This window comes from Burkholderia sp. 22313 (assembly GCF_052045245.1).
GTDB lineage: Bacteria > Pseudomonadota > Gammaproteobacteria > Burkholderiales > Burkholderiaceae > Burkholderia.
Genome location: NZ_JBQEON010000015.1, coordinates 55999 through 111041, shown reverse-complemented (window position 1 = coordinate 111041; position 55043 = coordinate 55999). Strand labels below are relative to the sequence as shown.

At 68.0% G+C, this 55043-nt stretch carries 54 protein-coding genes and 1 pseudogene (2 of these 55 only partly in view); 30 read left to right on the top strand and 25 right to left on the bottom strand.

Translation table 11 applies throughout. The features are described from left to right. On the top strand, window positions 1-682 hold the 3' portion of the coding sequence (gene pxpA, locus ACTJKF_RS14860; protein WP_440624267.1) for a 5-oxoprolinase subunit PxpA. It extends 83 nt beyond the left edge of the window; only the last 682 of its 765 coding nucleotides appear in the window; its start codon lies off the left edge, out of view; the stop codon is at window positions 680-682. A 559-nt stretch (window positions 683-1241) separates the two neighbouring features. Here pxpA and ACTJKF_RS14855 read toward each other — a convergent pair. From ACTJKF_RS14855 to ACTJKF_RS14810, 10 genes are all read right to left on the bottom strand, one after another. After that, on the bottom strand, window positions 1242-2387 hold the full coding sequence (locus ACTJKF_RS14855) for a TraB/GumN family protein (RefSeq protein ID WP_440624266.1): 1146 nt from the start codon (window positions 2385-2387) through the stop codon (window positions 1242-1244). Then, a complete protein-coding gene (locus ACTJKF_RS14850; protein ID WP_440624265.1) occupies window positions 2380-3390 on the bottom strand; it encodes a peptide ABC transporter ATP-binding protein in 1011 nt (336 codons plus the stop codon). Before ACTJKF_RS14850 ends, ACTJKF_RS14855 begins: the two co-directional genes overlap by 8 nt. Then, window positions 3387-4388, bottom strand: a complete 1002-nt coding sequence (locus ACTJKF_RS14845) for an ABC transporter ATP-binding protein (RefSeq protein ID WP_440624264.1) — start codon at window positions 4386-4388, stop codon at window positions 3387-3389. The genes ACTJKF_RS14850 and ACTJKF_RS14845 overlap by 4 nt, the downstream gene beginning before the upstream one ends. Window positions 4389-4390: 2 nt before the next feature. Next, window positions 4391-5308, bottom strand: coding sequence for an ABC transporter permease subunit (locus tag ACTJKF_RS14840; RefSeq protein WP_440624263.1), 918 nt, complete (start codon window positions 5306-5308; stop codon window positions 4391-4393). 4 nt (window positions 5309-5312) lie between these two features. Further along, window positions 5313-6323: an ABC transporter permease subunit gene (locus ACTJKF_RS14835; RefSeq protein ID WP_440624262.1), complete on the bottom strand. Its 1011-nt coding sequence runs from the start codon at window positions 6321-6323 to the stop codon at window positions 5313-5315. A 115-nt stretch (window positions 6324-6438) separates the two neighbouring features. Then, the gene (locus tag ACTJKF_RS14830; protein ID WP_440624261.1) at window positions 6439-8067 is read right to left on the bottom strand and encodes an ABC transporter substrate-binding protein; all 1629 of its coding nucleotides are present in this window, start codon (window positions 8065-8067) and stop codon (window positions 6439-6441) included. 330 nt (window positions 8068-8397) lie between these two features. Further along, window positions 8398-9705 (bottom strand): MFS transporter, encoded by a 1308-nt coding sequence (locus ACTJKF_RS14825; RefSeq protein WP_440624260.1) that lies wholly within the window; start codon window positions 9703-9705, stop codon window positions 8398-8400. A gap of 189 nt (window positions 9706-9894) precedes the next feature. After that, window positions 9895-10206, bottom strand: coding sequence for a high-potential iron-sulfur protein (locus ACTJKF_RS14820; RefSeq protein WP_440624259.1), 312 nt, complete (start codon window positions 10204-10206; stop codon window positions 9895-9897). A 169-nt stretch (window positions 10207-10375) separates the two neighbouring features. Beyond that, window positions 10376-11485: an NAD(P)/FAD-dependent oxidoreductase gene (locus ACTJKF_RS14815; RefSeq protein WP_440624258.1), complete on the bottom strand. Its 1110-nt coding sequence runs from the start codon at window positions 11483-11485 to the stop codon at window positions 10376-10378. A 117-nt stretch (window positions 11486-11602) separates the two neighbouring features. Next, entirely contained in the window at window positions 11603-12583 is a 981-nt protein-coding gene (locus ACTJKF_RS14810; RefSeq protein ID WP_440624257.1) for an AAA family ATPase, read from the bottom strand. Window positions 12584-12811: 228 nt separating this feature from the next. Between ACTJKF_RS14810 and ACTJKF_RS14805 the strand changes: the two genes are divergently transcribed. The 8 genes from ACTJKF_RS14805 to ACTJKF_RS14770 all read left to right on the top strand — a co-directional run bounded on the left by ACTJKF_RS14805 (window position 12812) and on the right by ACTJKF_RS14770 (window position 20984). Then, window positions 12812-13540, top strand: a complete 729-nt coding sequence (locus ACTJKF_RS14805) for a nitroreductase (protein ID WP_440624256.1) — start codon at window positions 12812-12814, stop codon at window positions 13538-13540. 146 nt (window positions 13541-13686) lie between these two features. Beyond that, window positions 13687-14175 carry a hypothetical protein gene (locus ACTJKF_RS14800; RefSeq protein ID WP_440624255.1) on the top strand — a complete coding sequence of 163 codons (489 nt, stop codon included), beginning with the start codon at window positions 13687-13689 and terminating at the stop codon, window positions 14173-14175. A 5-nt stretch (window positions 14176-14180) separates the two neighbouring features. Further along, window positions 14181-15011, top strand: a complete 831-nt coding sequence (locus ACTJKF_RS14795) for an endonuclease/exonuclease/phosphatase family protein (protein WP_440624254.1) — start codon at window positions 14181-14183, stop codon at window positions 15009-15011. A gap of 327 nt (window positions 15012-15338) precedes the next feature. Beyond that, window positions 15339-16109 carry a ferredoxin--NADP reductase gene (locus ACTJKF_RS14790; protein ID WP_321819432.1) on the top strand — a complete coding sequence of 257 codons (771 nt, stop codon included), beginning with the start codon at window positions 15339-15341 and terminating at the stop codon, window positions 16107-16109. A 416-nt stretch (window positions 16110-16525) separates the two neighbouring features. After that, window positions 16526-17338: a quorum system sensor histidine kinase RqpS gene (gene rqpS, locus ACTJKF_RS14785; protein WP_440624253.1), complete on the top strand. Its 813-nt coding sequence runs from the start codon at window positions 16526-16528 to the stop codon at window positions 17336-17338. A 7-nt stretch (window positions 17339-17345) separates the two neighbouring features. Beyond that, window positions 17346-18002 (top strand): response regulator transcription factor RqpR, encoded by a 657-nt coding sequence (rqpR, locus tag ACTJKF_RS14780; RefSeq protein WP_440624252.1) that lies wholly within the window; start codon window positions 17346-17348, stop codon window positions 18000-18002. Window positions 18003-18206: 204 nt separating this feature from the next. Beyond that, on the top strand, window positions 18207-19607 hold the full coding sequence (locus tag ACTJKF_RS14775; protein WP_440624251.1) for an amino acid permease: 1401 nt from the start codon (window positions 18207-18209) through the stop codon (window positions 19605-19607). Between the two features lie 351 nt (window positions 19608-19958). Further along, entirely contained in the window at window positions 19959-20984 is a 1026-nt protein-coding gene (locus tag ACTJKF_RS14770) for an XdhC family protein (protein WP_440624250.1), read from the top strand. A gap of 134 nt (window positions 20985-21118) precedes the next feature. On the opposite strand, the gene ACTJKF_RS14765 is transcribed toward ACTJKF_RS14770, so the two are convergent. The 6 genes from ACTJKF_RS14765 to fliE all read right to left on the bottom strand — a co-directional run bounded on the left by ACTJKF_RS14765 (window position 21119) and on the right by fliE (window position 25264). After that, on the bottom strand, window positions 21119-21853 hold the full coding sequence (locus ACTJKF_RS14765; protein WP_440624249.1) for a PepSY-associated TM helix domain-containing protein: 735 nt from the start codon (window positions 21851-21853) through the stop codon (window positions 21119-21121). Window positions 21854-22191: 338 nt separating this feature from the next. Then, window positions 22192-22512: an EscU/YscU/HrcU family type III secretion system export apparatus switch protein gene (locus ACTJKF_RS14760; protein ID WP_440624248.1), complete on the bottom strand. Its 321-nt coding sequence runs from the start codon at window positions 22510-22512 to the stop codon at window positions 22192-22194. After that, window positions 22509-23861 (bottom strand): flagellar hook-length control protein FliK, encoded by a 1353-nt coding sequence (gene fliK / locus ACTJKF_RS14755; RefSeq protein ID WP_440624247.1) that lies wholly within the window; start codon window positions 23859-23861, stop codon window positions 22509-22511. The genes ACTJKF_RS14760 and fliK overlap by 4 nt, the downstream gene beginning before the upstream one ends. An 85-nt stretch (window positions 23862-23946) precedes the next feature. Beyond that, the gene (locus tag ACTJKF_RS14750) at window positions 23947-24279 is read right to left on the bottom strand and encodes a flagellar protein FliT (RefSeq protein ID WP_440624246.1); all 333 of its coding nucleotides are present in this window, start codon (window positions 24277-24279) and stop codon (window positions 23947-23949) included. Then, a complete protein-coding gene (gene fliS, locus ACTJKF_RS14745) occupies window positions 24276-24710 on the bottom strand; it encodes a flagellar export chaperone FliS (protein ID WP_440624245.1) in 435 nt (144 codons plus the stop codon). Before fliS ends, ACTJKF_RS14750 begins: the two co-directional genes overlap by 4 nt. 209 nt (window positions 24711-24919) lie before the next feature. After that, window positions 24920-25264, bottom strand: coding sequence for a flagellar hook-basal body complex protein FliE (fliE, locus tag ACTJKF_RS14740; protein ID WP_440624244.1), 345 nt, complete (start codon window positions 25262-25264; stop codon window positions 24920-24922). 249 nt (window positions 25265-25513) lie between these two features. Here fliE and fliF point away from each other — a divergent pair, with 249 nt between their 5' ends. Genes fliF through ACTJKF_RS14710 form a run of 6 tightly spaced genes read left to right on the top strand, consistent with a single transcriptional unit; the run spans window position 25514 to window position 32345 of the window. Then, window positions 25514-27280 (top strand): flagellar basal-body MS-ring/collar protein FliF, encoded by a 1767-nt coding sequence (fliF, locus tag ACTJKF_RS14735; protein WP_440624243.1) that lies wholly within the window; start codon window positions 25514-25516, stop codon window positions 27278-27280. After that, window positions 27270-28265, top strand: coding sequence for a flagellar motor switch protein FliG (fliG, locus tag ACTJKF_RS14730; protein WP_440624242.1), 996 nt, complete (start codon window positions 27270-27272; stop codon window positions 28263-28265). Before fliF ends, fliG begins: the two co-directional genes overlap by 11 nt. Then, entirely contained in the window at window positions 28258-28941 is a 684-nt protein-coding gene (gene fliH, locus ACTJKF_RS14725) for a flagellar assembly protein FliH (protein WP_440624241.1), read from the top strand. Before fliG ends, fliH begins: the two co-directional genes overlap by 8 nt. Next, window positions 28935-30470: a flagellar protein export ATPase FliI gene (gene fliI / locus ACTJKF_RS14720; protein ID WP_440624240.1), complete on the top strand. Its 1536-nt coding sequence runs from the start codon at window positions 28935-28937 to the stop codon at window positions 30468-30470. The genes fliH and fliI overlap by 7 nt, the downstream gene beginning before the upstream one ends. Before the next feature lie 5 nt (window positions 30471-30475). Continuing rightward, complete coding sequence (gene fliJ, locus ACTJKF_RS14715) at window positions 30476-30934, top strand: flagellar export protein FliJ (protein ID WP_440624239.1); 459 nt, start codon at window positions 30476-30478, stop codon at window positions 30932-30934. 31 nt (window positions 30935-30965) lie between these two features. After that, the gene (locus ACTJKF_RS14710) at window positions 30966-32345 is read left to right on the top strand and encodes a flagellar hook-length control protein FliK (protein ID WP_440624238.1); all 1380 of its coding nucleotides are present in this window, start codon (window positions 30966-30968) and stop codon (window positions 32343-32345) included. 73 nt (window positions 32346-32418) lie between these two features. Here the strand turns inward: ACTJKF_RS14710 and ACTJKF_RS14705 are convergent, their stop codons facing one another. Next, complete coding sequence (locus ACTJKF_RS14705) at window positions 32419-34068, bottom strand: GMC family oxidoreductase (RefSeq protein ID WP_440624237.1); 1650 nt, start codon at window positions 34066-34068, stop codon at window positions 32419-32421. A gap of 719 nt (window positions 34069-34787) precedes the next feature. Between ACTJKF_RS14705 and ACTJKF_RS14700 the strand changes: the two genes are divergently transcribed. Beyond that, entirely contained in the window at window positions 34788-36230 is a 1443-nt protein-coding gene (locus tag ACTJKF_RS14700) for a coniferyl aldehyde dehydrogenase (RefSeq protein WP_440624236.1), read from the top strand. Window positions 36231-36322: 92 nt separating this feature from the next. Here ACTJKF_RS14700 and ACTJKF_RS14695 read toward each other — a convergent pair whose 3' ends face one another. After that, a complete protein-coding gene (locus ACTJKF_RS14695) occupies window positions 36323-37345 on the bottom strand; it encodes a serine/threonine protein kinase (protein WP_440624235.1) in 1023 nt (340 codons plus the stop codon). Between the two features lie 57 nt (window positions 37346-37402). Then, window positions 37403-37615 (bottom strand): hypothetical protein, encoded by a 213-nt coding sequence (locus ACTJKF_RS14690; protein WP_014895745.1) that lies wholly within the window; start codon window positions 37613-37615, stop codon window positions 37403-37405. Window positions 37616-37899: 284 nt separating this feature from the next. Here ACTJKF_RS14690 and ACTJKF_RS14685 point away from each other — a divergent pair. From ACTJKF_RS14685 to ACTJKF_RS14675, 3 genes and pseudogenes are all read left to right on the top strand, one after another. Beyond that, window positions 37900-38241, top strand: a pseudogene (locus tag ACTJKF_RS14685) (hypothetical protein); the annotation flags it as partial. A gap of 422 nt (window positions 38242-38663) precedes the next feature. Continuing rightward, on the top strand, window positions 38664-39545 hold the full coding sequence (locus tag ACTJKF_RS14680) for a DMT family transporter (protein ID WP_440624234.1): 882 nt from the start codon (window positions 38664-38666) through the stop codon (window positions 39543-39545). Window positions 39546-39847: 302 nt separating this feature from the next. Further along, window positions 39848-40033 (top strand): hypothetical protein, encoded by a 186-nt coding sequence (locus tag ACTJKF_RS14675; RefSeq protein ID WP_440624233.1) that lies wholly within the window; start codon window positions 39848-39850, stop codon window positions 40031-40033. A 119-nt stretch (window positions 40034-40152) separates the two neighbouring features. On the opposite strand, the gene mgrA is transcribed toward ACTJKF_RS14675, so the two are convergent. Then, a complete protein-coding gene (gene mgrA, locus ACTJKF_RS14670) occupies window positions 40153-41196 on the bottom strand; it encodes an L-glyceraldehyde 3-phosphate reductase (protein WP_440624232.1) in 1044 nt (347 codons plus the stop codon). A 182-nt stretch (window positions 41197-41378) separates the two neighbouring features. Between mgrA and ACTJKF_RS14665 the strand changes: the two genes are divergently transcribed. Beyond that, window positions 41379-41585 (top strand): DUF3185 family protein, encoded by a 207-nt coding sequence (locus tag ACTJKF_RS14665; protein WP_440624231.1) that lies wholly within the window; start codon window positions 41379-41381, stop codon window positions 41583-41585. A gap of 159 nt (window positions 41586-41744) precedes the next feature. Here ACTJKF_RS14665 and ACTJKF_RS14660 read toward each other — a convergent pair whose 3' ends face one another. Continuing rightward, window positions 41745-42518 carry a phytanoyl-CoA dioxygenase family protein gene (locus ACTJKF_RS14660; protein ID WP_440624230.1) on the bottom strand — a complete coding sequence of 258 codons (774 nt, stop codon included), beginning with the start codon at window positions 42516-42518 and terminating at the stop codon, window positions 41745-41747. A gap of 353 nt (window positions 42519-42871) precedes the next feature. On the opposite strand from ACTJKF_RS14660, the gene ACTJKF_RS14655 reads away from it, so the two are divergent. Next, window positions 42872-43213, top strand: coding sequence for a hypothetical protein (locus ACTJKF_RS14655; protein WP_440624229.1), 342 nt, complete (start codon window positions 42872-42874; stop codon window positions 43211-43213). A gap of 64 nt (window positions 43214-43277) precedes the next feature. Here the strand turns inward: ACTJKF_RS14655 and metK are convergent, their stop codons facing one another. After that, entirely contained in the window at window positions 43278-44465 is a 1188-nt protein-coding gene (metK, locus tag ACTJKF_RS14650) for a methionine adenosyltransferase (protein WP_059468609.1), read from the bottom strand. 265 nt (window positions 44466-44730) lie between these two features. On the opposite strand from metK, the gene ACTJKF_RS14645 reads away from it, so the two are divergent. Beyond that, window positions 44731-45615 carry a lipid A biosynthesis lauroyl acyltransferase gene (locus ACTJKF_RS14645; RefSeq protein WP_440624228.1) on the top strand — a complete coding sequence of 295 codons (885 nt, stop codon included), beginning with the start codon at window positions 44731-44733 and terminating at the stop codon, window positions 45613-45615. Between the two features lie 21 nt (window positions 45616-45636). Here the strand turns inward: ACTJKF_RS14645 and ACTJKF_RS14640 are convergent, their stop codons facing one another. Further along, window positions 45637-45939 (bottom strand): HigA family addiction module antitoxin, encoded by a 303-nt coding sequence (locus tag ACTJKF_RS14640; RefSeq protein ID WP_440624227.1) that lies wholly within the window; start codon window positions 45937-45939, stop codon window positions 45637-45639. A gap of 14 nt (window positions 45940-45953) precedes the next feature. Further along, complete coding sequence (locus ACTJKF_RS14635; protein ID WP_440624226.1) at window positions 45954-46232, bottom strand: type II toxin-antitoxin system RelE/ParE family toxin; 279 nt, start codon at window positions 46230-46232, stop codon at window positions 45954-45956. A gap of 409 nt (window positions 46233-46641) precedes the next feature. On the opposite strand from ACTJKF_RS14635, the gene dapF reads away from it, so the two are divergent. The 8 genes from dapF to hslU all read left to right on the top strand — a co-directional run bounded on the left by dapF (window position 46642) and on the right by hslU (window position 54810). Then, window positions 46642-47511 (top strand): diaminopimelate epimerase, encoded by an 870-nt coding sequence (gene dapF, locus ACTJKF_RS14630; protein ID WP_440624225.1) that lies wholly within the window; start codon window positions 46642-46644, stop codon window positions 47509-47511. 36 nt (window positions 47512-47547) lie between these two features. Next, window positions 47548-48276, top strand: coding sequence for a DUF484 family protein (locus ACTJKF_RS14625; RefSeq protein WP_440624224.1), 729 nt, complete (start codon window positions 47548-47550; stop codon window positions 48274-48276). Window positions 48277-48289: 13 nt separating this feature from the next. Continuing rightward, on the top strand, window positions 48290-49210 hold the full coding sequence (gene xerC / locus ACTJKF_RS14620; protein WP_440624223.1) for a tyrosine recombinase XerC: 921 nt from the start codon (window positions 48290-48292) through the stop codon (window positions 49208-49210). A 76-nt stretch (window positions 49211-49286) separates the two neighbouring features. Next, the gene (locus ACTJKF_RS14615; protein WP_440624222.1) at window positions 49287-50501 is read left to right on the top strand and encodes a class I SAM-dependent rRNA methyltransferase; all 1215 of its coding nucleotides are present in this window, start codon (window positions 49287-49289) and stop codon (window positions 50499-50501) included. Between the two features lie 198 nt (window positions 50502-50699). After that, window positions 50700-51773, top strand: coding sequence for a CobW family GTP-binding protein (locus ACTJKF_RS14610; RefSeq protein WP_440624221.1), 1074 nt, complete (start codon window positions 50700-50702; stop codon window positions 51771-51773). A 493-nt stretch (window positions 51774-52266) separates the two neighbouring features. Further along, entirely contained in the window at window positions 52267-52683 is a 417-nt protein-coding gene (gene dksA, locus ACTJKF_RS14605; protein WP_006477498.1) for an RNA polymerase-binding protein DksA, read from the top strand. 236 nt (window positions 52684-52919) lie between these two features. Beyond that, a complete protein-coding gene (hslV, locus tag ACTJKF_RS14600) occupies window positions 52920-53456 on the top strand; it encodes an ATP-dependent protease subunit HslV (protein ID WP_006477497.1) in 537 nt (178 codons plus the stop codon). 10 nt (window positions 53457-53466) lie between these two features. Continuing rightward, the gene (gene hslU / locus ACTJKF_RS14595; RefSeq protein WP_440624220.1) at window positions 53467-54810 is read left to right on the top strand and encodes an ATP-dependent protease ATPase subunit HslU; all 1344 of its coding nucleotides are present in this window, start codon (window positions 53467-53469) and stop codon (window positions 54808-54810) included. 84 nt (window positions 54811-54894) lie between these two features. Here the strand turns inward: hslU and ACTJKF_RS14590 are convergent, their stop codons facing one another. Next, a protein-coding gene (locus ACTJKF_RS14590) for a response regulator transcription factor (RefSeq protein WP_011658200.1) crosses the window boundary here: on the bottom strand, window positions 54895-55043 show its 3' portion. Its footprint extends 394 nt past the window's final position; the window shows 149 of its 543 coding nt (coding positions 395-543); the start codon falls outside the window, past its right edge; the stop codon is at window positions 54895-54897.

The window sequence follows — 55043 nt, the reverse complement described above, 5'->3', positions numbered from 1 at the left end:
CGCGTGCGGCTGGCATGCGGGCGGCGCCAACGCGATGCGCGACTGCGTGCGCTGGGCCGTGCAGAAAGGCGTGTCGATCGGCGCGCACCCGAGCTTTCACGATCCGGAGAATTTCGGCCGCAAGGAAATGCAGCTGCCGGCCGGCGATATCTACGCGGGCGTGCTGTACCAGCTCGGCGCGCTGTCGGCGATCGCCCAGGCCGAAGGCGGCCGCATCGCGCACGTGAAGCCGCACGGCGCACTGTACAACCAGGCCGCGCGCGATCCGCTGATCGCCGACGCGGTGGTGTCCGCGATCCACGACTTCGATCCGTCGCTGGCCGTGTTCGGGCTCGCGAACAGCGTGTTCGTCGCGGCCGCGCGGCACGCGGGGCTCGCCGCGGTGGAGGAAGTGTTCGCCGACCGCGGCTACCGCGCGGACGGCTCGCTCGTGCCGCGCAGCCAGCCCGGCGCGCTGATCGACGATGAGGAAGCGGTGCTCGCGCGTACGCTCGACATGGTGCGCGCACGGCAGGTGCGCGCGGTCAGCGGCGAGTGGGTGCCGCTCAATGCGCAGACCGTCTGCCTGCACGGCGACGGGCCGCATGCGCTCGCGTTCGCGAAGCGGATCCGCACGGCGCTCGAAGCGGCCGGCGTCGACGTCGTCGCGCCCGGTGCGCTGCAGGCCGACGAAGGCGCGTAACGCGTCTTCGCCTTGCGCCGCCGCGCGGGCCGAAAACCGCCGCACCAAAAGAAAAAAGCGCCCTCGTGGCGCTTTTCTGTTGGCGCAATCGCCGCGGACTTCGCCGTCTGTCGATTCGCCCCCCGAAACCGTCTGTCGACGGTGACCGGAAAGATGCTCCGGATTAAAAAACGTCCGCCGCCGCCCGCTTGCTGCTTCCCCCGGCCGGACGACGGAACGTCGCTTATTCGCAAGTCTGCCGCATGCATGTGTTGTACCGACGATGTTTGGCCCCGCCGTGCATGCAGACACCGCGGCCGGCACGATCATCACGTGCCGGCTACGCTAACCCCGCGCTTTGTTTTCTGCTACCCCGTAGAACTTTATCTATTCTTTTCATTTTTTCAACTTGTGGGATGAAGAATAGAGATTGGCCGAACGGGATGTCAATCGTTTTAAACGCTATTTCCTGAGGATTCGAGGGTTTTCCTGATCGCATCGCGCGGTCGCGCAGGCGGCTCGCCACGCGCGCGCGCCGTCGATCAAACAGGGGAGGATCGGTGCGTGCCGCCCGGCGCGATCAGTTCGCGTCGACCCGGTATCCTTGCTGGCGCAACAATTCGAGCACGCCGCGCTGGCCGCCCAGATGCAGCGCGCCGATCGCGACGAATACCGGCCGGTTCGGCGCGGCGATTGCCGTCATCCGTGCAACGAAGCGGCGGTTGCGCTCGTACAGGATCTTGTTGTCGATCGACGCCGACAACGCCTTCGAACGGGCCAGCCGCTCGCTCTTCGCGACCGCCCACGCGCAGATCGCATCGGCGTCGCCAATTTGCCACAGCCGGTGCAGCGTCTTGATGTCGTCGGCGTTCTGCGCCGGCGTCTGCACCATGTCCTGCGCGAGCATCTCGCGCTGCTCGGCGAGCGTCAGCCCGGTGAACGCGCGCATCTGCTCGGCGAGCGTCTCGAGCCCGATCACGCGGCCGCCCTTCTTCTTCAGGAACACGTTCTGCAGCTGCGCCTCGGTGCCGTATTCGGTCTGCAGGCCGGCCGACAGCGAGTCGTAGGTCTCGACGACCAGCGCCGCGAGCCACGGCCGCATCCGGCGGATCTCCGTGAGCGCGGCCGGGTTGCCGCGCAGCCGCGCGGCGAGACGCTGCCACAGCGGCTCGGGCAGCAGCCGCTGCAGGCACGGGTAGCGGCACACGCCGTACTTCGACACGTCGTCCTGCGATTCGAGCAGATCGTCCGGCGAGAGCTCGAGTGCGAGCGTCGGCGACGCGGCGAGCGCCGCGAGGATGCCCGGCCGGAACGGCTGCGCGGGCGGATAGTCGGACGGGTCGCCGGTGTGCAGCGTGCCGAGCACGTACAGCGTGACCTTGCCCCGGGTGGCGACGTAGAACGGCATGCGCGCGGGCTGCACGCGCACCGTGCCGCGCGCGACCGTGCCATTCGACGCGGACGGCGCGTGAAAGCCCGGCAGGTTCATGCCGGGCGGCGGGACCTGCGACGGACGGATCGGCGAGCTCGCCGGCGCGCGCCCTTCGGCCCGCGCGGCGTCGGCCGGGACCAGCACGCTGGCGGCCACGCACGCGCCGGCCAGCGCCGCGCCCGTGACCGTGCGCACGCTCCAGCGCCGTGCGTTGCGGCACGCGCGCATCACGCGCGCCGTGCCGACCCCCGAACGGCGCACGCCAGGCGCGCGCGCCGCCAAACCATCAGGCATCTCCCTCCCCGACCTCCTCGGCGCGATGGCAGGCCACGCGACGTCCGTCGACGTCGCGCAGCTGCGGTTCCTCGACGCGGCAGCGCTCGACCACGTACGGGCAGCGCTGGTGAAATGCGCAGCCCGACGGCGGATTGAGCGGCGACGGCAGCTCGCCCTGCAGCTTGATCTGCACGCGGCGGTCTTCCTCGAAGATCGCCGGCGTCGCCGACATCAGCGCGCGCGTGTACGGATGGCGCGGCCGTGCGTAGATCGTCGCCTTGTCGCCGNCGACGCTGCCGAAGTACATCACCATCACGTCGTCCGCGATGTGCTCGACCACCGACAGATTGTGCGAGATGAACACGTAGCTCGTCTTGAACTGTTCCTGCAGATCCATGAACAGGTTCAGGATCTGCGCCTGGATCGACACGTCGAGCGCGGACACCGGCTCGTCGGCGACGACGATCCGCGGATCGAGGATCATCGCGCGCGCGATCGCGACCCGCTGGCGCTGGCCGCCCGAGAACATGTGCGGATAGCGCTTCGCATGCTCCGGCCGCAGGCCGACCGTGCGCATGATCTGCGCGATGCGCGCCGCGCGCTCGGCGGCCGTCAGGTTCGCGTTGATCTCGAGCGGCTCGGACAGCGTCTGTTCGACGGTCTTGCGCGGGTTCAGCGACGCGAACGGGTTCTGGAACACCATCTGCACGCGGCGGCGCAGGTCGGCGACCGTCTCGCGGTTTGCGCCGGCGACGTTCTTGCCGTCGATCATCAGGCTGCCCGCGGTGGGCGTCTCGATCATCGTGAGCTGGCGCGCGAGCGTCGACTTCCCGCAGCCCGACTCGCCGACGACGGCGAGCGTCTTGCCGCGCCTGAGCGTGAACGACACGCCGTTCAGCGCCTTCACGGTGCCCTGCCCGAACATCCCGCGCTTGACCGTGTAGTGTTTCGCGAGCTGGTCGGCGACCAGCACGGCTTCCTCGTCGTGCGAAGCGGCACGCGTTTCGTGGACTGCATTCATCGTGCGCCTCCCGTCAGGTCGAGATTGGAAACATTGAGCGGCTTGATGCAGCGCGCGCGCATCGCATCGTTGGCCGGTACGAGCGTATCGAGCGCCGGGCGCGCCTTGCGGCAATCGTCGACGACGTACTTGCAGCGCGGCGCGAACAGGCACCCGGACGGACGATCATCGCGGCCGGGCACCATGCCGGGCAACGCGGCAAGACGACGCGCCCCCTGATTGTGCTCGGGAATCGCCGCGAGCAGCGCTTCGGTGTACGGATGATGCGGCGCACGGAAGATGTCCGGCACGCGATTGGTCTCGATGACCTCGCCCGCGTACATCACCGCGACGCGCTGCGCGACCTCCGACACCACGGCCAGGTCGTGCGAGATCAGCACGAGCGCCATCCCGCGCTCCTTCTGCAGCTTCACGAGCAGATCCATGATCTGCGCCTGGATCGTCACGTCGAGCGCGGTGGTCGGCTCGTCGGCGATCAGCAGCTTCGGGTTGCACGCCACCGCCATCGCGATCATCACGCGCTGGTTCATGCCGCCCGACATCTGGTGCGGGAACGACGTGATGCGGTTCTTCGCGTCGGGAATGCCGACCTGGTCGAGCAGCTCGAGCGCGCGCCGGTGCAGCGCGTCGCCGCGCAGCCCTTCGTGCAGCTTCAGCACTTCCTTGATCTGGTAGCCGACCGTGTAGCTCGGGTTCAGGCTCGTCAGCGCATCCTGGAACACCATCGCGATGTCCTTGCCGACGATCTTGCGGCGCGCCTTCGGCGACGCCTTCAGCAGGTCCACGCCGTTGAAGGTGACTTCGTCTGCCGTCACCTTGCCCGGTGCATCGATCAGGCCCATCAGCGCCATCATCGTCACGCTCTTGCCCGAGCCCGATTCGCCGACGACGCCCACCACCTCGCCCGGCGCGACCGACAGGTTGATCCGGTCGACCGCGGGCAGGCCGTTGAAGTTCACCGCGAGATTGCGGATGGTCAGAAGATCTTGGCTGCGCATGTTCATGCCATCCGCTTCAGTTTGGGATCGAGCGCGTCGCGCAGCCCGTCGCCGAGCAGGTTGATCGCGAGCACCGAAATCAGGATCGACAGGCCGGGCATCGTCACGATCCACCAGGCATTGTCGATGTAGTCGCGCGCGGACGCGAGCATCGCGCCCCACTCGGCGGTCGGCGGTTGCACGCCGAGGCCGAGGAAGCCGAGCGCCGCGGCATCGAGGATGGCCGACGAGAAGCCGAGCGTCGCCTGCACGATCAGCGGTGCCGTGCAGTTCGGCAGCACCTGCGAGAACATCAGGCGCAGCGTGCCGGCACCGGCCACGCGCGACGCCGTCACGTACTCCTTCTGCAGTTCGCCGAGCGCCGAGGCGCGCGTGAGACGCACATAGGCCGGCAGCGCGACGATCGCGATCGCGAACATCGTGTTGGTGAGGCCCGGGCCGATGATCGCGACGACCGCGACCGCGAGCAGCAGCGACGGCAGCGCGAGCAGCACGTCCATGATGCGCATCACGGGCGTGTCGGCCCACTTCTGGAAGAACGCGGCGACGAGCCCGAGCACGATGCCGGGGATCAGCGCGAGCACGACCGACACGAAGCCGATCCAGAACGACATCCGGGCGCCGAACATCAGGCGCGAAAGGATGTCGCGGCCCGCTTCGTCGGTGCCGAGGATGAACCTCCAGTTGCCGCCGTCGAGCCACGCGGGCGGGATCTTCACGGAGTCGCGGTATTGCTCGACCGGGCTGTGCGGCGCGATCAGCGGCGCGAAGAGCGCGACCAGGATCAGCACCAGCACGACGATGCCGGCGCCGACGGCGCCGCGGTTGCGCGAGAAGTTGGCCCAGAACTCGCGCAGCGCGAGCGCACGGCCGCCGGCCGGCGCGGATTCGCTCGGCAGGGTGTTTTGCAGATTGCTCATGAAATTACCTCGTGTGGCGGATGCGCGGATTCAGCACGCCGTACAGCAGGTCGACGACCAGGTTCACGACGATCACGAGCGTCGCGATCAACAGGATGCCGCCCTGGACGACCGGATAGTCGCGGCGGCCGATCGCATCGATCAGCCACTTGCCGACACCGGGCCACGAAAAGAGCGTCTCGGTCAGCACGGCGCCGGCCAGCAGCGTGCCGATCTGCAGGCCGATCACGGTGACGACCGGGATCAGCGCATTGCGCAGCGCATGCACGACGACCACGCGCACGGGCGACAGCCCCTTCGCGCGGGCGGTGCGGATGTAGTCCTCGCGCAGCACTTCGAGCATCGACGAGCGCGTCATCCGCGCGATCACCGCGAGCGGGATCGTGCCGAGCACGATCGCGGGCAGGATCAGGTGGCTGACCGCCGACTTGAACGAGCCTTCGTCCGGCGCGAGCAGCGCGTCGATCAGCATGAAGCCCGTCGGATGCGGAAAGTCGTATTCGACCGCGATACGGCCCGACACGGGCGTCCAGCCGAGGTAGGACGAAAACACCATGATGAGGATCAGCCCCCACCAGAAGATCGGCATCGAATAGCCGGTCAGCGCGGTGCCCATCACGCCGTGATCGACGACCGAGCCGCGCCGCAATGCGGCGATCACGCCGGCCGGCAGGCCGACGGCGAGCGCGAACACGAGCGCGCACAGCGACAGTTCGACGGTCGCCGGGAAGCGCGCGAAGAATTCGCCCGCGACGCTGGTGTTGGTGATGATCGACGTGCCGAGGTCGCCATGCAGCGCCCGGCCGATGTAGTGGATGTACTGCACGGGCAGCGGCTGGTCGAGCCCGAGGCGTTTCATCGCCTCCGCATGCATCGCGGGATCGACGCCGCGCTCGCCCATCATCACTTCGATGGGGTCGCCCGGTATCAGGTGAATCAGCGCAAACGCCAGGATGGTGATGCCGATGAAGGTCGGGATCACCATCCCCACGCGGCGCAACACGAAAGTGAACATGATGCGTCTCGTATTTTCTTGTGGGAAATGTGCGACCGGCGACGGGAAGCTTTTGGCCTCCCGCCGCCGGATGAATGGCCGGTCTCGGTCTTCGTAAAAGCTTATACGGGACGTATTACTTCACGCCGACACCGTCGAAGCGGGCATAGCCGAGCGGCTCGATGCGCATGTCGACCACGTTCTTGCGAACCGGCTGGTAGACCGTCGAGTTCGCAATCGGCGAGAACGGCAGCTGCTGCGCGAAGATCTGCTGAGCCTGCGTGTAGATCTTCGTGCGCGCGTCCTGGCCCGTCGTCGTGCGGCCCTTCTGGATCAGGTCGTCGAACGGCTTGTAGCACCAGTGCGAGAAGTTGTTGCCCTTGATCGCCTCGCAGCCGAGCAGCGTGCCGAGCCAGTTGTCGGGGTCGCCGTTGTCGCCCGTCCAGCCGATCAGCATCGTGTCCTGCTCGCCCGAGTGCGCACGCTTGATGTACTCGCCCCACTCGTACGTGACGATCTTCGCCTTCACGCCGATCTTCGCCCAGTCGGCCTGGATCATCTCGGCCATCAGGCGGGCGTTCGGGTTGTACGCGCGCTGCACCGGCATCGCCCACAGCGTGATGTCGAAGCCGTTCGGGAAGCCGGCCTTCGCGAGCAGCGCCTTCGCCTTCGCGGTGTCGTACGCCGGCATCTTCAGGTTCTTGTCGTACGACCACTGGGTCGGCGGCATCGGCGCGCTGGCGGCCTGGCCTGCGCCCTGATAGACGGATTCGAGAATCGCCTTCTTGTTGATCGCCATGTCGAGTGCCTGACGCACTTCGAGCTTGTCGACCGGCTTGTGCTCGACGTTGTACGCGAGGTAGCCGAGGTTGAAGCCCGGCTGCGACGGCATGTCGATGCCCGAGTCGGCCTTCAGCGTCGCGATGTCGGCCGGACGCGGATAGCTCATCACCTGGCATTCGTTGCGCTTGATCTTCTGCACGCGCACGCCCGGATCGGGCGTGATCGAGAAGATCAGCTTCGAGACCTTCACCGCGCCCTTCTTCCAGTAATCAGGATTGCCGTCGAAACGGATCGTCGCGTCCTTCGTGTAGCTGCGGAAAATGAACGGGCCCGTGCCGATCGGCTTCTGGTTGATGTCGGCGGCCTTGCCTGCCTTCATCAGCTGATCCGCGTATTCGGCCGACAGGATCGACGCGAATTCCATCGCCATGTTCTGGATGAACGGCGCATTCGGCTCGGCCAGCGTGAATTTCACGGTGTACGGATCGACCTTCTCGACCTTCGTGATCAGCTTGTCGAGGCCCATGTCGGTGAAGTACGGGAACGACACCGGGTAGGCCTTGCGGAACGGCTGGTTCGGGTCGAGCATGCGCTCGAACGAGAACACGACGTCGTCCGCGTTGAATTCGCGCGTCGGCTTGAAGAAGTCGGTCGTGTGGAACTTCACGCCGTGACGCAGGTGGAACGTATACACCTTGCCGTCGGACGAGACATCCCACTTCTCGGCGAGGCCCGGCTCGACCTTGGTGCCGCCGCGCTCGAATTCGACGAGACGGTTGTAGACGGTGAACGTGGCGGCGGTGAAATCGACGCCGGTCGTGAATTGCGCGGAATCGAAACCCGCCGGGCTGCCTTCTGAGCAGTAGACGAGCGTTTTGTTCGGGATCTGTGCGAATGCAGAGCCCGCGACGCCGAGCGATGCCGCTGCCACGCCTGCAATGGCGGTAACACGCAGGGTGTGCAACAGACGGTTGTATTCCATGTTTCCTCCAGGTCTCCAGATCGGAACCGGTCCCCCCCAGGGGCCGGGTACGCGGATATTACTTGAGCTAGCGATTCTGCAACAAGCTGGAGAAAAAACTCTTCTAGACGTGCTCACGCGGGTTTTTGCCGATGTCTCGCCCGCACGAAAAATGCCTTTGCGTGCGCAAGCGGCCGTTTCGACGATCCCGCGCGTGTTTCCTTCGACAACTAAACAATTCGCATGCGCATGCGAACGTGCGTCATTCGTGAAGTCCGCGTGAATACCCGGACCGCGCCGCATATCATTGCGTTTTCCGAAATAATGAAATGCCTGTCGTGGAACGCACCGTCAGGCCGGCGCATCGAGATCCGCGCTGCGCGCCGGCACGAATGCAACCGCGACGATCGACAGCGCGATCCCCGCCATCACGTAATAGGTCGGCGCGAGCGGCGTGCCCGTCGCCTTGATCAGCCACGTGACGATGAACTGCCCGAAGCCGCCGAACAGCATCACCGCGACGTTGTACGCGATCGACAACCCGGTCGAGCGCACGTTGGCCGGGAACAGCTCGGCGATCATCGCGCCGAACGGTCCGTAATAACCGGCGAGCGTCACCGACAGCACGGCCTGCACCGCGATCAGCCGCCCGATGCTCGGCGCCGCGTCGAGCCATGCGAACAGCGGATACATCAGCGCGAGCGTCAGCACGAGCGACCACAGCGACAACCCCTTGCGGCCGATGCGATCCGACCACGCGCCCGCGATCGGCGACAGCACCATCAGCAGCAGGTTGCCGACGATCACCGCGTAGAACGACTGCGCATACGGCAGCTTCAGCTGCTTCACCGCGAAGGTCGGCAGATAGCTGATCAGCACGTAGATCGTCACCGTCAGCGCGATCACCGAGCCGAGCCCGCACAGCACCTCGCGCGGATGGCGCGTGAACACTTCGCCGAGCGTCGCGCGGCGCGCGCTCTGCTGCGCGTGCAGGAACGCTTCGGAATCGGCGAGATGACGGCGGATATAGAACCCGATCGGGCCGATCACGAGCCCGAGGATGAACGGCACGCGCCAGCCCCAGCTGCGCAGCGCGTCGGGCGACAGCCCGCGCGTGACGGCCGCGCCGACCAGCGCGCCGATCAGCAGCGCGGCCGCCTGGCTCGCCATCTGCCAGCTGCCGTAGAAGCCGCGTTTCGAGAACGGCGCGGCTTCGATCAGGAGCGCGGTCGAGCTGCCGAATTCGCCGCCTGCCGAGAAGCCCTGCAACAGGCGGCCGAGCACGATCAGGAGCGGGCCGCCGATGCCGATCGCCGCATAGGGCGGCGCGATCGCGAGCAGGAAGATGCCGACCGTCATCAGCAGGATCACGAGCGACAGCGCGGCCTTGCGGCCCGCGCGGTCCGCGTACAACCCGAATACGATGCCGCCGATCGGGCGCATGAAGAACGCGACGCCGAACGTCGCGGTGGTCAGCAGCAGCGACGAATACTCACTGGATGTCGGGAAGAACAGCTCGGCGATCACGACCGTCATGAAGCCGAACACCGTGAAGTCGTACCACTCGAGCGCGTTGCCGATCACGGCCGCCGCCACCGCGCGCCGGTTCAGCGCACGCTCGGGCCGGATCGTCTTGGTTGAATTCGCAATCGTCGCCATGCGTGCCTCGTCCTCGTGAATACGCCGTGTCGGGCGGCGCGGCGCGCGGGGGTGCCGCGGCGCGCAGGTTTGCAGCGAGTGTAGAAAGCGACGGAACCGTTTTCAAGCATAAAAAACGCCTGCCATCGTCCGATGGCAGGCGTTTTGCGGTTTTCGCCACAATGCGGCATCGCACGATGCCGCCCGGACTCAACCCATCTTCGAGAAGGCGCTGCACCAGCCCTTCGCCGACACCTGCTTGCCGGGGAACGCGCCGCACGGGCCCGAGGCCGCGCCCTTCTTGCCCTGGAACAGCATGCAGGCCGCGCAATCCTGGCCCGCTGCATACTTCGGATACTTCGCCTTGTCGACCTTCGTGGCATCGGACTTGTAGCCGAGCGCCACTGCGGTCGGATCGGTCTCCGACAGCATCGGCGCATCGGCCAGCGCTTCGCGCGACAGCGCCAGCGCGGACACTGCACCGATGCTCGTAATCAGGAAACTCCGACGGGTTGCTTTCATGGGGACTCGCTCCAACGTTATTGGTTTGAAAGCTGTTCTGGCGACAGCCGTTCGACAGAATAACGCTCAAGCGAATGAATGTGCGCACCGAAATGCCGGAGATAAGGAATTTCACACGGCGCGTTGCGCGGGATGCCCACGGCCGGCCCGCACGGACGGGCCGCGTGCGTCACGCGTGCGACGTCATGTCGCCGACACGCTGCGCGAGCGCGAGCGACGCGGTCAGCCCCGGCGACTCGATGCCGAACAGGTTCACGAGCCCGCGCACGCCGTGTTGCGCCGCGCCCTGCACGATGAAGTCGGCCGGCGGCTCGCCGGGCCCCGCGAGTTTCGGGCGGATGCCCGCATAGGCCGGCTGCAGCGCATCGTCGGGCAGTTCCGGCCAGTACGCGCGAATCGACGCGTAGAACGCCTGCGCGCGCGCCGGATCGACTTCGTAACGCAGCGCATCGACCCATTCGACGTCCGGGCCGAAGCGCGCCTGTCCGGCCAGGTCGAGCGTCAGATGCACGCCGAGCCCGGCCCGGTCGGGCATCGGATAGACGAGGTGCGAGAACGGCGCGCGCCCGGACAGGCTGAAATAATTGCCGCGCGCGAGATAGAGCGGCGGCACCCAGCGCGGATCGAGGCCGCGCGTGCGGTGCGCGAGCGCCTGCGCGCCGAGGCCCGCGCTGTTGATCACGCACGCGGCCTCGATTTCGGCCGGCGCGTCGCCGCCGGTGCGCACGACGAAGCGGCCGCCGCGCAGCACGTCGATCGACTCGACCGGGGATTTCAGCGCGCACGTCGCACCGTTGCGCTCCGCGTCGCCGAGCAGCGCGAGCATCAGCTGATGGCTATCGACGATGCCGGTGCTCGGCGAGAACAGCGCCTCCACGCAATCGAGCGCGGGCTCGAGCGTCTGGGCCTCGGTGCGCGTGAGCGGCATCAGGTCGAGCACGCCGTTTTCCGCCGCGCGCGCGGCGATCGCCTTCAACGGCTTCACCTGCGCGGCGCTCGTCGCGACGAGCAGCTTGCCCGTGCGCCGGTGCGGCACGTGATGCGTGTCGCAGAATTCGTACAGCAGATCGCGCCCGCGCACGCACGACATCGCCTTCAGCGACCCGCGCGGGTAGTAGAGCCCGGCGTGAATCACCTCGCTGTTGCGCGAGCTCGTGCCGGTGCCGATCGCGTCGGCCGCCTCGAGCACGATCGTCTCGCGCCCGCGCGCGGCGAGTTCCCGTGCAATGGCCAGACCGACCACGCCCGCGCCGATCACCACACAATCCATCTGCTCCATGGCGTTTCGCGTCGCTCACGCGTCGAGGGGAGAGAAAGGAATTGTACGTCCCGGTTCGCCCGCTTGCCGAACACGTGTGTATCCGCATGTGTCTCCGTCGATACGCGCGCCGCCGGCTCAGAATCCGATCGGCCGGCGCTTGGCCGCGCCCTCGTCGGCGCGGATGTCGGCCGGTGCGATCACGTCGCGGCCGTCGAGGCGCGCGGCGCCGAACGCATGCAGCAGCGCGCGGCGCATCGTGCGCGGCGGCGTCGCCGCCAGCACGTCGAGCGCATCGTCGTCGAGCGTGTCCGGGAAGCGCCGCCCCCACGCGTGCGCCGTGCGGATCTCGCCGTAGATCGTCTGCGCGATCCGGCGCGCGCCGGCCGCATCCGGCGCCGCGATCTCGTACACGTTCATCCGGTTCAGCAGCGGCTCCGGAATCGCCTGCGCGTCGTTCGCGGTCGCGATCCAGATCACGTTGCCCGCATCGATCGGCACCTCGGCGAATTCGTCGACGAACGCGCGCGCGGTGTCGTGCTCGAGCAATGCGTACAGCGCGCCGAGCGGATCGTATTGCGCATCGCTGCCGGCCTTGTCGATCTCGTCGACCGCGATCACCGGGTTCGCATAGCTGCCGTTGACGAGCGCCTCGAACACCTTGCCGGGCTTCGCGTTCTTCCATTGCGACGACGCACCCGACAGGATCCAGCCGGCCGTCAGCGAACTCATCGGCACGTAGTGATACGCGGTGCCGAGCAGCTGCGCGAGCGCCTTCGCGAAATGCGTCTTGCCGATGCCGGGCGGCCCGAGCAGCAGGATCGGCATCAGTTCGAGCCGGTCGTCCGTCTCGAGGCACAGCGCGACCTGCTTGCGCACGTCGCCGAGCGGCTCGGTGAAATTGGGCAGCGCGTCGCCGAGTTCGTCGAACGACGGCATCCGGTTCGGCTTCACGCAAAAGCGCAGATTGCCGGTCTTGAGCATCCGCTCGTAGGTGGCGCGCAGTGCGTCGCTCGCGCTCTCGTTCAAGTCGTTCAGCGCCGTCTCGACCTGCTCGAGGTCATACACCGTGCTGAAGGACGCCACCGCCAGTTCCTGCTTCACCATCGCCGTCGTCATACCAACCTCGCTACCGCTGCCGTCACACACCCATCAGACCCTTACGATTTCAGTGTAGCGATCCCGCGTCGGCGTGCAAGCAAGCAGCCGCCCGGGTCTGCTGCTAACACCGCGCGCGCACTGCGGCGTCGTGCGGCGCGGCGTATGATCGATGATTCACCGGCCGCCGCGCCGGCCTCGCCGACGGCGCCCGCGCGGCGCCGCGCGCTTCGTTTCGAAGGGTTGCCGATGTCCGTCCCCGCTGCTGCCCCGCGCGTCGCCACCGATGCGGCCCGCACTGTCGACACCGTCGACGCCGCGCTCAAGTCGCGTCGCGCGATTCGCGCGTTCCTGCCGACGCCCGTGCCGCGCGACACGCTCGAGGCGATCCTCGAAGCCGCGAGCCGCGCGCCGTCGGGCACCAACATCCAGCCGTGGCGCGTGTACGTCGCGACCGGCGCCACGCGCGACGCGCTCGCCGCGGCACTCACGGCTGCCCACGACGATCCGGCGCGCGACGAGAAATACGTCGCCGAGTACGACTACTACCCGCGCGAATGGGTGTCGCCGTATATCGACCGGCGCCGCAAGGTCGGCTGGGACCTGTACGGGCTGTTGAACATCGGCCGCGACGAAAAGGCGCGCATGCACGCGCAGCACGCGCGCAACTTCCGCTTCTTCGATGCGCCGGTCGCGCTGTTCTTCACGCTCGATCGCATCATGACGCACGGCGCGTGGCTCGACTGCGGGATGTTCATGCAGGGCGTGATGACGGCCGCGCGCGCCCGCGGCCTCGACACCTGCCCGCAGGCCGCGTTCGTGCCGTTCCACCGGATCGTCGCCGGGCAGCTCGGCATCCCGGCGAACGAACAGCTCGTCTGCGGGATATCGCTCGGCCATGCCGATCCGGACGCGGTCGAAAACCGCCTCGTCACCGAGCGCGCGAGCGTCGCCGAGTTCGCGCGCTTCTTCGCTTGAAAACGCGTGTCGCGAACCCGCCTTTCGATCAGGACCGGATCGTGCTGCGAACCTGCCGCGACGCATCCTGTCAGACCACCGTCCAAATCGATCGGGCGTAAGATGTGCGTCCGTTCCCCGCTCCCCCGCGTTTCCGGAGAAGCTTCATGCTGAAACACGGCCTGGCCGTCCTGCTCGCGAGCGTCGCGCTCGCCGCCCATGCGCAGAGCCCCGCACCAGCCGTCGTCGCATGGGAGATCCAGGTCGTGCGCGACGGTCAGACGATCGACACGTTCCAGCAGCGCACCACCGTGGGTCAAACCCGCACCGACACCCATCGCTATCCGTCCGCCGTGCCCGTCGGCTGCGGCAATGCCGCGCGCGTCGTGCCGACCGAGCGCTCGCGCTCGGTGACGGTCGCGCCGCTCACCGTTGACGACGCCGCGCACACGGTATCGCTCGCGCTCGACGTGCAGGAAACGCTCGACGACGAAAACGCGACGCGCAGCGATCCCTGCCTGCCCGCGTCGCCGCGGCAGATCGTCGCGAGCCACCCGGGGCTGTCGGTCGGCAGCGATGCATGGACCGACTGGACCCTCGTGGAGCAACATCCGCATCTCGTCTACCGCGTGCGCGCGCACGTCGCGAAGGACTGAACACCATGTCCGCCGACGCCCTGTCCTTGCCGTTCGCCGAACCGCACGCCGCGCCCGACGAACTCACCGCGGTCAGCTGGAACCTGCACAAGGGCCGCTCGCCGCTCGGCTTCACCGCATGGAACGCGATGCGCAACTGGATGCAGTCCACGCACGCCGACGTGTATTTTCTGCAGGAAGCGATGGCGCGCCGCATGCCGCGCCCGCTGCTCGCACCCGGCTTCGGCGCGCCGATGGACGACGCGGTCGACGACGTGTGGCACTGCCAGGCCACCGAGATCGCGCAGGCGCTCGACTGGCAGATCGCGCTCGGGCCGAACGTGTTCAAGCCGTCGTGGCGGCACGGCAACGCGATCCTGTCGCCGCATCCGCTCGACCTCGGCGGCCGCTGGGACATCTCCGCGCACCGCTTCGAGCGGCGCGGGCTGCTGGTCGCGCGCGCGACGCTCGCCGGCGCGCGCCCCGTCACGCTGCTGTGCGCGCACCTCGCGCTCACGCGCGCGGCGCGGCTGCGCCAGATGCACTGGATCGCGCACTGGATCGTGCGCAACGCGGGCGACGGCCCGCTGATGCTCGCCGGCGACTTCAACGACTGGCGCAACGATTCGGTCGCGCTGTTCGGCGAGATCGGGCTGTCCGAAGTCGCGACGCTGCTCGGCCAGTCGGGCCGCACGTTCCCCGCGTTCTCGCCGGCGCTCGCGCTCGACAAGATGTTCGTCCGCGGGCTGACGCCGCTCGAATGGCAGGCACCGTCCGGCGAAACCGCGTGGCTGTCGGATCACCTGCCGTATATCGCGCGGCTGCGCCTGGATCCGGAACCACCCGCCGCGCAGTGAGCCGCCGACGCGCGGCTACCGGTGCGTGCGGCACCTGCCCGAGGCACCGTGCGCCGCCGCGCTCGCCGGACCCGGCGCGAAGCGCGGGCCCCCTGGCTGAAAGCCCGTTGAAATAATTCGTTGCGCCAAATCCGCGCAGCCGCGCGGGTCAAGCCCGCATCTGCCCCAAGCAGGGTAAAATAACGAGTTCCTCAAACGTCTGTCATCGAGAAGGCGCGTGTCCGACGCGCCGGCCGGCCGATCCGCGATCGGGTCGACGCACTCGGTTTTTTTGCCCGTTCTTGGGCCCGTTACACGCGTTCGCCACGCGCGTCCGTTTTCAAAGCCATGAGCAAATACGACACCGCCACCGTCCAATCCGTCCATCACTGGACCGACACGCTTTTCAGCTTCACCTGCACCCGTGAGCCGAGCCTGCGCTTCAACAACGGCGAATTCACGATGGTCGGCCTCGAGGTCGACGGCAAGCCGCTCGCGCGCGCCTACTCGATCGTCAGCCCGAACTACGAAGAGCACCTCGAATTCTTCAGCATCAAGGTCCAGAACGGCCCGCTGACGTCGCGCCTGCAGCACCTGAAGGTGGGCGACCCGGTGCTGATCGGCAAGAAGCCGACCGGCACGCTCGTCGCCGACAACCTGCTGCCCGGCAAGACGCTGTGGATGCTGTCGACCGGCACGGGCCTCGCGCCATTCATGTCGATCATCCGCGACCCGGACATCTACGAACGCTTCGACAAGGTCATCCTGACGCACACCTGCCGCCTGAAGGGCGAGCTCGCGTACATGGACTACATCAAGCACGACCTGCCGGGCCATGAATACCTCGGCGACATCATCAAGGAAAAGCTCGTCTACTACCCGACGGTCACCCGCGAAGCGTTCGACAACGAGGGCCGGATCACCGACCTGATCGCGACGGGCAAGCTGTTCACGGATCTCGGCGTGCCGGCGTTCTCGCCGGAAAACGACCGCGTGATGCTGTGCGGCAGCACCGCGATGCTGAAGGATACGACCGACCTGCTGAAGCAGGCCGGCCTGGTCGAAGGCAAGAACAGCGCACCGGGTCACTACGTGATCGAGCGCGCATTCGTGGACTGATCGATCCCCGAATTTGTGCCGCATCAAGAACCGGAGCAAAAAGCTCCGGTTTTTTTTCGTCCCGACTTGGCGAATTCGTAACAAACTGGGACCATCTCATCTCAAATAGTTACATTTGGATACGCGCTGGCCGCGTGCTTTCGTGTCGGTGTTTTTCCTACAACAGCTTCATTCCGATTATTCACATTTACCCTTAAATGGCTGCCCGACATGATCTTTTCAACATTTTTGAGATATTATTCGGCCCGCGCGGTTGCCGTTCGAATGGTCATTGAAGGGTCGGAATCAAACGTTACAAGATGTAACTTTTGTTACCTCGGCAAGGGGCGATTCTCTGGCGGCAGCCGTCGTCGAAACGGCAACCAAGCCAAGCAGCCAGCCGATGTCTGAACCGCTTTCTGACAGCAGGGAGAGTCATGGATACGTCGCTCAACGCGCCCCCGGGCGCCCACGCCCCGTTCCCGTCGCGGCAGCGCATGCACGACTGCGCCACCGCCACCTCCATGGCCGACGCCCTCCCCAAACGCGACGCACCCGCGGCCCGGATCGCGGCGCTGTCCACCCAGTTGGTCGTCGCCGACGAAGCGGCTCGCCGCCATCTGGCCGGCGAGCTGCATGACGGACTCGGCGCCGAACTGACCGCTGCACGATTCGCGCTCGCAAACGTTCAAACGTGGCTCCCGGCCGATGCACCGGACGGTTGCCTGCGTGCACTCGAGCTGGCGCAGCGGGCACTCGACGCCGCCACCGACGCGAATCGCCGGCTGATCGACGAGCGCGACACGCCGGCACTCGACAGCGGCGTGGTCGGTGCGCTGGCGGCATGGGTCGACAGCCATGCGGCGCGCACCGGGCTGCGCACGAGCTTCGTCTGCGCGGCCGATGCACGTCTCACGCAACTCGCCGGCGCCAGCGCACTCGCGATCTTCCGCGTCGCGCAGGAAGCGCTGTCGAACGTCGCGAAGCACGCGCGCGCGGCGTCCGTCGACGTGCGGATCGATGCGGACAGCACGCATCTATCGCTGCTCGTCACCGACGATGGGACCGGTTTCGCCCGCAGCCGGCGCGCCGGCTATGGCCTCGCCGGCATGCGCGCACGCTGCGAAGCGTTCGGCGGCAGCTTCGACGCGAGCGCGCCGGAATCGGGCCGCGGCACGCGCGTCACCGCGCGCTTCGCGTGGGACTCGCTGTTCGCGATGTCCGCCGCGCGCCGCGCGTCGCATTCCTGAGGTCGCCATGAGCCTGAACATCCTGCTCGTGGACGATCACGCGATCGTCCGGCAAGGGATCCGCCACCTGCTGATCGACCGTGGGGTCGCCCGCGACGTGACCGAGGCCGAGACCGGCAGCGACGCGGTGGCCGCCGTCGACCGCCAGGCCTTCGACGTGATCCTGCTCGACATCTCGCTGCCGGACACGAACGGCATCGAGGTGCTCAAGCGCATCAAGCGCAAGCTGCCGGGCATGCCGGTGCTGATGTTCTCGATGTACCGCGAGGACCAGTACGCGGTGCGCGCGCTGAAGGCCGGCGCGGCCGGTTACCTGTCGAAGACGGTGAATGCCGCGCAGATGATCGGCGCGATCCGGCAGGTCGCGGCCGGCCGCAAGTACGTGAGCCCGGCGATGGCCGAGGCGCTCGCCGAATACGTGTCGTTCGAGAACGAACCGCTGCCGCATGAGAAGCTGTCCGACCGCGAATACCAGACGCTCTGCATGCTCGCGTCGGGCAAGCGCCTCACCGACATCGCGAACACGCTGTCGCTGTCGGTGAAGACGGTCAGCGTGTACCGGTCGCGGCTGCTCGAGAAGATGCGGCTGTCGAACAACGCGGAACTGACGTTCTACGTGATGAGCAACCGGCTCGTCGACATGGCGCCGGCGTCGGGCGCCTGAGCCGCCGGGCTCCGCGGATTCGCGCGACGCCCTGCTCCACGCCGGCTCCCGGCCGCCGCACACCGCGCGCAAGCATTTGTTTTATCGGACGATTCCGGAGCGCACCGCTGCGTCGCAACGGGTTTTCCACGCCAAATCGGCTAAAATTCCGGGTTTTCACTCAATCAGCGCATTCGCGTTCCGCGCGCTGGAGACTCATCCGCAATGTCCCTCTTCCGCAAGAAAAACGTCGATCGCATGATCGCCGGCGCGCACAGCGCCGGGCTCAAGAAGGCGCTCGGCGCCATCGACCTCACCTTCCTCGGCATCGGCGCGATCATCGGCACCGGCATCTTCGTGCTGACCGGCACGGGCGCCGTGCAGGCCGGCCCGGCGCTGATGCTGTCGTTCGTGATCGCCGCGATCGCGTGCGGCCTCGCCGCGCTGTCGTATGCCGAGTTCGCGTCGACGATTCCGGTTGCGGGGTCGATCTACACGTATTCGTACGCGACGCTCGGCGAACTCGTCGCGTGGATCATCGGCTGGGACCTGATGCTCGAGTACGGCCTTGCGTCGTCGGCCGTGTCGGTCGGCTGGTCGGGCTACCTGCAGTCGCTGCTGCAGGGCTTCGGGCTCACGCTACCGACCATGCTGACGGCCGCGCCCAGCGCGGTTCCCGGCGTCACGACGCTGTTCAACCTGCCCGCGTTTCTCGTGATGCTCGTCATCACGACGCTGCTGTCGATCGGCATCCGCGAGTCGACCCGCATCAACAACGTCATGGTGTTCATCAAGGTGTCGGTGGTGCTGCTCGTGATCGCGGTCGGCGTGTTCCACGTGACGCCGGCGAACTGGAAGCCGTTCATGCCGCACGGCTGGAACGGCGTGTTCGGCGCGGCGGCCGTGATGTTCTTCGCGTTCATCGGCTTCGATGCGGTGTCGTCGGCGGCCGAGGAAGTGAAGAATCCGAAGCGCGACCTGCCGATCGGCATCATCGCGTCGCTCGCGGTGTGCGCGGTGCTGTACGTGACCGTCGCGGCGATCGCAACCGGCATCGTGCCGTCGGCCCAGTACGCGAACATCTCGCACCCGATCTCGTATGCGCTGCAGATCGCCGGCGAGAAATGGGTCGCGGGCTTCATCGACCTCGGCGCGGTGCTCGGCATGCTGACCGTGATCCTCGTGATGAGCTATGGCCAGACGCGGATCATCTTCGCGATGTCGCGCGACGGGCTGCTGCCGGCGCGGCTGTCGCACGTGCATCCGCGTTATGCGACGCCGTTCCTGACGACCTGGCTCGTCGGCCTGTTCTTCGGGCTGATCGCCGCGCTCGTGCCGCTCAACGTGCTCGCCGAGCTGATCAACATCGGCACGCTCGCCGCGTTCTCGATGGTCTCGATCGCGGTGCTGGTGCTGCGCCGCACGCACCCGGAACTGCCGCGCGCGTTCCGCTGCCCCGGCGTGCCGGTCGTGCCGATCCTCGCGGTCGGCTCGTGCCTGTTCCTGATGCTGAACCTGCAGCCCGTCACCTGGGCCGCGTTCGGCATCTGGCTCGCGATCGGCCTCGTGATCTACTTCCTGTATTCGCGACGCCACTCGAAGCTCGCCCGCGGCCACGCGGACTGACGACGCCCGGCGGCGGCGCATGCTGCGTCGCCCGGCTGCAACGGCGCACCCGCCTCGCGGGCGCGCCGTTTGCTTTTGGGGCGCGGGCCACCGGACCGACGCGCGGCCGGATTGCCGAACCGGGACGCGTTGCGCCGGGCCGCTGGCCGCTACCGAGCGAAACGAAGCCGAGCGGCCCTTGCGCATGCCGTCCCGCCCGGCCGGTCGCAGCGGTCGTCACGACTCGCCGACGGAGCCGCCCCTCCGGCTTCCCGCTTCCCGTCACCGCCCGGCCACGCGCCGGCGCTGGCGCCCGGCAAGCAAGGCCGCAACGGGCGGTTCATAATGCGCGCAATCAATGAGGTAACGACAATGGAAAGTGTGGATCTCGACGTGTTGAAGTCGAGCGCGCGCTGGCTCGAAGAAGGCCGCCGCGTGCTGCTCGTGACGGTCGTGAAGACGTGGGGTTCGTCGCCCCGGCCCGAGGGCGCGATGCTCGCGGTGCGCGAGGACGGGCTCGTGGTCGGCTCCGTGTCCGGCGGGTGCATCGAGGACGACCTGATCGCGCGCGTGCATGCAAGCGGCATCGCGGCCGACGCACGCCCGGAGGCCGTCAAGTACGGCGTGACGGCCGAGGAAGCGCACCGCTTCGGGCTGCCTTGCGGCGGCACGATCCAGCTCGTGCTGGAGCCGCTCACGCGCGACAGCGGGATCGCCGCGTTGTGCGCGGAAGTCGAAGCCGGCCGGCTCGTCACGCGCACGATGACGCTCGCGACCGGCCGCGCGTCGCTGTCGCCCGCGCAGGCGGCCGACGGGCTCGCGTTCGACGGCGAACGGCTCGTGACGATCCATGGGCCGCGCTACCGGATGCTCGTGATCGGCGCGGGGCAGTTGTCGCGCTATCTGTGCCAGATCGCGGTCGGGCTCGACTACCAGGTGACGGTCTGCGATCCGCGCGAGGAATACACGGATGCGTGGGACGTGCCGGGCACGCGCGTCGTGCACACGATGCCCGACGACACGGTGCTCGACATGAAGCTCGACGCGCGTTCGGCCGTGATCGCGCTCACGCATGATCCGAAGCTCGACGATCTGGCGCTGATGGAGGCACTGAAGACGCCCGCGTTCTACGTGGGCGCGCTCGGGTCGCGGCGCAACAATGCCGCGCGGCGCGAGCGGTTGCTCGAATTCGACCTGACCGACGCGGAACTCGCGCGGCTGCACGGGCCGGCCGGCATTTATATCGGCAGCCGCACGCCGCCGGAAATCGCGATCTCGATCCTCGCCGAAGTCACGGCCGCGAAGAACAACGTGTCGCTGCCGACGATCCTGCAGGTCGAGGGCGCAAAGGCCGCCCGCGAGATCGCGGCCAACAACGGCGCGACCTGCGGCCTCTGAGGCCGGCACGGCGGCGGCGCATCGCCACCACGCCACCGCGCCGTCGCGCCGGATGCATGCACCCGCGCACCTGCGCACCTGCGCACTTCGAACACCATGCGCCGGCGGCAAGCCGGCGCATTCCAGCCATTCCGTCAGGCGAGACCCGCGGCGAGCGCCACGGCGACCGAGCCGGCCACCAGTACCACGCCGACCGTGCGGCGCTTGTTCAGCTCCGTCCACAGCAGCACGCCCGTCAGCGACAACAGGATCAGCGAACCCGCGATCGTGTCCATCAGCAGCACCCAGCCAACACTCATCCCGACCCCGCGATGCAGGTTGTTCAGCGTCGTCAGGAACGTGTTGCCGGTGCGCTTCACCGACACGTAGCCGTTGCCGACCCAGTATTCGGCCTGCAGGTTCTGGTGCGGCCCGAACAGGCCCATCTGCCAGTGCTCGGGCTGCATCACGCGCTTGTCGCCCCAGGCCACCGGCTGCGCGGGCTCCTTGCGCAGGCGGCCCGGCCGGCCGTCGAAACGCAGTTCGTGCTGCAGCCACTTCGTCATCGCCGCGGGCGACTTGGGCACCGGGTCCGGCAATGCGATCTGCATCTGCTCGACCTGCGGTTCGCCGGTCGAAATCTTCAGCGGCGGTGCACGATGGTTGAGCAGCACCCCCGTCACGCCGAACAGCAATCCGAGCACCGCGCCCCATAGCCCGACCCAGCCGTGTACCTTGCGCAGCCATTTGATGAAGGTCGCGCGGCGCGACCGCTGACGGCGCGCCGCCAGTTCGGCGTCGCTCAACGGGCGTGCGGCCGGATGCAGCACGGTAACGCCCGCGGGGGGCATGCCCGCCTGCGGCGGGGCGATCGTTTCAGGCGCGTTCACGCGAAAGCTTCCATTCGTTCAAAGCAACGGGCGGCGCACGGAGGAACGTGCGCCGCCCAGGGGCATCATAAAATGAGAATGAATATCATTACACAAACGGCGCGACGACTCAATCCGGCCGAGCGTGGCGAGTGCGCGTGAAAATCCGGAGATGGCTGATGATGAACGCCGATTACGGATAAATTGCAGGCAGTAAAGAAGAGATGCCGACGAAATCGCCGCGAAAGGCCAGGACAGCCTTTCGCAAGAAACCGGATGCGCCGGATGCGCCGGATGCGCCGGATGCGCCGGATGCGCCGGATGCGCCGGACACGCCGGACACACCGCGTGCCGCGCGCTCAGCGGCGCAGCGGCGGCAGCGGAAAGCGCGGCGCGGTGTCGCCCGGCTCCGCCTCGGTGCGATCGAGCGCGTACAGCCACGCGAGCAGATCCGCGACGGCCTGGTAAAGCTGCGGCGGAATCCGGTCGTCGAGGTCGACCTGCATCAGCAGCGACACCATCTCCGGCGCGGTGTGCACGTACAACCCCGCCTCGCGCGCACGGGCGACGATCATCTCGGCAAGCAGGCCGTACCCCTTCGCGACTACCCGCGGCGCGGTATCGCCGCCTTTCGGATCGTAGACGAGCGCGGCCGCCCGCTTGCGGGACATCGTGCTCATCGCGGCGCCTCGTCATCGGCGTCCGACGTGCCGCCGGCCGCGCTGCGCGCATATGCGGCGGCCGCCGCCTGCGCGACGAGCGGATCGAAGCCGTCCGGCTCGTCGCCGACCGCACGGATCGACAGTCCGCCCAGTGTCAGGCCCGACCCCTCGAACCGCTGCCGCAGCGCCGCCTCGTTCCGCGTGAGCCGGTCGGCGCCGGCCGAATTCGCCCGCAGCCGCGCGACAAGCTGCGCGCCGTTCAATACCAGTTCCGCGTCGACCGTGCCGAGCGACGGCAGCGTCAGCGTCAGCCGCGTGCGCCACGCGATGCCGTCGCCCGCCTCGTCGCCGCTGCGCGCCGCGCGGCCGCCCGGGTCGTCGGGTTCGATCGTCCAGTCGAGCCGCGCACCGGGCCATGCTTCGCCCGTCCAGCGGAACTGGTCGGTTGCGAGCGCATCGAGTTGTTGCCGGACGATCGGCACGGCGGCCGGATGCACGGGAGCCGCTGCCTGCGCCTGCGGATCGGCCGATGCGGCGGCCAGCTCGGCGCGCGCGGGCGTCCAGCGCGCGTCGCCGTGATCGCCGAGCGGGTCTGCCGGCGCGGCCATGCCCGACGCAGCGCCTGGTCGGGCGGCCGTCGGCACGTTCTGCGCGAGCTCGTGCGAAACCGCACCGCCCGACGCTGGCGCACCCGGCTGCGCGGCGGTTCGCGCCGCTGCCGGCAACGGCAGGCGCTGCGCGAGCAGCGCGTCGAGTACATCGGGCGCATCGTGCCGCGCGGCATCCCCGGCGGCCGGCACCGGCACGGCCGCGAGCCGCGCCTGCGGTTCGCGCATCAGCGCGGCGAGCGGGCGCTGGCCGGCCAGCCACTGTGCGAGGTGGGATTCGTAGAAGAGACCGCTTTCGCCGACGGCCTGCGCCAGCGCCGCGCGCAGCGTCGCGACGGGTGGCGCGGCGGCCGCCGCCCGCGCGGCCGCCACGTCGGACGCCGGTGACGGAGTGGAAGAAGCCGCGGCAGACGCGGCCGAATCGGACGCCGGCTGGCCATCCGGTGGCACGGCCGCCGCGCTCAGCAACACGGCAGGATCGGCCAGCAGCGGCGCGCGCCCGGCGATCACGGGTATCGCGACACCACCCGAGCGCGCAATCGCGTCGAGCACGAGTGCGACATCGGACAGCGCGGTCTGCGCGGACGCCGGCGGCGCGGCCGGCGGTGCGCCGGTCGACGGCGGCGACGAAGCGCCGGTGCCCGGCGTGCCGACCTGTGCGGTCGCGCCGCCGCCGGCTGGCGCCGTCACGGTGCCGGTCAGCAGGCTGTCGAGACGGCTCGCCAGCAGGGCAGCCGCAACGGAGTCGATACCGGTCATGATCGGAGCCTGCTCACCTCAGCCACTTCGTTGCGAATCCGGGCACACGGCAACCGCCGCCCCGGCAAACGGGCACTGGCGGGCACTAGCCGCGCGCACGGTAGAGATCGGTCAGGACCTGGGTCGAACGCCGCGCCTCGAACAGCGCGGACAGCCGCGCGACTTCCGGGCTCGCGAGATCGCGGATCGCGGCGTCGTCGGCGAGGATGCGGCGAATCAGCGCGAGCTTGCGGCCGAGGTCCGACTCGTCGAGCGCGACACCCGGAGCGGCCTCCTTCAGCCCGTCGACGAGCCGCAGGAATTCGGCCTGCAACTCCGGCAGCGCGGTCCAGTCGGCGCCGCGCGCGGCGCACAGCATGCGCCCCGACACGGCTACCAGCGCCTCGTAGCGAGCGAAGTATTCAGCCTTGAGATTCATCGTGCCGCGTCCGCCGCGTGTTGCGCGGCCATCCGCGCGACTTCGGGGCCGATGCCCGTCCAGGCTTCCTCGAGCGTGGCGAGCAGCCCGTCGACCTCGACCAGCATCGCGTCGCTCGCTTTCGCGTTCGCTTCGAGCAGGCGCCGGCCGATGTACCCGTACAGCGCGTCGAGGCGCGCGGCGATCTCACCGCCCGCGTCGCGGTTCAGCGATGCCTGCAGGCCGCTCTCGACGATCCCGATCGCCTTGCCGATCGCCTCGCCGCGCGCGGGCACGTTGCCCTGCTGCAAATGCAGGCGCGCGAGCGCAATGGCCTGCCGCGCGCCCTGGTACAGCATCGCGATCAGCCGGTGCGGGGACGCGCCCATCACCCCCGTCTCGACGCCGACACGCGCGTACGCACTGGCTCCAGCGTGTCCTGGGGAAAACATGCACTTCTCCTTGTGATGCGTTGGCTATGCGGTGGCCGCGGCCCTGCATGGCATGACGCGGCCTTCTTCCGGAGTTATCGGAATGGAATTGAAAAGCTTTAGGCGCACGGGCCGCCAGCCTGGCCGGCAGGCCGCGGCCGGGGTGACGGCCCGCCGATGCCCGTCGCCGGGTGGCCGTCCCCGGAGGCCCGTCCCCGGAGGCCGTCCCGTCACACCGACATCTGCATGATGTCGTTGTATGCGCTCACCAGCTTGTTGCGGACCTGGAGCCCGAACTGGAAGCCGATATTGGCCTTCTGCATGTCGACCATCACGTCGTTCAGCGACACGTTCGCGGCCCCGACCTCGAACGCCTTTGCCTCGCCGAGCGCGTGCTGCTGGTCGCCGCTGATCTTGTCGAGCGACGCCTTCATCGCGCTCGCGAACGTGCCGGCCGTCGCGGCACCCGAGCCGGCCAGCGCCGCCGCCGGGCTCGCGACGCCGCCGGACGCCTGCGCGGCCATCGCCTGCATCTGTTGCAACACCGAACCGATTCCGCTGACGTTGGCAGTCATGCTGTCCCCAGACCTGAGAGAAGAGACCCGGGCGCACCGGGCGTTTCCGCCGGCGCCGCACCATGCGCACCATGCCGGATTGCGAAAAAGGATAGCAGCGCGCCACGCGCCAAAGCCGTGAAAGTACGGGGGAAACCCCGCTCTTTTCGGCCGATCGGAGTCGCCCCCGGATCCCGATAATCGCATCGTGTCATTGTCCGTCCGCTCGTCCGAGCGGCTCAGTCGTCCCGCTCCGGAGAAACTCGACGCATGGATTCGCAGGCCAACTCGCTGATCAACCCCGACGCCCGCACGGGCCTCGCCAGCCCGGTGCCAGGCGCCACCGCGGCCGCCGCGTTGCCGGGAGCAGGCGGCGCAGGCGCGGACTTCGGGTTCGGCGGCTTCGCGGAACGCATCCCCGGCATCTCGCGGATGAAGGGCAACCCGAAGCTGCCGTTCGTGATCGCCGTCGCGTTCGCGATCGCCGTGATCACCGCGCTGGTGCTGTGGAGCCGCGCGCCCGACTACCGCGTGCTGTACAGCAACCTGTCGGACCGCGACGGCGGCGCGATCATCGCCGCGCTCCAGCAGGCAAACGTTCCCTACAAGTTCGCGGACGCCGGCGGCGCGATCCTCGTGCCGTCGAACCAGGTGCATGAGACGCGCCTGAAGCTCGCCGCGATGGGCCTGCCCAAGGGCGGCTCGGTCGGCTTCGAGCTGATGGACAACCAGAAATTCGGCATCAGCCAGTTCGCCGAGCAGGTGAACTACCAGCGCGCGCTCGAAGGCGAGCTGCAACGCACGATCGAATCGATCAACTCGGTGCGCGGCGCGCGCGTGCATCTCGCGATCCCGAAACCGTCCGTGTTCGTGCGCGACAAGGAAGCGCCGAGCGCGTCGGTGTTCGTCGACCTCTACCCGGGCCGCGTGCTCGACGAAGGCCAGGTGCAGGCGATCACGCGGATGGTGTCGTCCGGCGTGCCCGACATGCCGGCCAGGAACGTGACGATCGTCGACCAGGACGGCAACCTGCTGACGCAGACCGCGTCGGCCTCCGGCCTCGACGCGAGCCAGCTCAAGTACGTGCAGCAGGTCGAACGCAACACGCAGAAGCGCATCGACGCGATCCTCGCGCCGATCTTCGGCACCGGCAACGCACGCTCGCAGGTCAGCGCCGACATCGATTTCTCCAGGCTCGAGCAGACCTCGGAAAGCTACGGCCCGAACGCGTCGCCGCAGCAGACCGCGATCCGCAGCCAGCAGACCAGCACCGCCACCGAACTCGCGCAGGGCGGCGCATCGGGCGTGCCGGGCGCGCTGTCGAACACGCCGCCGCAGCCGGCGTCCGCGCCGATTGTCGCCGGCAATGGCCAGAACGGGCCGCAGACGACACCCATCAGCGACCGCAAGGACCAGACGACCAACTACGAGCTCGACAAGACGATCCGTCACGTCGAACAGCCGATGGGCAACGTGAAGCGGCTGTCGGTCGCGGTCGTCGTCAACTACCAGCCGGTCGCCGACGCGAAGGGCCACGTGACGATGCAGCCGCTGCCGAGCGCGAAGCTCGCGCAGATCGAGCAGCTCGTGAAGGACGCGATGGGCTACGACGAGAAACGCGGCGACTCGGTGAACGTCGTGAACAGCGCGTTCTCGACCGCCAGCGATCCGTACGCCGACCTGCCGTGGTGGCGCCAGCCGGACATGATCGCGATGGCGAAGGAAGCCGCGAAGTGGCTCGGTATCGCGGCGGCCGCGGCGGTGCTCTATTTCATGTTCGTGCGCCCGGCGATGCGCCGCGCGTTCCCGCCGCCCGAGCCGGTCGCGCCGGCGCTCGCGGCGCCGGAGGATCCGGTCGCGCTCGACGGCCTGCCCGCGCCGGCCAAGGCCGACGACGAACCCGATCCGCTGCTGCTCGGCTTCGAGAACGAAAAGAACCGCTACGAACGCAACCTCGACTACGCGCGCACGATCGCCCGCCAGGATCCGAAGATCGTCGCCACCGTCGTGAAGAACTGGGTGTCCGATGAACGCTGAAGGCCTGACCAAGAGCGCGCTGCTGCTGATGTCGATCGGCGAGGAAGAGGCCGCTGAAGTATTCAAGTTCCTCGCGCCGCGCGAGGTGCAGAAGATCGGCGCCGCGATGGCCGCGCTGAAGAACGTCACGCGCGAACAGGTCGAGGAGGTGCTGCAGGAGTTCGCGCGGGAAGCCGAGCAGCACACCGCGCTGTCGCTCGATTCGAGCGAGTACATCCGCTCGGTGCTGACCAAGGCGCTCGGCGAGGACAAGGCCGGCGTGCTGATCGACCGGATCCTGCAGGGCAGCGACACGAGCGGCATCGAGGGCCTGAAGTGGATGGACTCGGCCGCCGTCGCCGAACTGATCAAGAACGAGCATCCGCAGATCATCGCGACGATCCTCGTACACCTCGACCGCGACCAGGCGTCCGAGATCGCGTCGTGCTTCACCGAGCGGCTACGCAACGACGTGATGCTGCGGATCGCGACGCTCGACGGCATCCAGCCGGCCGCGCTGCGCGAGCTCGACGACGTGCTGACCGGCCTGCTGTCCGGCAGCGACAACCTGAAGCGCAGCCCGATGGGCGGCATTCGCACCGCGGCCGAGATCCTGAACTTCATGACGAGCAACCATGAAGAAGGCGTGCTCGAAAGCGTGCGCCAGTATGACGCCGACCTCGCGCAGAAGATCGTCGACCAGATGTTCGTGTTCGAGAACCTGCTCGACCTCGAGGATCGCGCGATCCAGATGGTGCTGAAGGAAGTCGAGTCGGAAACGCTGATCATCGCGCTGAAGGGCGCGCCGCCCGCGCTGCGCCAGAAGTTCCTCGCGAACATGTCGCAGCGCGCGGCCGAACTGCTCGCCGAGGATCTCGACGCGCGCGGCCCGGTGCGCGTGTCCGAAGTCGAGACGCAGCAGCGCCGCATCCTGCAGATCGTGCGCAACCTCGCCGAAAGCGGCCAGATCGTGATCGGCGGCAAGGCGGAAGACGCGTATGTCTGATTCCGCGCGCGACCGCGCCGGCACCCTCACCGCGTACCAGCGGTGGGAGATGGCGTCGTTCGATCCGCCGCCGCCCCCGCCGCCGCCCGACGACGCGGCAGCGGCCGCCGCCGCGCTCGCCGAGGAACTGCAGCGCGTGCGCGACGCCGCGCATGCCGAAGGCCATGCGGCCGGCCACGTCGAAGGCCAGGCACTGGGTTACCAGGCCGGCTTCGACCAGGGGCGCGAACAAGGCTTCGCGGCCGGCCAGGCCGAAGCCCGCGAACAGGCCGCGCAGCTTGCCGCGCTCGCCGCGTCGTTCCGCGAAGCCGTGTCGAGCGCCGAGCACGATCTGGCGGCCGACCTCGCGCAGCTCGCGCTCGACATCGCGCAGCAGGTCGTGCGCCAGCACGTGAAGCACGATCCCGCCGCGCTCGTCGCGGCCGTGCGCGACGTGCTCGCCACCGAGCCGGCGTTGTCCGGCGCGCCGCATCTCGCGGTGAATCCCGCCGACCTGCCGGTCGTCGAAGCCTATCTGCAGGACGATCTCGATACGCTCGGCTGGAACGTGCGCACCGACGCGGCGATCGAGCGCGGCGGCTGCCGCGCGCACGCCGCGACGGGCGAGGTCGACGCGACGCTGCCGACCCGCTGGCAGCGCGTCGCCGCCGCGATCGGCAAGGTGAGCGCATGGTGACGCCCACGCCCGAATCGGTGCTGCACGACGGGATGACGCCGCTGGAGCGCGAACTCGCGCTCGCGTCGTTCGGCCCCGAAGCGACGCATGGCGCCGCGCACGGCACGCACGCGACGAACGTCGCCGGCACTGTGCCGCGCGCCCCGCACAATCCGCATCTCGCGCACTGGCGCACGCACCTGAACGGGCTCGCCGCCCGCAGCCACCGCGCGCTGCCGCTGCGTCCGTGCGGACGCCTCACGCGCGCCGCGGGCCTCGTGCTCGAGGCGATCGGGCTGCGCCTGTCGGTCGGGGCCGAATGCACGATCGAACTGCCGCCCGGCAGCACGCTGCCGCACGCGGAAGCGGAAGTCGTCGGCTTCGCCGGCGACCGCCTGTTCCTGATGCCGACCACCGACGTCGCGGGCGTCTTGCCCGGCGCGCGCGTGTGGCCGCGGGAAAGCGCGCCCGTCGCCGATCCGCTCGCGGGCGCGAAGCGGCTGCCGGTCGGCTGGGAAATGCTCGGGCGCGTCGTCGACGCGTCGGGCCGCCCGCTCGACGGCCTCGGCCCGCTCGCGTCGAAGGTCGACGCGCCGCTGTCGGCGCCGTCGATCAACCCGCTCGATCGCGAGCCGATCCACCACGTGCTCGACGTCGGCGTGCGCGCGATCAACGGGCTGCTCACCGTCGGCCGCGGGCAGCGGATGGGCCTGTTCGCGGGCTCCGGCGTCGGCAAGTCGGTGCTGCTCGGCACGATGGCGCGCTACACCAGCGCGGAAGTGATCGTGATCGGGCTGATCGGCGAACGCGGCCGCGAAGTGAAGGAATTCATCGAACAGATCCTCGGCGAGGACGGGCTCGCGCGCTCGGTCGTCGTCGCGGCGCCGGCCGACGTGTCGCCGCTGCTGCGGATGCAGGGCGCGGCCTACGCGACGTCGCTCGCCGAGTATTTCCGCGACCAGGGCAAGCACGTGCTGCTGCTGATGGATTCGCTGACGCGCTACGCGATGGCACAGCGCGAGATCGCGCTCGCGATCGGCGAGCCGCCCGCGACCAAGGGCTATCCGCCGTCGGTGTTCGCGAAGCTGCCCGCGCTCGTCGAGCGTACCGGCAACGGACCCGAGGGCGGCGGCTCGATCACCGCGTTCTACACGGTGCTGACCGAAGGCGACGACCAGCAGGATCCGATCGCCGATTCGGCGCGCGCGATCCTCGACGGCCACGTCGTGCTGTCGCGCGCGCTCGCCGAGGCCGGCCACTATCCGGCGATCGACATCGAGGCGTCGATCAGCCGCGCGATGACCGCGCTGATCGACGAACCGCACCTCGACCGCGTGCGGCAGTTCAAGCAGATGCTGTCGCGCTACCAGCGCAATCGCGACCTGATCGCGGTCGGCGCGTATGCGCCCGGCCGCGACGCGCAGCTCGACCGCGCGATCGCGCTCTATCCGCGCATCGAATCGTTCCTGCAGCAGGGCTTTCGCGAATGCGCACCGTTCGCGTCGAGCCTCGCCGCGCTCGATGCGCTGTTCGACGTACACGGAGGCTGATCCCGATGGCACACGGCTTTCCCCTGCAACTGCTGCTCGATCGTGCGCAGGAAGACCTCGACACGGCCGCGAAACAGCTCGGTACCGCGCAGCGCGACCGCACCGCGGCCGCTGAACAGCTCGATGCGCTGCTGCGCTATCGCGACGAATATCACGCGCGCTTCGCGCAGTCCGCGCAACACGGGATGCCGGCCGGCAACTGGCGCAATTTCCAGGCGTTCATCGATACGCTCGACGCGGCCATCGGGCAGCAGCGCAACGTGCTGGCCGCCGCCGAACTGCGCATTGACGAGGCGCGCCCGAACTGGCAACAGAAGAAGCGCACCGTCGGCTCCTACGAAATCCTGCAGGCGCGCGGCGTCGCGCAGGAAGCGCAGCGTGCCGCGAAGCGCGAACAACGCGACGCCGACGAACACGCCGCGAAAATCCTGCGCATGCGGGCCGACGCGGCCCGCTCGGCGTAACCGACCACCGCTTTCGAACGAGAGAATCGTCATGCCTCCCCTGCCCCTGCTCGGCGTGCTGCTCGACACCGCCGGCACCGCACTCAAGGCCATCCGCGACGCGGGTTCGTCCGCCTCCGCCGCGAAATCCGCCGGCAAGGATGCCGCAACCGGCGCGGCGGCCATTCCGTTCGCGCAGACGCTGAAGCAAAGCGTCGTCACGCGCCACGACGCGGCGAACGCCGGCACGCCGGATGCGTCGACGCAACAGGCGTCGACGACACCGGCCGCCGGCACGAAGCCGTCCGGCAAAGACCACGACCCGTCGACCGACGACGCGAACGCGACGCCCAATCCCGACGCGGCCGCGCTCGCCGCCGCCACTGCCGTGCAGGCACAACTGCAGGCACGCACGAACGACGCGGCACCGGCCGCGGCCGATACCGCCGCCACCGCCGCGCAAGCGACGGCCGGGTCCGGCCAGCCTGACGCCATGGCCACACTGACGAGTCATGCCGGCAAGGATGCGGCCGCCGGGCCGGCCGCGCCGGCGTCGAGCCGCGACGCGCTGCAGGCGGCGCTGGCGAAGCTGACCGGCGGCGCAGGTGCGATCGCGCTGCCCGCGACGAGCGCGGCAACGGCAACGGCAACGGCAACAGCAACGCCGGCATCGACCGCTTCCGCATCGGCCGCCGCGGCGCCGCTGACGCCGAAAGGCGCGACCTTCGACCACACGCTCGCCGACGCGAAAGGCGCGCTCGCAACGCAGCAGGCGTCCACGCAAGCCACCGCACCGGCGCTGCAGGCCGGCGCGAGCGGCCAGCCCGCCGCGCAACACGCATCCGCGGCCACCGAGGAAGCCGCCAGCCCGGCCGCCGACGCATCGGTCGCCACCGCGGCATCGGCGGCCGCCGCGGCAGCCGCGCAAGCGAACCTGCAGGCATCGCCGGCCGCCAGCTCGATCGCCGCGGCCAACGCGCATGTGCTGGCCCCGCATGTCGGCACCGCCGACTGGACCGACGCACTGAGCCAGAAGGTCGTGTTCCTGTCGAATGCGCACCAGCAGAGCGCCGAGCTGACGCTGAACCCGCCGGATCTCGGCCCGCTGCAGGTCGTGCTGCGCGTGGCGGACAACCACGCGCATGCGCTGTTCGTGTCGCAGCACGCGCAGGTGCGAGACGCGGTGGAAGCCGCGCTGCCGAAGCTGCGCGAAGCGATGGAGGCGGGCGGGCTCGGCCTGGGCAGCGCAACCGTCAGCGGCGGCGGCTTCGCGTCGCAGCAGCAGAACCCGCAACAGCGCTTCGCCGGCGGCGAGTCGTCGCCGCGCGCACGCGCCGGATCGTCAGCCGCCGATGCACCGGTCGCCGCTGCGCAATCCGTAGCGGCCAGCGCGAGCGTGAGCCGCGCGGGCCTCGTCGATACGTTTGCCTGAGCATCGCGTCGGTCGCGTGCCGGTGCGTGCCGGTGCGTGCCGGTGCGTGCCGGTGCGCGCCGGTGCGCGCCGCTCAGCGGCCGTGCGCCGCAGCGGCCGCCGTGGCCGCTTCACCGCGCGGCACGCCGCCGCGATGTGCCGCGACGATGAAGTCCGCCGCGCGCTCGCCGATCATCACCGACGGCGCATTCGTGTTCCCGCCGACCAGCGTCGGCATCACCGACGCATCCACCACCCGCAGCCCGTCGACGCCGCGCACGCGCAGTTGCGGATCCACGACCGCGCGCGCATCCGAGCCCATCCGGCAGGTGCCGACCGGGTGATAGATCGTGTCGGCATGCGCGACGATCGTCGCGCGCAGCTCGGCTTCGCTCTGGTCCGCCCGCGTGTACAGCTCGCGCCCGCCCTGCGACGCGAGCGGCGCCTGCGACAGGATCCGGCGCATCGCCTGCGCGCCGCGCACGAGCAGGTCGAGATCGCGCGAGTCGCTGAAGAAGCGCGGATCGATCAGCGGCGCGTCGCGCGCATCGCCGCTCGCGAGCGCCACCGTGCCGCGGCTGAACGGGCGCAGCGCGCACACGTGCAACGAATAGCCGAAGCCCCAGTGCATCTTGCGGTTGTGGTCGTCGACGAGCGCCGTGCAGAAATGCAGCTGCAGATCCGGACGATCGAGCGACGGATCGCTCTTGATGAAGCCGCCGGCCTCCGCGACGTTGCTCGTCATCATCCCGGTGCGGCGCGAGAAATAGCGCGCGAGCGCCGGCGTCATCTTCGCGATGCCGCGCAGGCAGACGCCAACCAGCTCCGACGAATTCACGCGGGTGTTGATGATGAAGTCGATGTGGTCGATCAGGTTGGCGCCGACGTCCGGCGCATCCTGCACGACCGCGATCCCGTGCCGGCGCAGCTGTTCCGCCGGGCCGATCCCCGAGCACATCAGCAGTTGCGGCGAATTGAACGCACCGGCCGACAGGATGACTTCCGCACGCGCGGCGAGCGTCTCGATGCGACCGTTGCGCGACACCACGACACCGACCGCGCGCTTGCCGTCGAAGCCCACGCGCAGCACCGTCGCATCGGTGATCACGTGCAGGTTCGGCCGGTTGCGGTCGTAGATGTAGGCCCGCGCGACGCTGCAGCGCGAGCCGTCGCGATGCGTGACCTGGTAGAAGCCGACGCCTTCCTGCGTCGCGCCGTTGAAGTCGTCGTTCAGCGGATAGCCGGCCGCGTGCGCGGCCTGGATGAATCGTTCGGAAAACGGATTGCGGAAGCGCAGATCGGAAACCGTCAACGGGCCGTCCGCGCCGTGCCAGGCGTCGGCGCCGCGCTGGTTGCCTTCCGCGCGGCGGAAATACGGCAGCACGTCCTGCCAGCCCCAGCCGGTCGCGCCGAGTTGCGCCCACTCATCGTAGTCGCCCGGATGGCCGCGCGTGTAGATCATCGCGTTGATCGCGCTCGAGCCGCCCATCCCGCGCCCGCGCGGCTGGTAGCCGCGGCGGCCGCCGAGGCCCGGCTGCGGCACCGTCTCGTAGCCGTAGTTCGTGCCGAGCTTGAACGGCACGAGCGCCGCGATTCCCACCGGCATGTTGACGAGCAGATTGCGCTCGGTGTGCGAGCCGGCTTCGATCAGCGCGATCGTCGCGTCCGGGCATGCATCGGCGAGGCGGCTGGCGAGACTCGACCCGCCCGATCCTCCGCCAACGATGATGTAGTCGTATTGCATGTCACGTCTCCTTCGTGTCATGAACGGCACCCGGCGCGGCCCGGCTCCCGCTTGTAATGTTCGGGCATTGTAGGAATGGCCGTCGCGCGCGCGGCACGCGGATTCAAGAGCGATTCCTCTAAACGCCCGCGTGATCTAAATTTAAGATGTATCGATTGATTCGACGCGATGCGCCGGCCGCCAGAAGCCGCGCCGTCGCGAAACTGGGGAGACGACGATGCAGCGCGACGTTCTGCAGGCCGTGTGCCGACCGGGTGCGCCCGACGCACCGCGCGCGGCCCGCATTTCATTTCAAACGGCAGCCCGAGCGGTGACGTGCGACACCCTGCGTGCCGCCGATCGAAATCGAACGACGCCGCGCATCGCCGTCCGTTTGGACGGTGGGTCGCACGAGCGGCGCAGCGTGCCGGTGCGCAGGGTGTCGCACGCATCGCGCTGCCCCGCTTCGGTGCGTCGGCAAGCGCGTGCCGCACGGCAGCGCACGGCCGTGAGGAATCGCCTCGAACCGCTCGTGCGCACCGCGCAACCCCGTTTTCGGACACGGACACCGTCGCGCGGATGCGACGCTTGCCGCACGCTTCACCCTGTTTTCGACCGTGCATCGCATCCGGCCCCACGCCGCGCGACGCACGCCATCCTGATCCGCCCTGCCACGCTCGCCGAGCGGGCACGTGCGGCCTGACTGCTGGCCGACGTGCCACGCCCCACTGGAGGACGACATGAAGAACGACCTGCCCGAACTGGCCCCGCAAGCGCTGCCGTCGGTCGACGCACTGACGTCGCTGCTGCACGACCAGCGCGCCGCCTACCTGCGCGCGCCCTACCCGGAATGGGACACCCGCGCGCAGCACCTGCGCGCGCTGCGCACGATGCTGATCGATCACGCGGATGCGCTCGCCGATGCGATCAGCGCCGACTTCGGCCATCGCGCGAAGCAGGAAGTGCTGCTGTCGGAAATCTGGATGGCGAAGGAAGAGATCGACGACGCGCTGAAGCATGGCAAGCGCTGGATGAAGCCGATCCGCAAGCCGATGAACAAGTGGCTGCGGCCGGCGCGCGCAAAGGTGCTGCCGCAGCCGCTCGGCGTGGTCGGGATCGTCGTGCCGTGGAACTATCCGATCCTGCTCGCGGCCGGCCCGCTGATCTGCGCACTCGCGGCCGGCAATCGCGCGATCATCAAGATGTCCGAACTGACGCCGCGCACGGCCGCGTTGTTCGAGCAACTGATCGCGAAGACCTTCTCGCGCGACCACGTCACGGTCGTGAACGGCGATGCGGAAGTCGGCGCCGCGTTCAGCGCGCTGCCGTTCGATCACCTGCTGTTTACCGGCTCGACGCACGTGGGCCGCCACGTGATGCGCGCGGCCGCCGACAACCTCACGCCCGTCACGCTCGAGCTCGGCGGCAAGTCGCCGGCGATCGTCGGCCCGAATGCGCGCTTCGACGCGGCCGTCGACGCGATCATCGGCGGCAAGACGCTCAACGCGGGCCAGACCTGCATCGCACCCGACTACGTGCTGCTGCCGCGCGGGATGGAGGCCGCGTTCATCGAACGCGCGCGGGCGCGCTTCGCGAAGCTGTATCCGGACCTGTCGGCCAACGGCGACTACACGACGATCGTGTCGCCGCGCCATTACGCGCGGCTGCAACAGCTGGCGACCGATGCGCAGGCGGCCGGCGCGCAGCTGCATCCGCTGTCCGATGCGCAGTCCGATCCCGCGTCGCGCCGCTTCGTGCCATGCGCGGTCACGCACGTGCCGGCTGCGTCGCAATTGATGCAGGAGGAAATCTTCGGGCCGTTGCTGCCGCTCGTGCCGTACGAGCGGCTCGACGAAGCGATCGCGTACGTGAATGCGCGGCCGCGGCCGCTCGCGCTGTACCTGTTCGACGAGGATGGCGGCACGATCGACCGCGTGATGCGCGAAACGATCTCGGGCGGCGTGACGGTCAATGACGCGCTGATGCACATCGCGTGCGGCAGCTTGCCGTTCGGCGGCGTCGGTGCGAGCGGGATGGGCGCGTATCACGGCTACGACGGCTTCGTGACGTTCTCGAAGATGAAGCCGGTGCTCATGCAGGCGCGCCTGAATACGCGCGGGCTGATCGCGCCGCCTTATGGCAAGCGCTTCGCCGCCGTGATCAGGATGATGCTGAAGTTCTGAGCGAGGCGAGCCGCACGCCACGTGCGGCGGCCCGCCGGGAAATGCCGTGCGGCGACGCCGCCGCGCGGGCCGTCACCCGTCTCCCGTCACCATCACACGGGCCAGAGCGGCCCTTCCTGCATCGCGCCGATCTGCTCGCGCAGTTCGAGCACGCGTGCTTCCCAGTAGCGATGCGTGTTGAACCACGGGAACGCGGCCGGAAACGCCGGATCGTCCCAGCGGCGCGAGAGCCACGCCGCGTAGTGGATCAACCGCAGCGTGCGCAGCGCTTCGATCAGATGCAGTTCGCGCGGCTCGAATTCGCAGAAGTCCTCATAACCGGCGAGCAGGTCCGCGAGCGCGCGCGACGCGCCTTCGCGATCGCCGGGCAGCAACAACCACAGATCCTGAACCGCGGGCGCCATCCGGCTGTCGTCGAAGTCGACGAAATGCGGGCCCGCGTCGGTCCACAGCACGTTGCTCGGATGGCAATCGCCGTGCGTGCGCAGCAGGCGGATCTCGCCCGCCCGCTCGAACGCGGCTTCGACGCCTTCGAGCGCGAGCGCGACCGCCGTCTCATAGGCGGGCCTGACATCGGCGGGAAGAAAGTCGTGCGCGAGCAGATAGTCGCGCGGCTCGTAACCGAACGTCCGGATGTCGAGCACCGGACGCGCGACGTACGGCTGCGTCGCGCCGGCCGCATGAATGCGGCCGATGAAGCGGCCGAGCCATTCGAGCGTGTCGCTGCGATCGAGATCGGGCGCGCGACCGCCGCGCCGCTCGAAGATCGAGAAGCGGAAGCCGTCGAACGCGTGCAGTGTGCGGCCGTCGAACGCGCGCGCGGGCACCGCCGGAATTTCGCGCGCGGCGAGTTCGGCGACGAACGCGTGTTCTTCGAGGATCGCGTCGTCCGACCAGCGCTCGGGCCGGTAGAACTTCGCGACGACGGGCGGGCCGTCTTCGACGCCGACCTGGTAGACGCGGTTTTCGTAGCTGTTGAGGGCGAGCAGGCGCCCGTCGGTACGCAGCCCGGCAGGCATCAGCACGCTGTCGAGCGCGTCGAGCACGCACTCGGGCGTGAGGCCGGCGAACGGCGGGCCGGCGGGAGCAGCAGGGGCGGAAGTGACGTCTTTCATGCCCCGCATTGTGCCGTCAGCCGCGCCGAAACACGAGCGCCGGTGCGGCACGCGTGCTCAGTGGACCGCGGCGCCGGCCGGCAGCACGGATTCGCCGGTGTCGATCAGGTCTTCGAGAAAGAACGGCTCGGTGTTGAGTTCCTTCGACTCGCCCGGCACGCCCGCGTACCAGGTCACCATGGCCATGTCGCCCAGAACGCGCTGAACGATGCCGCGCGCGCCCTTCGGCACCGCGATATGGGTAGTGCAGACAATCGACCCGACATGCATGATGGTTCCCCACTCTTGAAACTTGAAACCCGGCTCGCTGGCGAGCCGGCAAATGCACGATCCGCGCCGCCCTCACCTGGGTGTTGCGCGTAATCCCATTGTTCACGGTTTATCGAAGCGCGAAAAGAAGAAGAAGCGGGCGAAGTGCCGCGAATTCGTCGTATGTCTCCAATCAACCACTGCGTCGCGCGTGCGCTTGCACACCCGGATACCCCCATCATACCCTGTCGAATGTGACTGTCTGCGAATCCGGCCGGCCATGCGATGCGGATGCGAACGGCGCAATGCGCGCATCGTCCGGCGTTTGCCCGGCCGTCACGAGATTTCGCGTGACCGCATCCCACGGAATCACGCCCGCGGCCGCGCGGCGCAACGCCGCCCCGCCCTGCCTCGAACGCGGCTCGCGCCGTTGCTGGCGCGCAAGCGCCGCGTTGCTGTTCGCGGGTTACGCGACCTTCTCGCGGCTCGACTACGTGCCGCCGCTGCTGCCGGAATTTTCACGCACGTTCGGCGTCAGTCACGCGCAGAGCCGTCTCGCGTGGTCGTTCTCGACGGCCGCGGTCGGCATGGCGCATCGCGCCGAAGCAATGCACCGGGACGGCCTCGGGCTCGCGATCGGGCTCTACTTCTACTCCGGTACGTCGGCGGCAACGCGCTCGGCGGATGACCGCACGCGCGACCGCGGCACCCCGCAGCCGACAGTTGCGGCAGTTGCGCGGGCTCGTCTCGTTGCGGTACCTTTGATGCTCATCCGCGTTCAAGCGCCTTTCGACACGATGCATCCGCTCACGTCCGCTCTCGCAAAATCCCGGCCGCAGTTCGATACGCGGCCGCAGGCGTGCGCGCATCCATCGGTCCTCCCTCCTCCTGTCGCACCGCCGCGCGTCAGCGCCGCGCCGCCCCCGCCGGCGGCACGCGTCGGCTGATCAGCCGGCTTCGCTCTCCGTTTTCCATTCGCCCGTTTGCGGCCGTTCGTGCGTGACCACGCACGGTGCGTTGCTGCGCGCGCGACATGGAACGTTTCGATCCGTTCGACAGGTGGATTCACATGGTTTCGTTCAAACGCGCGCTCGCCGCGCATGGCATCACGTCGCTCTTCGTCCTGCTGTGGAGCAGCGGCGCGATCTTCGCTGAATTCGGTCTGCGTCACGCATCCGCGTTCGTCTTTCTCACCGCACGTTTCGCGCTCGCGTCATTCGTGCTGCTCGTGCTGGCCGTCATGCGCGGACGCTGGCTGCCGCCGCGCGGCGAGCGGCGCATGGCCGTGCTGACCGGCCTGCTGATGATGGGCGGCTATTCGATCTTCTACCTGCTCGCGCTCGATCGCGGGATCGCGCCCGGCGTGCTCGCGACGATCCTCGGCGTCCAGCCGATCCTCACGCTCGCGATCGTCGAGCGGCGCTGGCAGCCGATGCGCGTCGCGGGGCTCGGGCTGTCGCTCGCCGGCCTCGCGCTCGTCGTGTGTCGCGGCGTCGGCGGTGCCGCGCTGCCGATCATGGGCATCGCTTGGGCGCTCGCGGCGCTCGTCGCGCTGACCGTCGGCTCGCTGCTGCAAAAGCGCGTGCGCGCGGCACCCGCCGACGTGCTGCCGCTGCAGAACGCGATCGGCCTCGCGCTGTGCGCGGCGATCCTGCCGTTCCGGCCGATGTCGCTCGACGCCGGCTGGGCGTTCGTCGTGCCGCTGCTGTGGCTCGGCATCGTGATCTCGGTGATCGCGCAACTGCTGTTCTACCGGTTGATGCAGCGCGGCGATCTCGTCAACGTGACGAGCCTGTTCTATCTCGTGCCCGTCGTCACCACGTTGATGGACGCCGTCTGGCTCGGCAACCGGCCCGAACCGCTCGCGCTCGCCGGCATGGGGGCGATCGTCGCCGGGCTCGCGCTGGTGTTCCGCACGCCGGCCGTTCGCACGCAACCCGATCGCGCGTAAGCGGACGGGCCGCCGCGCTCGCGGGTGCGGCGGCCCGTCTCGAATACGTACGACGTTTCCGCGCAAAACGAAAGGAACAGGAAAGATTTGCGCAAGGCGTTCGTCCAGTTCGCGGAAAAAATGCAGAATTCCGCGGGTTTTCCGCAGACTTTTAATGGTTCGGATAGCGAAAAACGACGCGCGTTTGCCTATACTCGAACTGTCCGCCCCGCTCGCAATCGGGTCGGCTCAACGATGAGAAATGCCCGGCATGGGGCTGGAAGAGGTGTGTACGCCTGTTCCGGCTGACTACGGAGACACGCATGACGACCTATTTCACGATCGGCGACTTCATCCTGTTGATTCCGATGGCGCTGGCCGGAGCGCTATTCCTCGGCGCGGTGCCGTGTGCCACCGAATTCCGCCACAACCTGCTGCGCGTGCTCGGTGTCATCCTCGGCCTCGGCGTGGCGGTTTTGCTCGTCGAAGGCCTGCCTGCGCTGATCTAGCGACCCGTTTCCGCACGCCCGTCACGTCGCTGCACCGCAGCGACATGACGGCTTGCTTGCGTGCGCCGCGCTACGGCATGCGATCGTTCGCATTCCGTAGCAACTGCCGTTGACGCCGGTCAGATCGCCTGGTCGGTGGACGGTTTTTCCCACAGATTGATGCCGCCTTCGGTCGCGTAGCGATCGATCTCCGCGAGTTCTTCCGCCGAGAATTCGAGGTTCTTCAGCGCGCCGACGTTTTCACGCACCTGCTCCGCACGGCTCGCGCCGATCAGCGCGGAGCTCACGCGGCCATGGCGCAACACCCATGCGAGCGCCATCTGCGCGAGGCTCTGCCCGCGCCGCTCGGCGATGCCGTTGAGCTTGCGCACGTGCTCGAGGTTGTCCGCGCTCAGGTGATCCTGCTTCAGCGAACCGCCACCCGGCTTGTTCACGCGCGCATCGGCCGGCACGCCGTTCAGGTATTTCGACGTCAGCAGCCCCTGCGCGAGCGGCGTGAACGCGATGCTGCCCGTGCCGATGTCGTCGAGCGTGCCGAGCAGATCCTGCTCGATCCAGCGGTTCAGCATGTTGTACGACGGCTGGTGGATCAGCAGCGGCACCTTGTACTGCGCGAGCAGTTCGGCCATCTCGCGCGTCTTCGCAGCCGAATACGACGAGATGCCGATGTACAGCGCCTTGCCCTGCTGCACGGCCGACGCGAGTGCGCCGGCCGTCTCCTCGAGCGGCGTGTGCGCGTCGAAGCGGTGCGAATAGAAGATGTCGACGTAGTCGAGGCCCATCCGTTGCAGGCTCTGGTCGAGGCTCGCGAGCACGTACTTGCGCGATCCGCCGCCGCTGCCGTACGGCCCCGGCCACATGTCCCAGCCGGCCTTCGTCGAGATCAGCAGCTCGTCGCGGTACGGCCGGAAATCTTCCTTCAGCAGCCGGCCGAAGTTGGTTTCGGCGCTGCCGTACGGCGGCCCGTAGTTGTTCGCGAGATCGAAATGATTGATGCCAAGGTCGAACGCGGTGCGCAGGATGTCGCGCTGCGTCGCGATCGGCGTCGAGTCGCCGAAGTTGTGCCACAGGCCGAGCGACAGGGCGGGCAGTTTGAGCCCGGACTTGCCGCAGGTGCGGTATTGCATGTCGGCATAACGTTCGGAAGCTGCTTCGTAGGCCATGGATCGGTTCCGTCAGGACGTCGAGGAAGGGACGCGCGCCGCACGCGAACTGCGTGCCGGCGGCGAAGGAAACATACGACGGCTATGGTAACGAACGTGGCCGAAGCGCGCACGGCAATGGACGCGGCCGTGCGCGTCGCCTACACTGCGGCGTCTCGAATCATCGTTACAGCGAGGTTGGTATGTCCCGGGCTATCTCGGTTGCGCTGCTCGTCGGCGGCGTCGTGCTGCTGTATTTCGGCGGTCTGTCGTTTCATTCGATCAACGACGACGTGTCGCGCTTCTTCACCGGCTCGCCCGCGACGAAGACGATCCTGCTGATCGCCGGCGGCGCCGTCGCCATGCTGATCGGCCTGATCGGCCTCGCGATGCCGGCCGGCAAGCGCTGATCGCGCGGCCGCGCGCCCCGCCACCGCCCGCATCACACGATCGGGCCACGCCAAACGCAACGGGCGGCCAGGCCGCCCGTTGCTTCATTCGCCAACGCGGCCTCACTGCCGAGCCGCCGTCCGCGATCGCCGCCGCTTCGGCGCCGGCGCATCGCCGCGCTAGAACTGCACTTCCGGCTTCGTCGCCGAACGCGTGCCCGGCACCGGCCGGTTGCTCAGGCCGTGATACGTATAGACGAGCGAGAACTTCACCTGGTCGGAGCGATTCTGCCCCGCCGAATGCAGCGTGTTGCAGTGGAAGAACACGACGTCGCCCGTCTGGAGCGGCGGGCAGGTGGCCGCGTCGATCATCTTGCGGTTCTCCGGCAGGTCGCTGCGGAAGAACTTCGCGTCGTCGAACGCTTCCGGCCCGAATTCGGCCGTATGCGAACCCGGCACCAGCCAGAGCGCGCCGTTTTCGTTCGTTTCCGGCCCGAGCGCGAGCCACACCGACACCATGTCCGCCCGTTCGAACGACCAGTAGCGAAAATCGCGATGCCAGCCCGTCAGGCTGCCGTACGCGGGGTGCTTCGTCATCATGCAGTTGTGATGCGTGCGCGACAGTACCGGCTGCTCGCCGAAGTACTCGCGCATCCACGCGCCGATTTCGGGTGCGATCGCGCGCTCGGCGAACGCCGGATCGCGCGAGTAGGCGTCCAGCAGCCGCCGCACCGTATGCCCGCCCGGCGCGTGCTTCGACTCGGGCGCGCCCGGATAGCGCAAATCCGCCTCGAACTCGATCGGCTCCGCCGCTTCCTGCAACTGGCGCTCCGCGATGCGCTTGAGCGCCGCGCACTGTGCTTCGCTCACGAGGCCACGCGCAACGACGAAGCCGCGTTCGCGCAATTCCGCGACTTGCGCGCGGATCGATTCCGACTGCAATGGAGACGACATGGGATGCCAGACGTTTATTGTGTGAATGTGACGATTGTAAATCGGCGCCGGATGACGCGAACAGCACCATTGTCGTGCGCAGGGGCATGCCAATTGCCGATTTGATCTGGCGCAAGGGAACTGTACGGCGCGGCGCGAGCCTCAGCGACAGGCGGTATGCGGCAACACGCTTGCGGCACGAGGGTTTATCGCGACTTTTACCCGTCATGAAACCCTTGTAGCCTGTCGCGGCCTGTCAATTCTGGCGGGCGCGGCGCGCAGCGACATTCGGTAAGATGCGTTGCGCCATCCGAGGCCGTTCATACCAGTGCGCTCTTCAAGGGCGCCATCCATACAAGCGAAGCATCGTTCACATGCCATTCCGTCTGACTTCCCGTCTCAGCCGCGCTGCGAAGCGCGTCGTGCCCGCCACGCCCGCCCGCTCGCTGCGCCATCATCGCGCCCGCGCGCAGGCACTCGCGGAGCATACGCACGCACATAGCCGGCTGGACGGCATCCGCGCGTGGTTCCACGCGTTCTTCTCGATGATGAGCGCGCAGGCGTTCGCACGCCGCGCCGGCCTGCGCTCGCTGCTGCAGAAGCCGTCGTCGCTGCGCGCGCTTGCGCTGCGCCGCACGCTGGGCCCGCAGCGCCGCGTCAACCGCCCGCGCCGCCTCGCGGCCAGCAACGGCTGGTTCGGCTTCGGCGCCCGCTGAAGTCCTCGATGAACCATAAAAAAACCCCGGCATGCCGGGGTTTTTCGTTTCGGGCAGACGACGCTTACGCGACGCGTGCCGTCGGCTCCACGCCGGCCGCTTCGGCCAGTGCGAGTGCCTTGTCGGTTGCTTCCCACGAGAATTCCGGCTCTTCGCGGCCGAAGTGGCCGTACGCTGCCGTCTTCTCGTAGATCGGGCGCAGCAGGTCGAGCATCTTGATGATGCCCTTCGGACGCAGGTCGAAATGCTCGCGCACGAGCTTCGTGATCACTGCATCCGACACGCGGCCCGTGCCGAACGTGTTGACCATCACCGAGGTCGGCTCGGCCACGCCGATCGCGTACGACACCTGGATCAGCGCGCGCGACGCGAGGCCCGCTGCAACGATGTTCTTCGCGACGTAGCGACCGGCATACGCTGCCGAACGGTCGACCTTCGACGGATCCTTGCCCGAGAACGCGCCGCCGCCGTGCGGTGCGGCACCGCCGTACGTATCGACGATGATCTTGCGGCCCGTCAGGCCGCAGTCGCCCTGCGGGCCGCCGATCACGAACCGGCCGGTCGGGTTCACCAGGAACTTGATGTCGCCCTTGATCAGGTCGGCCGGCAGCGTCGGCTTGATGATTTCCTCGATCACGGCTTCGCGCAGCGCCGGCAGTTCGATGTCCGGTGCGTGCTGCGTGGACAGCACGACGGTGTCGATCGAATCCGGGCGGCCGTCAACGTAGCGGACCGTGACCTGCGACTTCGCGTCCGGACGCAGCCACTGCAGGCGGCCGTCGCGGCGCAGGCTGGCCTGGCGCTCGACGAGGCGGTGCGACAGGTAGATCGGCAGCGGCATCAGTTCCGGCGTTTCGTCGCATGCGTAGCCGAACATCAGGCCCTGGTCGCCCGCGCCTTGATCGAGGTTGTCGTCATGGGCACGGTCAACGCCCTGGGCGATGTCCGGCGACTGCTTGTCGTACGCGACCAGCACCGCGCAACCCTTGTAGTCGATGCCGTATTCGGTGTTGTCGTAACCGATGCGCTTGATGGTGTCACGCGCGATCTGGATGTAATCGATGTTGGCCGTCGTGGTGATTTCACCGGCCAGCACGACGAGACCCGTGTTGCACAGCGTTTCAGCCGCAACGCGGGAATATTTGTCCTGCTCGAGGATGGCGTCGAGAATCGCGTCCGAGATTTGGTCCGCGACTTTGTCCGGATGGCCTTCAGAGACGGATTCGGACGTGAAGAGATAATCGTTTGCCACTTTTTCAGGCTCCTGTGTGGTTACGGTCGGTTTCACGTAGCCAGCTTCGGTAGGCCTGAAGCGGCGACGCTTTAGCGGATTACCAGAACCGGGCAGCGCGCTTCACGCCAGCCGGCTTCGCCCCGCAAGTTGTCAGTTAACTCGGCGAAGCCCGTATTATAGCGGCTTTCGTGAATTGTCACAGAGCGCCACTCGTGCTGCATCGTCCACTGTCCTACCCCCCTGTTCGCAACGTGCCGGCCAGCCGGCCCCACGGAGATTCCGCATGCTAGGCCGCCTCGGCACGCACCTCGCCATCGGCTTTCTGAAGCTGCTCGCCCTGCTGCCGTACGGCTTGACCGCACGGTTGGGCGATGGCCTCGGCTGGCTGCTGTACCAGATTCCCAGCCGGCGAAAGCGCATCGTACATATCAATCTGAAACTCTGCTTCCCCGACTGGAGCGACGAGCGGCGCGAGGAAGTGGCGGGCCTGCATTTCCGCCATGCGATCCGCAGCTACGTCGAGCGCAGCTACCAGTGGTTCGCGTCGGAACAGGCCTACCGCAAGCTGTTTACGGTCGAAAGCGAGGTTGACCTCAGCGATCCGGACATGCCGCCGACGCTCTTGCTCGGGTTCCATTTCGTCGGCATCGAGGCCGGTTCGATGGCGATCAACCTTGCACTCGGCCGCACGTGCGGCTCGCTCTACACGCCGATGAAGAGCCCGGAGATCGAAGCCGCGGCCAAGGCCGGCCGCAGCCGCTTCGGCGCGGAACTCGCGAGCCGGGCCGACAGTGCGCGAACCGTGCTGCGGTGGCTGCGCGACCGCAAGCCCGTGATGCTCGGCGCCGACATGGACTACGGGCTGCGCAACTCGACGTTCGTGCCCTTTTTCGGCGTGCCGGCCTGCACACTGACGGCCGTCGGCCGGTTCGCAAAGACCGGGCACGCGCAGGTTCTGCCCTTTATCGGCGAGGTGCTGCCGAACTACAAGGGCTACCGGCTAAAGGTGTTCAAGCCGTGGGACAACTACCCGACAGGCGACGACGACACCGACGCACGGCGGATGAACGCATTCCTCGAGGAACAGATTCCGCTCATGCCCGAGCAGTATTACTGGGTGCACAAGCGCTTCAAGACCCGCCCGCCCGGCGAGCCGAGCCTCTACTGAGTCGTACCCGCAGGCGCGCCGTCAGATGCGCGCCTGCACTCTCGCCACCTTCGGCATGCCTTTCGCGCGCGCCTGCCAGAGATCGTAGGCGCACTGCTGCGCGAGCCACAGATCCGCCTTTCCGCCGTTTTCCTCGCCCAGCCACGCTTCGAGACGCAGTGCCATTTCAGGCGAAATGCCGGCATGGCCGTGCAGGATGCGCGACAGCGCTGCACGCGTGACGCCGAGTTGCGCGGCGGCATCGGTGACGGTCAGGCCAAGCGCCGGCAACACGTCGTCGCGCAGCGTCTCGCCCGGATGGGGCGGATTGAAAATGCGAGTCATGGCGTTGAATGACCTCAGTGATAGTCTTGATAGTCGACCAGGACGACATCGGGCCCCTCGAACCGGAATGTCAGGCGCCAGTTGACGCTCACGCCCACCGAGTAGTAGCCGTCCAGCCCGCCTGCCAGGCCGTGAAAGCGCCAGCCCGGCAAGTTCATGTCGAACGGCTCGCTCGCCACGTCGAGACGGGCGAGCTGGCGCCGCAACCTCGGGGCATGATCCGGCCGGACCCCCGCCCGGCTCCCGTTCACGAAAAACGCTTCCAGCCCCTTGTGCCGCCATGACTTGATCATGGGCCTCCCACACGCGAGTGCGATATCGACGGCATGGCGTATAGCCACACTATACGAATCGCCTGATTGATCCGTCAATTTGACCGGTACGAAAACACGCACGCGGCTCATCCCGTGCGCGGGCAACGCCCGGACTTGCGCCACCGGTTCGCCTGCACGGCCGACGCTCGCCGCACCGCATCGTGTCAATCTGCCCGAGCGCCGCCCGCACAACCAGTCAGCCGATCGGCCGGCCCCGCCCCGCTCCGCCGCGCGAACGACGCCCCGCCCCCCGTCCGCGCAGGACGCCCCTGTCGGCTGCATGTATCATTTGCGGTTGAGATCAGCACGACGAACGACGCTGCCCGGCAGGGCGGCATGCCGCGCGAATCGTGCCGACCGCCTTGTTCGCCATGGAATTCCGGACCCAGTGAAACTCTCGTTCACCAAGATGCACGGCGCGGGCAACGACTTCGTCGTGCTCGACGGCTATTCGCGCGCGTTGCCGCCGCTCACCGACGCGCAGGTGCGCGCGCTCGCCAACCGACACTTCGGCATCGGCGCCGACCAGTTGCTGCTCGTCGAGAAAGCGACCGTCGACGGCGCGGATTTCAAGTACCGGATCTTCAATTGCGACGGCGGCGAGGTCGAACACTGCGGCAACGGCGCACGCTGCTTCGTGAAATTCGTCAGCGACCGTGGCCTGACCGACAAGCGCAGCGTGCGCGTGGAGGTGATGAAGGGCCTGATCACGCTGACGATGCAGGACAACGGCGAAGTCGTCGTCGACATGGGCGCGCCCGTGTTCGCGCCGGCGCAGGTGCCGTTCGATGCAGCGGGGCTCGACGGTCGGACCGACGGCCGCGACACGCTGTGGCCGCTCGACGTCGGCGGCCACACGCGCTGGATCTCGACGGTGTCGATGGGCAACCCGCACGCGGTGCAGGTCGTCGACGACGCCGAAGCGTATCCGGTGCTGGAGGAGGGCCCGCTGATCGAGCGCCATGCCCGCTTCCCGCAGCGCGTGAACGCCGGCTTCATGCAGATCGTGTCGCGCAACGAGGTGAAGCTGCGCGTGTACGAACGCGGCGCGGGCGAGACGCTCGCGTGCGGCACCGGCGCCTGCGCGGCGGTGGCGGCCGGCATCCGGCGCGGCCTGCTCGATTCGCCGGTGACGGTGCACACGCACGGCGGCACGCTGACGATCGGCTGGGACGGCGCGCGCGACGAAACCGCCGCGCTGACGATGGCCGGGCCCGCCGCGACCGTGTTCGAAGGCGAGATCGACCTGAACGTCTGACCCTTCAATGTCCTGATAACTGAACGCTCCAGCCACATGAACGATCGCGAAGTCGCCGACTACCTGCTCGCCAATCCCGAATTCTTCGCGCAACACGCGGAACTGCTCGCGACGATCCGCCTCGCGAACCCGCACGGCAAGGCCGCGATCTCGCTGCAGGAGCGGCAGATGGAGATGCTGCGCGACAAGAACAAGCATCTCGAGCGCCGGCTCGCCGAACTCGTGCGCTACGGCCACGAGAACGACAGCCTGTCCGCGAAGTTCAGCCGCTGGACCGCACGCGTGATCGCGGAACGCGATCCGTACGCGCTGCCCCGGACGATCGCCGGCGGCATCGCCGACGTGTTCGACGTGCCGCAGACGGCGCTGCGCGTGTGGGACGTCGCCGACACCTACGCGCAGGCCGATTTCGCGCGCCAGGTGGGCGAGGAAGTGCGCCTGTTCACGAACGGCCTGTCGACGCCGTACTGCGGCGCGAACACCGGCTTCGAAGCGGCCCAGTGGCTCGCGCCCGCGCTCGCGGCGCCGGCGGCGAATGCCGCTGCGGAAGGCGCCGAAGCCGCGCCGGCCGGCGACGGCTCGGCCACGTCGGTCGCGCTGCTCGCGCTGCGTGCGCCGCTCGCCGGCAACGATGCGCCCGCGTTCGGCCTGCTCGTGCTCGGCTCGCCCGATCCGCGCCGCTTCCACGACGGCATGGCCACCGACTTCCTCGCGCAGATCGCGACGCTCGCCAGCGCCGCGCTGACGCGCCTGCTGCCGCACTGATGTCGCACCCGCGATGACCGACGATCCGATCGCCGCCTACCTGTCGAACCTGAAACACGTCAGGCAGTTGTCGGAACACACGCTGCGTGCGTACACGCACGAACTCGACGAACTGACGAAGCTCGCCGCCGGCCGCCCGCTCGACGCGCTGACGGCCGCCGACATGCGCGGCGCGGTCGCGCGCGCGCATGCGGGCGGACTGTCCGCGCGCTCGATTTCGCACCGGCTGTCCGCGTGGCGGGCGTTCTACCGCTGGCTCGCGCAGCGCATCGAGATGCCCGCGAATCCCGTCGCCGCGGTGCGCGCGCCGAAGCGCCCGAAGACCCTGCCGAAGGCGCTGTCGGTCGACGACGCATCGGCGCTGATGGACGCCCCGCTCGCCGGCACGACCGAAGGCATCCGCGATCACGCGATCCTCGAGCTGTTCTATTCGTCGGGGCTGCGCCTCGCCGAACTCGTCGGGCTCGACGTCATGTACACGCAGGCCGACGGCTACCGCTCGGCCGGCTGGCTCGACCTCGCCGAAGCCGAAGTCACCGTGCGCGGCAAGGGCAACAAGGAACGCAAGGTGCCGGTCGGCCGCAAGGCGATCGACGCGCTGAACGCGTGGCTCGCGGTGCGCGGCGAATTCGTGAAGCACGATCCGCATCCGCTGTTCGTGTCGGTGCGCGGCAACCGGATGGCGCCGGGCGTCGTGCGCGACCGCGTGAAGCGGGCGGCGCTGGCCGCGGGCATCCCCGCCAACGTCCACCCGCACGTGCTGCGCCACTCGTTCGCGACGCACGTGCTGCAGTCGAGCGGCGACCTGCGCGCGGTGCAGGAGCTGCTGGGCCACGCGAGCGTCGCCGCGACGCAGGTCTATACGTCGCTCGACTTCCAGCATCTCGCGAAGATTTACGACAGCGCGCATCCGCGCGCGAAGAAGCGCGACTGACGCGCGCCCCGTATGACCCGCCGTGCGTGGCGACCGGCCACGGCCGGCGTCGTCCGCGGCCCTTTTCCATCCGATCATGCAAACCGTCACCCTCAAACCGTCCAAGGAAAAGTCGCTGCTGCGCCGGCATCCGTGGGTCTATGCCAATGCGATCGACCGCGTCGACGGCACACCCGCGCCGGGCGCGACCGTGCTCGTGCGCGCGCACGACGGCCGCTTCCTCGCGCGCGGCGCGTACAGCCCGCAGTCGCAGATCCGCGTGCGGGTATGGAGCTTCGACGAGAACGAACCGATCGATCACGTGTTCTTCAAGCGCCGTGTGCAGCGCGCGGTCGCGCATCGCACGACGATGGTGTCGGGCACCGACGCGGTACGGCTCGTGTTCGGCGAGGCCGACGGGCTGCCGGGGCTGATCGTCGACTACTACATCGCGGACACGGCCGAGCCGGACGCCGCACCGCGCGGCCAGCTCGTGTGCCAGTTCATGGCCGCGGGCGTCGAGGCATGGAAGGACGCGATCGTCGCCGCGCTCAGCGGCGCGACCGGCTGCCCGAACGTGTATGAGCGCTCGGACGTGTCGATCCGCGACAAGGAAGGGCTCGAGCAGACGACCGGCGTGCTCGCCGGCGACGCGCCGCCCGCGACGCTGATCGCGACCGAAAACGGCGTGCGCTATCACGTCGACGTGCCGAACGGCCACAAGACGGGCTTCTACGTCGACCAGCGCGACAACCGCGCGCTCGTCGCGCAATACGCGGACGGCCGCGACGTGCTCAACTGCTTCTGCTACACGGGCGGCTTCTCGCTCGCGGCGCTCAAGGGCGGCGCGAAACGCGTCGTGTCGATCGACTCGTCGGGCGACGCGCTCGCGCTCGCGCGGCAGAACGTCGTGGCCAACGGCTTCGACGCCGAACGCGCGACCTGGCTCGACGCGGACGCGTTCAAGACGCTGCGCCGCCTCGTCGACGAAGGCGAGCGTTTCGACCTGGTCGTGCTCGATCCGCCGAAGTTCGCGCCGACCCGCGACAGCGTCGACCGCGCGTCGCGCGCCTACAAGGACATCAACCTGAGCGGCTTCAAGCTGCTGCGTCCGGGCGGCCTGCTGTTCACGTACTCGTGCTCGGGCGCGATCGACATGGACCTGTTCCAGAAGATCGTCGCGAGCGCGGCCGCCGATGCGAAGGTCGACGCGCGGATCCTGAAGCGGCTCGGCGCGGGCGTCGATCACCCGCTGCTCGCGGCCTTCCCGGAAGGTGAATATCTGAAAGGCCTGCTGTTGCAAATCGTCTGATCGCCCCGATCTACGCGCACACCCGCATCCGCCGGCCCTGCCCGCTGGCGGAACCGCGCTCGAGCCTGTCGTCCGGACGACGGGCGAGGGCTTGACAGGTATGTTTCAATGGATGGTTGTACGCCCCGGCTCGCGAGTCGATGGCGCGACGCACACATCCTGGTTTTGACCCCGATTCACGAACCACAGGCGACCGACATGGCCACTCCCGTCACCATCCTTACCGGCTTCCTCGGCAGCGGCAAGACGACCCTGCTCAAGCGCATCCTGAACGAACAGCACGGCATGAAGATCGCCGTGATCGAAAACGAATTCGGCGAAGAGAACATCGACAACGAGATCCTCGTTCAGGATTCGAACGAGCAGATCATCCAGATGAGCAACGGCTGCATCTGCTGCACGATCCGCGGCGACCTCGCACGCGCGCTCGGCGATCTGGCCGCGAAGAAGCGCGAAGGCAAGCTCGACTTCGACCGCATCGTGATCGAAACGACCGGTCTCGCAAACCCGGGCCCGGTCGCGCAGACGTTTTTCATCGACAGCGAGATCGCCGACGATTTCCTGCTCGACGCCGTCATCACGCTGGTCGATGCGAAGCACGCGAACGCGCAGCTCGACGAACACGAAGTGGTGCAGCGCCAGGTCGGCTTCGCCGATCGCCTGTTCATCACGAAGTCGGACCTCGTCGACGACCAGGCCGTCGCCGCGCTCAAGCACCGCCTGATGCACATGAACCCGAAGGCGACGATCAAGGTCGTGAACTTCGGTGAAGCCGACATCAAGGAAATCTTCGACCTGCGCGGCTTCAACCTGAACGCGAAGCTCGAGATCGATCCGGACTTCCTCGCCGAGGACGACCACGCGCACCATCACCACGATCACGACCATGACCACGATCACGCGCATTGCGACCACGATCACGGTCAATGCGCGCACGATCACGACCATGGCCACCATCACCACGCGCACCACGACGACAAGATCAAGTCGTTCGTGTACCGCAACGACCGCCCGTTCGACCCGAACAAGCTCGAAGACTTCCTCGGCGGCATCCTGCAGATCTACGGGGAACGGATGTTGCGCTACAAGGGCGTGCTGTACATGAAGGGCGTCGACCGCAAGGTCGTGTTCCAGGGCGTGCACCAGATGATGGGCAGCGACCTCGCGGCGAAGTGGCTGCCGGTCGAAAAGAAGACCAACAAGATGGTCTTCATCGGCGTCGACCTGCCGCAGGACCTGATCACCGACGGTCTCGACGCCTGCCTCGCCTGAGCGTTCGGGGCCGCATCGCGCGCCCTCCATGCGGCCGCCTTCACGGGCGGCCGCGGCGCTTGGAAGGCGCCTTTTCCGGGAAGGGTGTCGCCGTCATCGCTTTTTCCCGATTTGCGCGTTATATTTTCTAGATATTGGCGCAGCTGACGGGGATCGACCCGATACGGCGCCCGCTTGCGATTCAGTTACAATACGTGCCCGCTGGAGTACGGCAACAAACAGGCCCGGTTCTTGCTGAACCAGTTTTCCGGGCATCGCAACCGCGCCGGATCGCCCATCCGCCACCCGGCCGCGGCCGATGCGATCTGCCGCGCAGCACCGGTTCGCCGCGCGCGCAAATCCGCGCCAGGCCTATCCTGGTATTTGAGAACCGGTTTTCCAGAGGCTTTCGGCCCCGCGGCGGCAAATCGCAAATGATTGCAAGCGCAGTTGCGGGTAATCCCAAAGTGCAGGCACTATCTCCTGATTTGCCGCACATTGAAGAAGCAAGCAGATGACGAAGAAACTCTTGACCGAAGCCGAAATCCTGAAGATGAGCGACAAGGATTACATGAATGAGGATCAGCTCGCCTTCTTCAAAAATCGGCTCGAACAGTTGCAGGCGGACATCCTCAAGAATGCAGGCCAGACGACCGAGAACCTGCGCGAGACGGTGATCGTGCCCGACCCCGCCGATCGCGCGACGATCGAGGAAGAGCACGCGCTCGAGCTGCGTACGCGCGATCGCGAACGCAAGCTCCTCAAGAAGGTTCAGCAGTCGCTCGCCCGCATCGATTCCGGCGATTACGGCTGGTGTGAGGAAACCGGCGAACCGATCGGCATCCCGCGCCTGCTCGCGCGGCCGACGGCCACGCTGTCGCTCGAGGCGCAAGAGCGCCGCGAGCTGCGCCAGAAGCTGTTCGGCGACTGATCGAGCGGCGTTCCGCTCAGACACGCTGCTTCCCGAAAGCGCGCGGCCGGCCNNNCGCGCGCTTTTTGTTTTTCCGGCACCGGTTCCCGGCCGGACGATTTGCCTCCCCTCTTGATATCCCGGCGCCCGCCCTAAAATGAAACGGACGCGCGCCGGGCCGCTCCCCGGCGCACTGCGATTCATGCGGCGGCGCCCCGCGCCGCCCGACTCTTCCCCGTTTTTCTCAAGGAACGCAGATGGAGCAATTTCACGGCACGACCATCGTTTCGGTCCGGCGCGGCGACAAGGTCGCGCTTGGCGGCGACGGCCAGGTAACCCTCGGCAACATCGTCATGAAGGGTGGCGCGCGGAAAGTGCGGCGGATCTACAACAACCAGGTACTGGTCGGATTCGCGGGCGGCACCGCCGATGCGTTCTCGCTGCTCGATCGCTTCGAAGCGAAGCTCGAGAAGCACCAGGGCAACCTGACCCGCGCGGCCGTCGAGCTCGCGAAGGACTGGCGCACCGACCGGATGCTGCGCCGCCTCGAGGCGATGCTGATCACGGCCGATGCCACCACCACGCTCGTGATTACCGGCAACGGCGACGTGCTCGACCCGGAAGGCGGGATCTGCGCGATCGGTTCGGGCGGTGCGTACGCGCAGGCCGCGGCCCGCGCGCTCGTCGAGAACACCGAGCTGTCGCCGCGCGAGATCGTGGAGAAGTCGCTCGGCATCGCCGGCGACATGTGCATCTACACGAACCACAACCGCATCATCGAAACGATCGAGTAAGGACCGCACCATGAGCACCATGACCCCTGCCGAGATCGTCTCGGAACTCGACAAGCACATCATCGGCCAGGCCAACGCGAAGAAGGCCGTCGCGGTCGCGCTGCGCAACCGCTGGCGCCGCCAGCAGGTCGCCGACCCGCTGCGCCAGGAAATCACGCCGAAGAACATCCTGATGATCGGGCCGACGGGTGTCGGCAAGACCGAGATCGCGCGCCGCCTCGCGAAGCTCGCCGATGCGCCGTTCATCAAGATCGAAGCGACCAAGTTCACCGAAGTCGGCTACGTCGGCCGCGACGTCGACAGCATCGTGCGCGACCTGATCGAGATCTCGGTCAAGCAGACGCGCGAAACCGAGATGCGCAAGGTGCGCAGCAAGGCGACCGACCAGGCGGAAGACCGCATCCTCGATCTCCTGCTGCCGCAACCGCGCGCGGTGGGCTTCGGCGGCAACGCCGATCACGCGAACGACGACAACAACGCGACGCGCCAGACCTTCCGCAAGCGCCTGCGCGAAGGCCAGCTCGACGACAAGGAAATCGAGCTCGACCTCGAGCAGCCGTCGGCCGGCATGGACATCATGGCGCCGCCGGGGATGGAAGAGATGACCGAGCAGATCCGCTCGATGTTCTCGAACCTCGGCAGCGGCAAGAAGCAGCGCCGCAAGGTGAAGATCAAGGAAGCGCTGAAGCTGCTGACCGACGAGGAAGCGGCGAAGATGCTCAACGACGAGGAAGTGAAGACGAAGGCCGTGCAGAACGTCGAGCAGAACGGCATCGTGTTCCTTGACGAGATCGACAAGATCACGTCGCGCAACAACGAAGGCAGCGGCGGCGAAGTGTCGCGCCAGGGCGTGCAGCGCGACCTGCTGCCGCTCGTCGAAGGCACGACGGTCAACACGAAGTACGGGATGGTGAAGACCGATCACATCCTGTTCATCGCGAGCGGCGCGTTCCACCTCGCGAAGCCGAGCGACCTGATTCCCGAACTGCAGGGCCGCTTCCCGATCCGCGTCGAGCTCGACTCGCTGTCGGTGAACGACTTCGAGGCGATCCTCGTCGCGACCGACGCGAGCCTCGTCAAGCAGTACCAGGCGCTGCTCGCCACCGAAGACGTGCAGCTCGAGTTCGCCGAAGACGGCATCCGCCGCCTGGCCGAGATCGCATATGCGGTCAACGAGAAGACCGAGAACATCGGCGCGCGCCGGCTGTACACGGTGATCGAGAAGCTGCTCGAGGAAGTGTCGTTCTCGGCCGGCAACCACGCCGGCGAGCGCGTGACGATCGACGCGAAGTATGTCGACCGTGCGCTCGGCGAAGTGTCGCAGGACGAGGACCTGTCGCGCTACGTGCTGTAACGCGCGCGGCGTCGAATGCGAAACGGGCGGCCCGGCGGGCCGCCCGTTTTCGTTGGTGCGGCCGGCCGACGCTGCCCGCGCGGCTTACTGTCGTACCGGCTTCTTCGCGAGCTTGCGCTGCAGCGTGCGGCGGTGCATGTTCAGTGCCCGCGCGGTGGCCGAGATGTTGTTGTTGTTCTCCGCGAGCACGCGCTGGATGTGCTCCCATTCGAGCCGGTCGACCGACAGCACGA

Excerpts from the sequence above, each read along its gene's own strand:
- ACTJKF_RS14855 (WP_440624266.1), bottom strand. The coding sequence starts at position 2,387 with ATGCCTGATGGTTTGGCGGCGCGCGCGCCTGGCGTGCGCCGTTCGGGG.
- ACTJKF_RS14845 (WP_440624264.1), bottom strand. The coding sequence starts at position 4,388 with ATGCGCAGCCAAGATCTTCTGACCATCCGCAATCTCGCGGTGAACTTC.
- ACTJKF_RS14840 (WP_440624263.1), bottom strand. The coding sequence starts at position 5,308 with ATGAGCAATCTGCAAAACACCCTGCCGAGCGAATCCGCGCCGGCCGGC.
- ACTJKF_RS14835 (WP_440624262.1), bottom strand. The coding sequence starts at position 6,323 with ATGTTCACTTTCGTGTTGCGCCGCGTGGGGATGGTGATCCCGACCTTC.
- ACTJKF_RS14830 (WP_440624261.1), bottom strand. The coding sequence starts at position 8,067 with ATGGAATACAACCGTCTGTTGCACACCCTGCGTGTTACCGCCATTGCA.
- ACTJKF_RS14825 (WP_440624260.1), bottom strand. The coding sequence starts at position 9,705 with ATGGCGACGATTGCGAATTCAACCAAGACGATCCGGCCCGAGCGTGCG.
- ACTJKF_RS14820 (WP_440624259.1), bottom strand. The coding sequence starts at position 10,206 with ATGAAAGCAACCCGTCGGAGTTTCCTGATTACGAGCATCGGTGCAGTG.
- ACTJKF_RS14815 (WP_440624258.1), bottom strand. The coding sequence starts at position 11,485 with ATGGAGCAGATGGATTGTGTGGTGATCGGCGCGGGCGTGGTCGGTCTG.
- ACTJKF_RS14810 (WP_440624257.1), bottom strand. The coding sequence starts at position 12,583 with ATGACGACGGCGATGGTGAAGCAGGAACTGGCGGTGGCGTCCTTCAGC.
- ACTJKF_RS14805 (WP_440624256.1), top strand. The coding sequence starts at position 12,812 with ATGTCCGTCCCCGCTGCTGCCCCGCGCGTCGCCACCGATGCGGCCCGC.
- ACTJKF_RS14800 (WP_440624255.1), top strand. The coding sequence starts at position 13,687 with ATGCTGAAACACGGCCTGGCCGTCCTGCTCGCGAGCGTCGCGCTCGCC.
- ACTJKF_RS14795 (WP_440624254.1), top strand. The coding sequence starts at position 14,181 with ATGTCCGCCGACGCCCTGTCCTTGCCGTTCGCCGAACCGCACGCCGCG.
- ACTJKF_RS14790 (WP_321819432.1), top strand. The coding sequence starts at position 15,339 with ATGAGCAAATACGACACCGCCACCGTCCAATCCGTCCATCACTGGACC.
- rqpS (WP_440624253.1), top strand. The coding sequence starts at position 16,526 with ATGGATACGTCGCTCAACGCGCCCCCGGGCGCCCACGCCCCGTTCCCG.
- rqpR (WP_440624252.1), top strand. The coding sequence starts at position 17,346 with ATGAGCCTGAACATCCTGCTCGTGGACGATCACGCGATCGTCCGGCAA.
- ACTJKF_RS14775 (WP_440624251.1), top strand. The coding sequence starts at position 18,207 with ATGTCCCTCTTCCGCAAGAAAAACGTCGATCGCATGATCGCCGGCGCG.
- ACTJKF_RS14770 (WP_440624250.1), top strand. The coding sequence starts at position 19,959 with ATGGAAAGTGTGGATCTCGACGTGTTGAAGTCGAGCGCGCGCTGGCTC.
- ACTJKF_RS14760 (WP_440624248.1), bottom strand. The coding sequence starts at position 22,512 with ATGAGCACGATGTCCCGCAAGCGGGCGGCCGCGCTCGTCTACGATCCG.
- fliK (WP_440624247.1), bottom strand. The coding sequence starts at position 23,861 with ATGACCGGTATCGACTCCGTTGCGGCTGCCCTGCTGGCGAGCCGTCTC.
- ACTJKF_RS14750 (WP_440624246.1), bottom strand. The coding sequence starts at position 24,279 with ATGAATCTCAAGGCTGAATACTTCGCTCGCTACGAGGCGCTGGTAGCC.
- fliS (WP_440624245.1), bottom strand. The coding sequence starts at position 24,710 with ATGTTTTCCCCAGGACACGCTGGAGCCAGTGCGTACGCGCGTGTCGGC.
- fliE (WP_440624244.1), bottom strand. The coding sequence starts at position 25,264 with ATGACTGCCAACGTCAGCGGAATCGGTTCGGTGTTGCAACAGATGCAG.
- fliF (WP_440624243.1), top strand. The coding sequence starts at position 25,514 with ATGGATTCGCAGGCCAACTCGCTGATCAACCCCGACGCCCGCACGGGC.
- fliG (WP_440624242.1), top strand. The coding sequence starts at position 27,270 with ATGAACGCTGAAGGCCTGACCAAGAGCGCGCTGCTGCTGATGTCGATC.
- fliH (WP_440624241.1), top strand. The coding sequence starts at position 28,258 with ATGTCTGATTCCGCGCGCGACCGCGCCGGCACCCTCACCGCGTACCAG.
- fliI (WP_440624240.1), top strand. The coding sequence starts at position 28,935 with ATGGTGACGCCCACGCCCGAATCGGTGCTGCACGACGGGATGACGCCG.
- fliJ (WP_440624239.1), top strand. The coding sequence starts at position 30,476 with ATGGCACACGGCTTTCCCCTGCAACTGCTGCTCGATCGTGCGCAGGAA.
- ACTJKF_RS14710 (WP_440624238.1), top strand. The coding sequence starts at position 30,966 with ATGCCTCCCCTGCCCCTGCTCGGCGTGCTGCTCGACACCGCCGGCACC.
- ACTJKF_RS14705 (WP_440624237.1), bottom strand. The coding sequence starts at position 34,068 with ATGCAATACGACTACATCATCGTTGGCGGAGGATCGGGCGGGTCGAGT.
- ACTJKF_RS14700 (WP_440624236.1), top strand. The coding sequence starts at position 34,788 with ATGAAGAACGACCTGCCCGAACTGGCCCCGCAAGCGCTGCCGTCGGTC.
- ACTJKF_RS14695 (WP_440624235.1), bottom strand. The coding sequence starts at position 37,345 with ATGAAAGACGTCACTTCCGCCCCTGCTGCTCCCGCCGGCCCGCCGTTC.
- ACTJKF_RS14690 (WP_014895745.1), bottom strand. The coding sequence starts at position 37,615 with ATGCATGTCGGGTCGATTGTCTGCACTACCCATATCGCGGTGCCGAAG.
- ACTJKF_RS14680 (WP_440624234.1), top strand. The coding sequence starts at position 38,664 with ATGGTTTCGTTCAAACGCGCGCTCGCCGCGCATGGCATCACGTCGCTC.
- ACTJKF_RS14675 (WP_440624233.1), top strand. The coding sequence starts at position 39,848 with ATGACGACCTATTTCACGATCGGCGACTTCATCCTGTTGATTCCGATG.
- mgrA (WP_440624232.1), bottom strand. The coding sequence starts at position 41,196 with ATGGCCTACGAAGCAGCTTCCGAACGTTATGCCGACATGCAATACCGC.
- ACTJKF_RS14665 (WP_440624231.1), top strand. The coding sequence starts at position 41,379 with ATGTCCCGGGCTATCTCGGTTGCGCTGCTCGTCGGCGGCGTCGTGCTG.
- ACTJKF_RS14660 (WP_440624230.1), bottom strand. The coding sequence starts at position 42,518 with ATGTCGTCTCCATTGCAGTCGGAATCGATCCGCGCGCAAGTCGCGGAA.
- ACTJKF_RS14655 (WP_440624229.1), top strand. The coding sequence starts at position 42,872 with ATGCCATTCCGTCTGACTTCCCGTCTCAGCCGCGCTGCGAAGCGCGTC.
- ACTJKF_RS14645 (WP_440624228.1), top strand. The coding sequence starts at position 44,731 with ATGCTAGGCCGCCTCGGCACGCACCTCGCCATCGGCTTTCTGAAGCTG.
- ACTJKF_RS14640 (WP_440624227.1), bottom strand. The coding sequence starts at position 45,939 with ATGACTCGCATTTTCAATCCGCCCCATCCGGGCGAGACGCTGCGCGAC.
- ACTJKF_RS14635 (WP_440624226.1), bottom strand. The coding sequence starts at position 46,232 with ATGATCAAGTCATGGCGGCACAAGGGGCTGGAAGCGTTTTTCGTGAAC.
- ACTJKF_RS14625 (WP_440624224.1), top strand. The coding sequence starts at position 47,548 with ATGAACGATCGCGAAGTCGCCGACTACCTGCTCGCCAATCCCGAATTC.
- xerC (WP_440624223.1), top strand. The coding sequence starts at position 48,290 with ATGACCGACGATCCGATCGCCGCCTACCTGTCGAACCTGAAACACGTC.
- ACTJKF_RS14615 (WP_440624222.1), top strand. The coding sequence starts at position 49,287 with ATGCAAACCGTCACCCTCAAACCGTCCAAGGAAAAGTCGCTGCTGCGC.
- ACTJKF_RS14610 (WP_440624221.1), top strand. The coding sequence starts at position 50,700 with ATGGCCACTCCCGTCACCATCCTTACCGGCTTCCTCGGCAGCGGCAAG.
- dksA (WP_006477498.1), top strand. The coding sequence starts at position 52,267 with ATGACGAAGAAACTCTTGACCGAAGCCGAAATCCTGAAGATGAGCGAC.
- hslV (WP_006477497.1), top strand. The coding sequence starts at position 52,920 with ATGGAGCAATTTCACGGCACGACCATCGTTTCGGTCCGGCGCGGCGAC.
- hslU (WP_440624220.1), top strand. The coding sequence starts at position 53,467 with ATGAGCACCATGACCCCTGCCGAGATCGTCTCGGAACTCGACAAGCAC.